47 protein-coding genes and 1 riboswitch (1 of these 48 cut by a window edge) are annotated in these 57,175 nt (G+C 72.0%); of the genes, 15 read left to right on the plus strand and 32 right to left on the minus strand.

All coding sequences use genetic code 11. The features are described 5' to 3' along the window. Positions 1-376: the 5' portion of a dUTP diphosphatase gene (gene dut, locus FEF34_RS08935; RefSeq protein ID WP_138052666.1), read on the minus strand. 146 nt of this gene lie to the left of the window's left edge; 376 of the gene's 522 nt are visible here — the first part of the coding sequence; its start codon is at positions 374-376; its stop codon lies off the left edge, out of view. After that, positions 376-951 (minus strand): PaaI family thioesterase, encoded by a 576-nt coding sequence (locus tag FEF34_RS08940; RefSeq protein ID WP_138052667.1) that lies wholly within the window; start codon positions 949-951, stop codon positions 376-378. Before FEF34_RS08940 ends, dut begins: the two co-directional genes overlap by 1 nt. 58 nt (positions 952-1,009) lie before the next feature. Between FEF34_RS08940 and FEF34_RS08945 the strand changes: the two genes are divergently transcribed. Further along, positions 1,010-1,492, plus strand: coding sequence for a DUF3093 domain-containing protein (locus FEF34_RS08945; protein ID WP_138052668.1), 483 nt, complete (start codon positions 1,010-1,012; stop codon positions 1,490-1,492). Positions 1,493-1,684: 192 nt separating this feature from the next. Here the strand turns inward: FEF34_RS08945 and FEF34_RS08950 are convergent, their stop codons facing one another. The 4 genes from FEF34_RS08950 to FEF34_RS08965 form a co-directional block, all read right to left on the minus strand. Continuing rightward, positions 1,685-2,653 (minus strand): hypothetical protein, encoded by a 969-nt coding sequence (locus tag FEF34_RS08950; protein WP_138052669.1) that lies wholly within the window; start codon positions 2,651-2,653, stop codon positions 1,685-1,687. Between the two features lie 13 nt (positions 2,654-2,666). Further along, positions 2,667-2,963, minus strand: coding sequence for a DUF4193 domain-containing protein (locus FEF34_RS08955; RefSeq protein WP_017946571.1), 297 nt, complete (start codon positions 2,961-2,963; stop codon positions 2,667-2,669). A 421-nt stretch (positions 2,964-3,384) separates the two neighbouring features. Further along, a complete protein-coding gene (locus FEF34_RS08960) occupies positions 3,385-4,629 on the minus strand; it encodes a sensor histidine kinase (protein WP_138052670.1) in 1,245 nt (414 codons plus the stop codon). 2 nt (positions 4,630-4,631) lie between these two features. Continuing rightward, positions 4,632-5,285 carry a response regulator transcription factor gene (locus FEF34_RS08965; RefSeq protein WP_138052671.1) on the minus strand — a complete coding sequence of 218 codons (654 nt, stop codon included), beginning with the start codon at positions 5,283-5,285 and terminating at the stop codon, positions 4,632-4,634. Positions 5,286-5,635: 350 nt separating this feature from the next. On the opposite strand from FEF34_RS08965, the gene FEF34_RS41145 reads away from it, so the two are divergent. Further along, on the plus strand, positions 5,636-5,809 hold the full coding sequence (locus FEF34_RS41145; RefSeq protein ID WP_171052881.1) for a hypothetical protein: 174 nt from the start codon (positions 5,636-5,638) through the stop codon (positions 5,807-5,809). A gap of 91 nt (positions 5,810-5,900) precedes the next feature. Here the strand turns inward: FEF34_RS41145 and FEF34_RS08970 are convergent, their stop codons facing one another. Together FEF34_RS08970 and FEF34_RS08975 are read right to left on the minus strand one after the other, a co-directional pair. Continuing rightward, positions 5,901-6,701: an inositol monophosphatase family protein gene (locus tag FEF34_RS08970; RefSeq protein WP_138052672.1), complete on the minus strand. Its 801-nt coding sequence runs from the start codon at positions 6,699-6,701 to the stop codon at positions 5,901-5,903. Between the two features lie 114 nt (positions 6,702-6,815). Continuing rightward, positions 6,816-7,943, minus strand: coding sequence for a ferrochelatase (locus tag FEF34_RS08975; protein WP_138052673.1), 1,128 nt, complete (start codon positions 7,941-7,943; stop codon positions 6,816-6,818). Positions 7,944-8,050: 107 nt separating this feature from the next. On the opposite strand from FEF34_RS08975, the gene FEF34_RS08980 reads away from it, so the two are divergent. Continuing rightward, positions 8,051-9,295 carry an MFS transporter gene (locus FEF34_RS08980; RefSeq protein WP_138052674.1) on the plus strand — a complete coding sequence of 415 codons (1,245 nt, stop codon included), beginning with the start codon at positions 8,051-8,053 and terminating at the stop codon, positions 9,293-9,295. Next, a complete protein-coding gene (locus FEF34_RS08985; protein ID WP_138052675.1) occupies positions 9,252-10,583 on the plus strand; it encodes a D-arabinono-1,4-lactone oxidase in 1,332 nt (443 codons plus the stop codon). Before FEF34_RS08980 ends, FEF34_RS08985 begins: the two co-directional genes overlap by 44 nt. Positions 10,584-10,618: 35 nt before the next feature. Here FEF34_RS08985 and FEF34_RS08990 read toward each other — a convergent pair whose 3' ends face one another. After that, positions 10,619-11,473 (minus strand): hypothetical protein, encoded by an 855-nt coding sequence (locus FEF34_RS08990; protein ID WP_234042342.1) that lies wholly within the window; start codon positions 11,471-11,473, stop codon positions 10,619-10,621. Positions 11,474-11,929: 456 nt separating this feature from the next. On the opposite strand from FEF34_RS08990, the gene sepH reads away from it, so the two are divergent. Continuing rightward, on the plus strand, positions 11,930-12,994 hold the full coding sequence (sepH, locus tag FEF34_RS08995; RefSeq protein ID WP_138052677.1) for a septation protein SepH: 1,065 nt from the start codon (positions 11,930-11,932) through the stop codon (positions 12,992-12,994). Positions 12,995-13,161: 167 nt separating this feature from the next. Continuing rightward, complete coding sequence (locus FEF34_RS41150) at positions 13,162-13,431, plus strand: hypothetical protein (protein WP_171052882.1); 270 nt, start codon at positions 13,162-13,164, stop codon at positions 13,429-13,431. A gap of 598 nt (positions 13,432-14,029) precedes the next feature. Here FEF34_RS41150 and FEF34_RS09005 read toward each other — a convergent pair. After that, positions 14,030-14,884, minus strand: coding sequence for a sulfurtransferase (locus tag FEF34_RS09005; protein WP_138052678.1), 855 nt, complete (start codon positions 14,882-14,884; stop codon positions 14,030-14,032). A gap of 240 nt (positions 14,885-15,124) precedes the next feature. Between FEF34_RS09005 and FEF34_RS09010 the strand changes: the two genes are divergently transcribed. Then, complete coding sequence (locus tag FEF34_RS09010; RefSeq protein WP_138052679.1) at positions 15,125-15,904, plus strand: VOC family protein; 780 nt, start codon at positions 15,125-15,127, stop codon at positions 15,902-15,904. 322 nt (positions 15,905-16,226) lie between these two features. Here FEF34_RS09010 and FEF34_RS09015 read toward each other — a convergent pair whose 3' ends face one another. The 4 genes from FEF34_RS09015 to FEF34_RS09030 form a co-directional block, all read right to left on the minus strand. Beyond that, positions 16,227-16,877, minus strand: a complete 651-nt coding sequence (locus tag FEF34_RS09015; protein ID WP_138052680.1) for a thymidine kinase — start codon at positions 16,875-16,877, stop codon at positions 16,227-16,229. 56 nt (positions 16,878-16,933) lie between these two features. Further along, entirely contained in the window at positions 16,934-18,124 is a 1,191-nt protein-coding gene (locus FEF34_RS09020) for an alkaline phosphatase family protein (RefSeq protein ID WP_138052681.1), read from the minus strand. Beyond that, positions 18,124-18,717, minus strand: coding sequence for a DUF5998 family protein (locus FEF34_RS09025; RefSeq protein ID WP_138052682.1), 594 nt, complete (start codon positions 18,715-18,717; stop codon positions 18,124-18,126). Before FEF34_RS09025 ends, FEF34_RS09020 begins: the two co-directional genes overlap by 1 nt. 80 nt (positions 18,718-18,797) lie before the next feature. After that, the gene (locus tag FEF34_RS09030) at positions 18,798-21,902 is read right to left on the minus strand and encodes a bifunctional acetate--CoA ligase family protein/GNAT family N-acetyltransferase (RefSeq protein WP_138052683.1); all 3,105 of its coding nucleotides are present in this window, start codon (positions 21,900-21,902) and stop codon (positions 18,798-18,800) included. Between the two features lie 175 nt (positions 21,903-22,077). On the opposite strand from FEF34_RS09030, the gene FEF34_RS09035 reads away from it, so the two are divergent. Beyond that, the gene (locus FEF34_RS09035; protein WP_027734018.1) at positions 22,078-22,359 is read left to right on the plus strand and encodes an HPr family phosphocarrier protein; all 282 of its coding nucleotides are present in this window, start codon (positions 22,078-22,080) and stop codon (positions 22,357-22,359) included. Positions 22,360-22,507: 148 nt separating this feature from the next. Here the strand turns inward: FEF34_RS09035 and FEF34_RS09040 are convergent, their stop codons facing one another. From FEF34_RS09040 to FEF34_RS09055, 4 genes are all read right to left on the minus strand, one after another. Then, complete coding sequence (locus FEF34_RS09040; RefSeq protein ID WP_138052684.1) at positions 22,508-23,185, minus strand: GntR family transcriptional regulator; 678 nt, start codon at positions 23,183-23,185, stop codon at positions 22,508-22,510. Between the two features lie 180 nt (positions 23,186-23,365). Beyond that, positions 23,366-24,139, minus strand: coding sequence for a M23 family metallopeptidase (locus tag FEF34_RS09045; RefSeq protein WP_138052685.1), 774 nt, complete (start codon positions 24,137-24,139; stop codon positions 23,366-23,368). Positions 24,140-24,152: 13 nt separating this feature from the next. Further along, positions 24,153-24,316, minus strand: a riboswitch (cyclic di-AMP (ydaO/yuaA leader). A gap of 229 nt (positions 24,317-24,545) precedes the next feature. After that, positions 24,546-25,928 carry a M16 family metallopeptidase gene (locus FEF34_RS09050; protein WP_407698347.1) on the minus strand — a complete coding sequence of 461 codons (1,383 nt, stop codon included), beginning with the start codon at positions 25,926-25,928 and terminating at the stop codon, positions 24,546-24,548. Between the two features lie 17 nt (positions 25,929-25,945). Further along, entirely contained in the window at positions 25,946-27,298 is a 1,353-nt protein-coding gene (locus tag FEF34_RS09055) for a M16 family metallopeptidase (RefSeq protein WP_138052687.1), read from the minus strand. 192 nt (positions 27,299-27,490) lie between these two features. Between FEF34_RS09055 and FEF34_RS09060 the strand changes: the two genes are divergently transcribed. Next, on the plus strand, positions 27,491-29,938 hold the full coding sequence (locus FEF34_RS09060) for a DNA gyrase/topoisomerase IV subunit A (RefSeq protein ID WP_138052688.1): 2,448 nt from the start codon (positions 27,491-27,493) through the stop codon (positions 29,936-29,938). A 114-nt stretch (positions 29,939-30,052) separates the two neighbouring features. On the opposite strand, the gene FEF34_RS09065 is transcribed toward FEF34_RS09060, so the two are convergent. Beyond that, entirely contained in the window at positions 30,053-31,135 is a 1,083-nt protein-coding gene (locus FEF34_RS09065) for a CobW family GTP-binding protein (RefSeq protein WP_138052689.1), read from the minus strand. Positions 31,136-31,198: 63 nt separating this feature from the next. After that, entirely contained in the window at positions 31,199-32,365 is a 1,167-nt protein-coding gene (locus FEF34_RS09070) for a citrate synthase/methylcitrate synthase (protein ID WP_138052690.1), read from the minus strand. A 97-nt stretch (positions 32,366-32,462) separates the two neighbouring features. Here FEF34_RS09070 and FEF34_RS09075 point away from each other — a divergent pair, with 97 nt between their 5' ends. From FEF34_RS09075 to FEF34_RS43635, 3 genes are all read left to right on the plus strand, one after another. Next, positions 32,463-33,701 (plus strand): citrate synthase, encoded by a 1,239-nt coding sequence (locus tag FEF34_RS09075; RefSeq protein ID WP_138052691.1) that lies wholly within the window; start codon positions 32,463-32,465, stop codon positions 33,699-33,701. A gap of 321 nt (positions 33,702-34,022) precedes the next feature. Then, positions 34,023-35,699 carry an ATP-binding protein gene (locus tag FEF34_RS09080; protein ID WP_138052692.1) on the plus strand — a complete coding sequence of 559 codons (1,677 nt, stop codon included), beginning with the start codon at positions 34,023-34,025 and terminating at the stop codon, positions 35,697-35,699. A 36-nt stretch (positions 35,700-35,735) separates the two neighbouring features. Then, positions 35,736-35,861 (plus strand): response regulator, encoded by a 126-nt coding sequence (locus tag FEF34_RS43635; RefSeq protein WP_267905202.1) that lies wholly within the window; start codon positions 35,736-35,738, stop codon positions 35,859-35,861. A 296-nt stretch (positions 35,862-36,157) separates the two neighbouring features. Here FEF34_RS43635 and FEF34_RS09090 read toward each other — a convergent pair whose 3' ends face one another. The 3 genes from FEF34_RS09090 to FEF34_RS09100 form a co-directional block, all read right to left on the minus strand. After that, positions 36,158-37,750 carry a solute symporter family protein gene (locus tag FEF34_RS09090; RefSeq protein ID WP_138052693.1) on the minus strand — a complete coding sequence of 531 codons (1,593 nt, stop codon included), beginning with the start codon at positions 37,748-37,750 and terminating at the stop codon, positions 36,158-36,160. Further along, a complete protein-coding gene (locus FEF34_RS09095) occupies positions 37,747-38,313 on the minus strand; it encodes a DUF485 domain-containing protein (RefSeq protein WP_234042343.1) in 567 nt (188 codons plus the stop codon). Before FEF34_RS09095 ends, FEF34_RS09090 begins: the two co-directional genes overlap by 4 nt. A gap of 133 nt (positions 38,314-38,446) precedes the next feature. Continuing rightward, positions 38,447-40,564, minus strand: a complete 2,118-nt coding sequence (locus FEF34_RS09100; RefSeq protein WP_138052694.1) for a DNA gyrase/topoisomerase IV subunit B — start codon at positions 40,562-40,564, stop codon at positions 38,447-38,449. Between the two features lie 435 nt (positions 40,565-40,999). Here FEF34_RS09100 and FEF34_RS09105 point away from each other — a divergent pair, with 435 nt between their 5' ends. Continuing rightward, complete coding sequence (locus FEF34_RS09105) at positions 41,000-41,230, plus strand: DUF7455 domain-containing protein (RefSeq protein WP_138052695.1); 231 nt, start codon at positions 41,000-41,002, stop codon at positions 41,228-41,230. A gap of 232 nt (positions 41,231-41,462) precedes the next feature. Here the strand turns inward: FEF34_RS09105 and FEF34_RS09110 are convergent, their stop codons facing one another. From FEF34_RS09110 to FEF34_RS09140, 7 genes are all read right to left on the minus strand, one after another. After that, positions 41,463-42,296: a S1 family serine peptidase gene (locus tag FEF34_RS09110; protein ID WP_138052696.1), complete on the minus strand. Its 834-nt coding sequence runs from the start codon at positions 42,294-42,296 to the stop codon at positions 41,463-41,465. 285 nt (positions 42,297-42,581) lie between these two features. Further along, positions 42,582-43,805 (minus strand): IS30 family transposase, encoded by a 1,224-nt coding sequence (locus FEF34_RS09115; protein ID WP_138052697.1) that lies wholly within the window; start codon positions 43,803-43,805, stop codon positions 42,582-42,584. A gap of 88 nt (positions 43,806-43,893) precedes the next feature. After that, entirely contained in the window at positions 43,894-45,465 is a 1,572-nt protein-coding gene (locus FEF34_RS09120) for an RNA polymerase sigma factor (protein WP_138052698.1), read from the minus strand. A 345-nt stretch (positions 45,466-45,810) separates the two neighbouring features. Further along, positions 45,811-46,698 (minus strand): FadR/GntR family transcriptional regulator, encoded by an 888-nt coding sequence (locus tag FEF34_RS09125; protein WP_138052699.1) that lies wholly within the window; start codon positions 46,696-46,698, stop codon positions 45,811-45,813. A 159-nt stretch (positions 46,699-46,857) separates the two neighbouring features. Beyond that, positions 46,858-48,855 (minus strand): ATP-binding cassette domain-containing protein, encoded by a 1,998-nt coding sequence (locus FEF34_RS09130; RefSeq protein ID WP_138052700.1) that lies wholly within the window; start codon positions 48,853-48,855, stop codon positions 46,858-46,860. A gap of 159 nt (positions 48,856-49,014) precedes the next feature. Beyond that, positions 49,015-49,773, minus strand: a complete 759-nt coding sequence (locus FEF34_RS09135; protein WP_138052701.1) for an NUDIX hydrolase — start codon at positions 49,771-49,773, stop codon at positions 49,015-49,017. Positions 49,774-50,233: 460 nt separating this feature from the next. Then, the gene (locus FEF34_RS09140; protein WP_138052702.1) at positions 50,234-51,994 is read right to left on the minus strand and encodes a DUF4192 family protein; all 1,761 of its coding nucleotides are present in this window, start codon (positions 51,992-51,994) and stop codon (positions 50,234-50,236) included. A gap of 111 nt (positions 51,995-52,105) precedes the next feature. On the opposite strand from FEF34_RS09140, the gene FEF34_RS09145 reads away from it, so the two are divergent. Both FEF34_RS09145 and FEF34_RS09150 read left to right on the plus strand, forming a co-directional pair. Beyond that, positions 52,106-54,277 carry a RecQ family ATP-dependent DNA helicase gene (locus tag FEF34_RS09145; RefSeq protein WP_138052703.1) on the plus strand — a complete coding sequence of 724 codons (2,172 nt, stop codon included), beginning with the start codon at positions 52,106-52,108 and terminating at the stop codon, positions 54,275-54,277. 219 nt (positions 54,278-54,496) lie between these two features. Beyond that, the gene (locus FEF34_RS09150; RefSeq protein WP_138052704.1) at positions 54,497-55,126 is read left to right on the plus strand and encodes a hypothetical protein; all 630 of its coding nucleotides are present in this window, start codon (positions 54,497-54,499) and stop codon (positions 55,124-55,126) included. 300 nt (positions 55,127-55,426) lie between these two features. Here the strand turns inward: FEF34_RS09150 and FEF34_RS09155 are convergent, their stop codons facing one another. Both FEF34_RS09155 and FEF34_RS09160 read right to left on the minus strand, forming a co-directional pair. Continuing rightward, a complete protein-coding gene (locus tag FEF34_RS09155; RefSeq protein ID WP_138052705.1) occupies positions 55,427-56,044 on the minus strand; it encodes a hypothetical protein in 618 nt (205 codons plus the stop codon). A gap of 103 nt (positions 56,045-56,147) precedes the next feature. Beyond that, positions 56,148-56,858: a ribonuclease HII gene (locus tag FEF34_RS09160; RefSeq protein ID WP_138052706.1), complete on the minus strand. Its 711-nt coding sequence runs from the start codon at positions 56,856-56,858 to the stop codon at positions 56,148-56,150. Positions 56,859-57,175: the final 317 nt, after the last annotated feature.

A 57,175-nucleotide genomic window follows, 5' to 3' on the forward strand; every position in this document is an offset into this window, starting at 1 on the left:
AGCGCACCTTCTCGACCTGCTGGACGACCAGTTGAGCAATCCGGTCGAACCTCTCGAACCGCACGCTCTCGTGCGGGTCCAGATTGACCACGATCACCTTGATCTCCCCACGGTACCCGGCATCCACCGTCCCCGGGGCATTCACGAGCGCCACTCCGCAGCGGGCCGCCAGGCCGGAGCGCGGATGCACGAAGGCCGCGTACCCGTCCGGGAGCGCGACGGACACCCCGGTCGGCAGCACGGCGCGCTCCCCCGGCGCCAGCTCGGCGGCCCGGGTGGTCACCAGATCGACGCCCGCGTCGCCCGGATGTCCGTATCGCGGAATCGGCACCTCCGGGTCCACGCGCCGGATGAGTACGTCGACGGGTTCGCGCATCAGGGGTTCACCTCGAAGGCGCGGGCGCGCCTGACCTGGTCGGGGTCGGCCATGGCCGCCTGGATCTCCTCCGGGCGGCCGTTGTCGATGAAGTGGTCGACCTTGACTTCGATGAAGAGGGCCTCGGCGCGGACGGCGACGGGGCCCTCGGGGCCGCCGATCCGGCCGGTGGCCCGGGAGTAGATCTTGCGGCCGGCGACAGCGGTGACCTCGGCCTCCAGGAACAGCACCGTGTCCACGGGAACGGGACGGACGAAGTCGGTCTCCAGCCGTCCGGTCACCGCGATCACCCGCAGCAGCCAGTTGAGCGAGCCGAGCGTCTCGTCGAGCGCGGTGGCCAGGACACCTCCGTGGGCGAGGCCCGGCGCTCCCTGGTGGGCGGCGGTCACGGTGAACTCGGCGGTGAGACTGACGCCCTCGCCGGCCCGCGCCTCCAGGTGCAGCCCGTGGGGCTGCCCGCCACCGCAGCCGAAGCAGTACTCGTAGTGCGCGCCCAGGAGCTCGCCGGGGGCCGGCGCATCGGGGTGCCGTACCGGCGCCGCGGCGTCGGCGGGAGGGGTCGTTGCAGTACTCACAGCCGCAGACCTTACCCGCGGGGCAACCTGCCGGTCTCGCCGTGCCAAGCTTGGGTTCATGCAGCCCTCCGCCACGCCGTCCGGCTCCCCCGCGGCACCCCGCTACGACGAGCGTCTCACCGTCCCCCGATCCTGGTGGCTGATCACCGCTCTGGTGGCGGTCTCGGGCGGTCTGGTCCTGCTGCCGCTGGGGACGGTGCCGATGCTCGGCGGGCTGATCGCGGCGGGCGCGCTGGCGGCGGTCGGCGTGAGCTCGTACGGCTCCGCCCGAATCAGGGTGGTGGCGGACTCGCTGGTGGCGGGCGACGCCCGGATCCCCGTGCCGGCGCTCGGCGAGCCCGAGGCTCTGGAGGCCGAGGACGCCCGGGCCTGGCGTTCGTACAAGGCGGATCCGCGTGCCTTCATGCTGCTCCGCAGCTATGTGCCGACGGCGGTGCGGGTGCCGGTCACCGACCCGGAGGACCCGACGCCTTACCTGTACCTGTCCACGCGGGATCCGAAGGGCCTGATCGCCGCCCTCGAAGCCGTCAGGGAGCGCTGAGGGGCGGCGGAGGCCGGGCCGGAACGCCTTCGCCCCGCGTCCGGTACGGGGCGGCAGGGCCCGGGCCGAAGCGGCCGGGCCCGGACGGATGGGAACCGCCGTCGGCGGGCTTCAGCGGGCCCCGCACGCCCGCCCACGGGTGTCCGTGGGGCCCGCGCGCGTGCCCGCGAGCGCGTGTCCTTGTGCGCGGAGTCAGCGGTCGAGTTCCCGGCGGAGTTCGACGGGGATGGTGTGCGGCAGTTCGCCGGGCTGTTCCAGCCGGGGCTGCGGGGGCAGCGCGTCCCAGGGCACCTGCCTGGCACGCAGGTCCTTGCGGATGCGCTCGGCCAGTTTCCTGGTGTCCCGCCGGTTCATCACGGCGCCGACGGCGGCACCGATCATGAAGGGCATCAGGTTCGGCAGATTGCGGACCGTGCGTTTCATGATCTGCTGCCGGAGCTCGCGCTTCATCCGGCCGCCCAGGGCCGCGTTGATCGTCGACGGTTCGGACACGTCGATGCCGCGCTCCTCCGACCAGCTGCTCAGGTAGGCGGTGGAGCGCTCCTTGAGGTTGCCGGGCGGGCGTCGGCCGTAGACCTCGTGAAGTTCGGCGATCAGCTTGAGCTCGATCGCCGCGACGCCGATGATCTCCGTCGCCAGCTCGGCCGGCAGTGCGGGCGGCACCGGCATCATGGCCGCCGCGCCGATCCCGGCGCCCACGGTCGACGTGCCGTTGGCCGCACCCGCGATCAGTTTGTCCGCGATCTGCTCCGGACCGAGGCCCGGGAACTGCGCCCGCAGGGTGGTGAGATCGCGGACGGGAATCCGCGGCGTGTACTCGATGAGCCGGTCGGCGACGAAGCCCAGCGCGACCTTCGCGGCGTCGCCGCTCTTGCGCACGCCGGTCATGGCGGCCGCGCCGCTCCTGCGGACTCCCTGCCTGACGGCGTCCAGGCGCCGGGCCCTGGTCGGGGACCCCGTCTTGGTCGCGGCCTCGAGCGAGGCCGGCAGGCCCCGCTCGTCGTCACGCGCACCGGGAGAGGGCAGGTGGGCAGCCTTGTCATGCCCGTCCGACGACTTCTCGCCGTCCCACGGGCCGGTACCGCCCGGATGTGCGTCCGGGGGCCCCTTCCGGCGGAAGCGCCGTTTCACCGGCCGGTCCGCCGGTCCGTCACCTGCCACGGCCGACCGGACCTCAGTCGCAGTCGCGGCAGATCGGCTGGCCGTTCTTCTCTCGGGCCAGTTGGCTGCGGTGGTGGACCAGGAAGCAGCTCATGCAGGTGAACTCGTCCGCCTGCTTGGGCAGCACCCGGACGGCCAGCTCCTCGTTCGAGAGGTCCGCTCCGGGCAGCTCCAGGCCCTCTGCGGCCTCGAACTCGTCGACGTCGACCGTGGAGGTCGTCTTGTCGTTCCGGCGCGCCTTCAGCTCTTCGAGGCTGTCGGAATCGATGTCGTCGTCGGTCTTGCGTGGGGTGTCGTAATCCGTAGCCATGTCGCTCTCCCCCTCTGGGTGTTTGCGGTGTCTCCAGCGCACGTAACGCGTGAGAGGCCGGACTTGTGCCCGACCTGAGGCGGAGATTTTGCCTCACATCAAGGTCTGTTACTCAATCGACACCCAACCCGATCCCTCATGAGTGATCAGCTTGGATGGCGATCAGGACCGTACACGGTCCTAATGTCGCACTTCACGGGCGCCACCCCGTGTACTTCCCGTCATCCCGACCCCCGGAAACCCGGACTTTCCCGGCGTTTCACAGGAACTTTGACGACGGAGAGTACATGGCCGGAAATTCGCCTCTGTGATCGATCACACAGCGAATCTCCGGGGGCGGGTCCGAAAATTCCGCGTAAAGCGAACAGCGGCGTCTCCCTCGGCGGCCCTTCGGTGTCATCTGCGGCCCTGGAGCATGTCTTCAGAGCGGCAGGGTGACGCGCATGACGAGGCCGCCGCCCTCGCGCGGCTCCGCGATGATACGGCCACCGTGGGCCCTCGCGACGGATCGCGCGATCGACAGGCCAAGTCCGACCCCCTTGTCACTGCCGGTGCGCTCCTGGTGGAGCCGCCGGAATGGCTCGAAGATGTTGTCGATCTCGTACGCGGGCACCACCGGCCCGGTGTTCGCCACCACCAGCACCGCCTGGCCGTGCTGGACCTCGGTGGTGACCTCGACCCAGCCGCCGTCCGCGAGGTTGTACCGCACCGCGTTCTGCACGAGATTCAGGGCGATCCGCTCCAGCAGCACGCCGTTGCCCTGGACCACCGCGGGGACTCGCTCCCCGCGGATCTCGACGCCCTTGGCCTCGGCCTCCGCCCTCGTCTGGTCCACGGCGCGGCCGGCGACCTCGGCCAGGTCGACGGGCTTGCGCTCCACGATCTGGTTCTCGCTGCGGGCGAGCAGCAGCAGTCCCTCCACGAGCTGCTCGCTCCGTTCGTTGGTGGCGAGCAGGGTCTTCCCGAGCTGCTGCAGCTCGGGAGGGGCACCCGGGTCGGAAAGGTGCACCTCCAGCAGGGTCCGGTTGATCGCCAGGGGCGTGCGCAGCTCGTGCGAGGCGTTGGCGACGAACCGCTGCTGTGCGGAGAAGGCCCTCTCCAACCGCTCCAGCATTTCGTCGAAGGTGTCCGCGAGCTCCTTCAGCTCGTCGTCCGGGCCCTCCAGCTCGATCCGCCGCGAGAGGTCCGTGCCGACGACCCGGCGGGCGGTGCGGGTGATCTTGCCGAGCGGGGACAGGACACGACCGGCCATGGCGTAGCCGAAGGCGAACGCGATCACGCTGAGGCCGAGGAGCGCGAAGAGCGAGCGGGTCAGGAGTTCGTCGAGGGCCTGCTGGCGCTGCTCGGCGATGCACAGCTTCAGCGCAGCGTTCCGCTGGCCGTTGTCGATCAGGTCGTTGATTCGGGGGCACGTGGGGCTGGTGATCGTGACGTTCGCGCCCGGCGGCGCGCCGACCTCGACGGACTGGCGGATCCCGTCGTGCAGCGCCTGGGCCGTCAGCAGATAGATGATCGACAGCAGCAGGATGCCCGCGATCAGGAACATCCCGCCGTACAGCAGGGTGAGCCTTATCCGGATGGTGGGACGCAGCAGCGGCCCGACGGGCTCTCTCGGGTCCCAGGTGGGCTTGGGGGGCGCCGTGGGGGGCGCGGGTGCCGTCGCCACGCTCAGATCCGGTAGCCGGAGCCCGGGACGGTGACGATCACCGGGGGCTCCCCGAGCTTGCGGCGCAGGGTCATGACGGTGACCCGGACGACGTTGGTGAACGGGTCCGTGTTCTCGTCCCATGCCTTCTCGAGCAGTTGTTCGGCCGAGACGACCGCGCCCTCGCTGCGCATGAGAACCTCCAGCACGGCGAATTCCTTGGGGGCGAGCTGGATCTCCCGGCCCTCGCGGAACACCTCCCGCCGGTTGGGGTCGAGCTTGATCCCCGCACGCTCCAGGACGGGCGGCAGCGGCACGGTCGTCCGCCGGCCCAGCGCGCGCACACGCGCGGTGAGCTCGGTGAACGCGAAGGGCTTGGGCAGGTAGTCGTCCGCCCCGAGCTCCAGTCCCTCCACGCGGTCGCTGACGTCGCCGGAGGCGGTCAGCATCAGGACGCGCGTGGGCATGCCGAGTTCGACGATCTTGCGGCAGACGTCGTCGCCGTGGACGAAGGGGAGGTCGCGGTCGAGGACGACCACGTCGTAGTCGTTGACGCCGATGCGTTCGAGGGCGGCGGCGCCGTCGTACACGACGTCGACCGCCATGGCCTCCCGGCGCAGTCCGGTGGCCACCGCATCGGCGAGCAGCTGCTCGTCCTCGACGACGAGTACGCGCACGAGGCTGGTCCTTCCTGTGTGACCGCCCGGTACCGTGACCGGGGCAGGTCGACGGTGACCTCGGGCAGGTCGGTGGTCGAATGGTGGTTCGTTGTGTCTCCATCCTGCCCCTTACGCGCGTAAACCGGCTGTAAGACGGAGAAGACGCACCCCGGGGGCACCAGGAGTGCACAGGGAATTCACGCGGTTCCCCGTGGAGTTGAGGTTTCCCTGAGGATGGCCGTGGGGAGGACGAGTGCACACCCCGCGATCACGCCGTGTATGTGGCATGCCACACCCCGTCTCTCTGTCCCCCAGAGGGTGCGCGTGATCCACCACCCGCCACCGACCCACGACGAGGGGGCGCGACCATGGACGCATTCACCGCAGGTCTTCTGCAGCGCATCAAGGCCACGGAGACCGACCTCACGCGGGCCCGTGAGGACGGCGACGACTTCCTGGCGGAGGTCGAGCAGGCCGAGCTGGAGGACCTGCACCGTCTCGCGGCGGAGCACGGCGTGAAGTTCGGCGCCGTCAGCGCCTGACCGGCCCGTGAGGGTCCGGTGCCGTGGGACGGCACCGGACCCTCACGCATGTGCGACCCGGGCCGGAACCGGGGACGGTCGCCGGGCGCGCTCAGTCGTGCCAGGCGCCCAGCTCGTCGAGCAGGCGCTGGAGCGGGGTGAAGACGCCGGGCGACGCGGCGACTGCCAGGTCGCGGTTCGGCGGTTCCCCCGGGCGGGACCCGGTGAGGGCCCCCGCCTCACGGGCGACGAGGTCGCCCGCCGCGAGGTCCCAGGGGTGCAGGCCCCGCTCGTAGTAGCCGTCCAGACGGCCGGCGGCCACGTCGCAGAGGTCCACCGCGGCCGAGCCGCCACGCCGGATGTCACGGAAGCACGGGATCAGCTGTCGCGCCACTTCCGCCTGGTGACAGCGCACGGACTGGACGTAGTTGAACCCCGTCGAGACCAGTGCCTGGTCCAGCGGCGGTGCGGGCCGGCACCGGAGCGGGCGGTCGCCGCAGAAGGCGCCGCCCCCGCGCACGGCCCGGTACGTCTCACCGCGCATCGGCACCTCGACGACGCCGACGACGGTCTCTCCGTCCCACTCGGCCGCGATGGACACGGCCCACGTCGGCAGGCCGTAGAGGTAGTTCACGGTGCCGTCGAGCGGGTCCACGACCCAGCGGACACCGCTCGTGCCCTCCGTGGAGGCCCCCTCCTCGCCGAGGAAGCCGTCGTCCGGCCGGGCTCCGGTGAGGAAGCCAGTGATCAGCTTCTCGGCGGCGATGTCCATCTCGGTCACGACGTCGATCGGGCTGGACTTGGTCGCGGCGACGGCGAGGTCGTCGGGCCTGCCGTCCCGCAGCAGCTCACCCGCCCGGCGCGCGGCCTCCAGCGCGAGGGACAGCAGTTCGTCGAGCAGAGGGTCGGTCACGGAACGGCTCCAGGGTGCGTGGCTGTGTCATGTGCCGGGACGTGCGGGCGGCGACCGCACGTCCCCGTCCGTCCGTACGGCGACTCTCCGTCCGTACGTCCGAGGTCCGCGGTACTAGGCGTACGGGCTGTCCGCGCCGGCCGCCGCGGGGCGCTCCGACCTCGCGGGGCAGCATCCGATCGGGCAGAGGTCGTGGGACGGACCGAGCGCACCGAGCGCGCACCGCTCCACCACCTTCCCCCGCTCGGTCGCCGCACGCTCCAGGAGCAGGTCGCGGACCGCCGCCGCGAAACGCGGGTCCGCCCCGACCGTCGCCGACCGACGGACCGGGAACCCCAGTTCCGCGGCCTTGGCCGTGGCCTCCGTGTCCAGGTCGTACAGGACCTCCATGTGGTCCGACACGAAGCCGATCGGCACCATCACGGCCGCCGGGACCCCGTCGCCGTGCAGCTCCTCCAGGTGGTCGCAGATGTCCGGCTCCAGCCAGGGGATGTGCGGGGCGCCGCTGCGCGACTGGTACACGAGTCGCCAGGGGTGGTCGGTGCCGGTCTCCCTCCTGATGGCGTCGACGATCACCCGCGCCACGTCGAGGTGCTGCTTCACGTACGCCCCGCCGTCGCCGTGCTCGGCGACCGGACCCGAGCTGTCCGCGGCCGCGTCCGGGATCGAGTGGGTGGTGAACGCCAGGTGCGCGCCCGCCCGCACGTCCTCGGGCAGGTCGGCGAGTGACGCGAGCACGCCCTCCACCATCGGGGCGATGAAACCGGGGTGGTTGAAGTAGTGCCGCAGCTTGTCGACGCGCGGCAGCGGCAGTCCCTCCGCCTCCAGCGCGGCGAGCGCGTCCGCGAGGTTCTCCCGGTACTGCCGGCAGCCCGAGTACGAGGCGTACGCGCTGGTGGCGAGCACGGCCACCCGGCGGCGCCCGTCGAGGACCATCTCCCGGAGGGTGTCCGTCAGGTACGGCGCCCAGTTCCGGTTTCCCCAGTAGACCGGCAGATCGAGGTCGGCGCCGGCGAAGTCCTCGCGGAGCGCGTCCAGCAGCGCGCGGTTCTGGTCGTTGATCGGACTGACCCCGCCGAAGAGGAAGTAGTGCTGACCGACTTCCTCGAGGCGTTCCCTGGGGATGCCGCGGCCGCGCGTCACGTTCTCCAGGAACGGGACCACGTCGTCCGGTCCCTCGGGACCGCCGAAGGAGAGCAGCAGCAGGGCGTCGTAGGGTGCGGGGTCGCGCGGTTCGGCCATGGTGCGATCCTCCCACCAGCCTCGGACAGCGGGAAAACCGCACTGGAGTAAGGGTTGCCTCACCAGTAAGCTGTACCGGCCACTCACATTCCTTACGGAGCGCCGTCTTGCCCAGTCCCTACCGCGCCATATTCGCGGCCCCCGGCACCCTGGCGTTCTCCGCCGCAGGCTTCTTCGGGCGCATGCCGCTGTCCATGATGGGCGTCGGCATCGTGGCCATGGTCTCCCAGCTGACGGGGCGCTACAGCCTCGCCGGCTGGCTCTCCGCGACCCTGGCGCTGTCGGCGGCCGTACTCGGCCCCCAGGTCTCCCGGCTGGTCGACCGGCACGGGCAGAGCAGGGTGCTGCGCCCCGCCCTGCTGATCTCGGTCGCCGCGGTGGGGGGACTTCTCGTCTGCGCCCAGCAAGGGGCGCCGAACTGGATGCTGTTCGCTTTCACCGGCTGTGCCGGCTGCATTCCGGCCGTCGGCGCGATGACGCGGTCCCGCTGGGCGGCGATCTACCACGGTTCGCCCCGCGAACTGCACACCGCGTACGCCTTCGAGTCGATCGTCGACGAGGTGTGCTTCATCGTCGGCCCGATCATCTCCATCGGGCTGTCCACGGTCTGGTTCCCCGAGGCGGGCCCGCTGCTGGCCACCGCCTTCCTGGTGGTCGGCGTGCTCTGGCTCACGGCGCAGCGCGCGACCGAGCCCTCGCCGCACCCGCGCACGTCCGACAGCGGCGGTTCCGCGCTGCGCTCCCCCGGCCTGCGGGTGCTGGTCGTGACCTTCGTCGCGACGGGCGCCATCTTCGGCTCGATCGACGTGGTGACGGTGGCCTACGCCGAGGAGCAGGGCAGCAAGGCCGCGGCCAGCCTGGTCCTGGCGGTCTACGCGCTGGGCTCCTGCCTCGCCGGAGCGGTCTTCGGACTGCTGCACCTGAAGGGCGAGCCGGCCCGCAGGTGGGTACTGGGCGTGTGCGCGATGGCCGTGAGTATGATCCCCCTCCAACTGGCCGGGAACTTGGTGGTCCTGGCCGTGGCGCTCTTTGTCGCGGGCCTGGCCATCGCGCCCACCATGGTGACGACCATGGCCCTCGTCGAAACGCACGTACCGCGCACCAAGCTGACCGAGGGCATGACCTGGACCGGTACCGGGCTCGCGGTCGGCGTCTCGCTCGGCTTGTCGGCCTCCGGATGGGTGGTGGACGAGTACGGGGCCGGTGCCGCGTACGCGGTGCCCGCGGTGGCGGGAGCGCTCGCGGTCGTGGTCGCGTTCTCGGGGTACCGCCGGCTGCGCAGGCCGGTGCCGACGCGGGAGGGGCGGGATGACGAGCACATCCAGGACCATGACGAGGAACGCGTGGCGTAACTGGGCGGGCACGGTGACCGCCCGTCCGCAGCGGGAGGTCACCCCAGCCTCGGCGGGGGAACTGGCCGAGGCCGTGCGCCGCGCCGCGGAGGACGGCCTGCGGGTGAAGACGGTCGGCACCGGTCATTCGTTCACCGCGATCGCCGCGACGGACGGCGTGCTGGTCCGGCCCGATCTCCTCACCGGCATCAGGGAGATCGACCGTACGGCGATGACGGTGACCGTCGAGGCCGGCACCCCGCTGAAGCGGCTCAACGCCGCGCTCGCCCGCGAGGACCTGTCGCTCACGAACATGGGCGACATCATGGAGCAGACGGTCGCGGGAGCCACCAGCACCGGGACGCACGGCACCGGCCGCGACTCCGCCTCGATCGCCGCGCAGATCCGGGGGATCGAACTGATCACGGCGGACGGTTCGCTGCTGACCTGCTCCGAGAAGGGGACCGAGGAGGAGCGCGAGCTCTTCGCCGCGGCCAGGATCGGACTCGGCGCACTGGGCGTGATCAGCGCGATCACCTTCGCAGTCGAGCCGATGTTCGTGTTGACGGCTCGCGAGGAGCCGATGCCCTTCGATCGGGTGACGTCGGAGTTCGACGAGCTGCACGCGGAGAACGAGCACTTCGAGTTCTACTGGTTCCCGCACACGGGCAACTGCAACACCAAACGCAACAACCGCAGCTCCGGCCCCGTCGCCCCGCCCGGAGCGGTCAGCGGGTGGATCGAGGACGAGCTCCTCTCCAACGGACTGTTTCAGGTGGTCAATTCACTCGGACGTGCGATACCGGCCACGATTCCGGCGATCGCCAAGGTCTCCAGCCGTGCGCTGTCCGCCCGTACGTACACGGACATTCCTTACAAGGTCTTCACAAGTCCCCGCCGAGTGCGCTTCGTCGAGATGGAATACGCGCTCCCGAGGGAGGCCGCGGTCGCCGCACTGCGCGAGCTGAAGGCCATGGTCGACCGTTCGCCGCTGCGGATCAGCTTCCCCGTGGAAGTGCGGACGGCACCCGCCGACGACATCACCCTGTCCACCGCGTCCGGGCGCGAGACCGCGTACATCGCCGTACACATGTACAAGGGCACGCCGTACCGCTCGTACTTCACCGCGGTGGAGCGGATCATGACCGCGCACGGCGGCCGGCCGCACTGGGGCAAGATCCACACACGCGACGCGGAGTACTTCGAGAGCGTGTACCCGCGGTTCGGCGAGTTCCTGGCACTGCGCGACCGGCTGGATCCCGACCGGGTGTTCGGCAACGACCATCTGCGGCGGGTGCTGGGCGCCTAGGTGTATTGCCCTGCGATCGGGCTCCGGCGCCTGCCCTAGGAGGCGTCCGGCGCGGCCCCTCGCGTCGACTCGGCGGGCGCGGGCGCGGAGGGCGTCGGGTCCTGCGGCACCGCCGGATTCTCGCCACCGCTGGAAGCGGAGGGGCCGGGGGACGGCCGGTCCCCCTCGCCAACGTCCGCCCCCGGAACGGAGCCCGACGTGGAGCCGGAGCCGCCTCGGCCGTCGCCCTCGGTGCCGCTCCCGCCCCGGTCGCCCTCGCCGCCGCCCGCACCGGAGCCGTCGTCCGTCCCGGAAGTGCCGTCGTGGTCACCGCCCCGCTGCCCCTGCCGCCCGTCGTCCCGGTCTCCCCGGGGACTCGACGGCGAGGGCGACCCGTCGCCGGCCCGGTCGCCGCCGCGGACGGCCGTGCCCACCGTGGTGCCCCGCCCGCCGCTTAGGTCCCGGCCGGACGCGAGTTCGTACCCGGTGATGCCGAGCATCGCGACGGCGAACACGACGGCGGCGGCGACCAAGCGCCGTTTCCGGCCGCGGGCGCGGGTGCCGTGGGTGGTCGTGGCGCCGAACTCCCGGTGACCGGACGGCTCACCGTACGCGGAGGGCTCCGCCGCCGAGGAACCGGCGGGCGGGCGGGAGACCTTGGGACCGGCCTGCTGCGTGACATCGCGGATCTGTTCGCCGGTTCGCCGGAACAGGTGCTGGAAGAGGGAGCCGCCGCAGGTGGCCACCACACTCACCACTCCGGCGCCCAGAATCGTTCCGTAGACGCCGAGTTGAGAGGCGAAGACGGCCGCCGCGACCGCCGCGAGGGCACTGCCCGCGACCTGCGGAACGCTCAGGTCCAGTCGCCGCTCCTTCCGCTCCGCCGCGCCGTCGTCCCTTGTGTGATGCATATCCGACTTCTGCTTACCCATCTGTCCCACCGTGCACCAAGAAGGGACATATGGGCGAATCGAATAGTTCCGACTATGCGGATTCCGTGAAGCTTGCCACCCCCGAATCCGGGGTAGAGGAACGGAACTTGCGGCCTCCGTGACAAGTTCGGCGGCGCGCCGGTCCACCCCGATGGCCCGAATGGAGTACTGTGACGAGCCCTGGGTCCGGTCTCTCTCGCGGGTGCGCGGCCCCGGGAACAGGGGGCCGAAAGCGGCACTCGAACCGGCGGCGCCGTGGCACCGCGCGGTCGCCTGCTGTAGTGGGTGACGATGCTCGTCACCCTGCGTTGCAAACAGGTAACCGTGCCATAACGGCGGTCCAGGGCCCATGCCCGACACGCCGGGCAACTCGACAAGGTTGTGGCAGGCTGCACCCGGGCAGGCCACACTCGACTAGCGGAAGCAGCGACGCACGTGACGTCGGCAGGCACCACCCGGGAGGTCCCCATGCCCGAACTGCGTGTCGTGGCCGTCTCAAACGACGGCACACGACTGGTGCTGAAGGCTGCGGACAGCACGGAGTACACGCTTCCGATTGACGAACGGCTGCGCGCCGCCGTCCGCAACGACCGCGCGCGCCTCGGCCAGATCGAGATCGAGGTCGAGAGCCACCTCCGCCCGCGCGACATCCAGGCACGTATACGAGCAGGTGCGTCCGCGGAGGAGGTCGCCCAGCTCGCCGGCATTCCCGTGGAACGGGTGCGCCGGTTCGAGGGGCCCGTCCTCGCCGAGCGCGCGTTCATGGCGGAGCGTGCGCGCAAGACGCCCGTCCGCCGCCCCGGGGAGAACACCGGCCCACAGCTCGGCGAGGCCGTGCAGGAGCGCCTGCTCCTGCGGGGTGCCGAGAAGGACACCGTCCGGTGGGACTCATGGCGGCGCGACGACGGCACCTGGGAAGTGCTGCTGGTCTACCGGGTGGCGGGAGAGCCGCACTCGGCGAGCTGGACGTACGACCCGCCGCGCCGGCTGGTCCAGGCCGTCGACGACGAGGCCCGGGCGCTGATCGGGGAGACGGACGACGCCATCGGCGTCACCCATGAGCCGAGCTTTCCGTTCGTACCGCGTATCGCCCGGCTCCCCCCGGACCGGCCGCTCGACCGCGTCCCGGACCGCCCCGCGCAGCTTCCGGCGCCGGAGACCGACGAGACCGAACGGGACTCGCTCACCAGCCTGCTGGAGGCGGTCCCGAGCTTCCGCGGCGACCTCGTGGTGCCGGAGCGGCCGACCCCGGAGACGCCGGCCGCCGAGCCCGTCGAGGAACCGGAGGCCGAGGAGCCCCCTGCCCCCGCGGCGTCCGCCGGCGCCGGCTCGGCGTACGCGGACGTCCTGATGCCGCGGTCGGTCACCGGCCACCGCGATCGCCTCACCGGAACCACGGACCGGCAGGCCGAGGCGGACGGCGTCCGCCCGGGCCGCCGGGCGGCGGTGCCCAGCTGGGACGAGATCGTGTTCGGCACCCGCCGGAAGAAGCAGGAGTAGCGCTTTCGGGCCATCGCGGTGGTGGGCTCATACGGTTTCCGTATGAGCCCACCACCGTTCCCGGTGCCGCATCAGGCGGTTCGCCCCGTCGCGACGCCCGGCACGGCGAACCGGGGCGTTGCCGAATCAACCGAGCAGGCCCACCACGGGGCCGGACCCAGCTCCTCGTGCAGGCTTTAGTCGGTCCGCTCGAGGATGAGGCCGAACTCGCCGTCGACCTCCTGGTCGGCGGCGAGGTGGAGATGCGCACCCCGTCCTGCGCGAGGGTCAGCAGGTGCCGCGCCAGAGAGGCCGGCCCCGCGGGATTCGCCTTGAGGACGACCTCCCCGCGCCTGACCGCCAGTTCGATCTCGAAGCCGTCGTCCCAGGCGAAGCGCAGTGGTTCGCCGGGTTGCTACTTCGGTACCTCGATCATTTTCTGCTCCTGTTCGAGGTAGATGTGACGGGTCCTCGACGACCATCATCCGGCCCGGCTTCTTGGGTGGGGCTCCATGCGCTCGAAGTTCACGTGCGGCCCGCCGCCATGTTCACACAGAATGTCGGAATCACCCATCCGGGCCACGCGGGTTCCGTCTGTTGACACGTACCGGCCGCTGCCAGGAACCGGTTCCTTGTAACCCGGTCCGAGCCGCTTCTCCGCCATGCCCAGGTCCTCGTTCGTGGGGGCCAGGGTGCCGTTCCCGGGGTGACCGTCCTCGTCGACCTTGCGGTAGGAGGTCCACGGGCGCACGGCTTGGTGTTGTGGACGAGGACCGGCGTGGTGCCTGCCAGCACGCAGCCGGCTTGCGGCCCTTGGCCGCGGTCGTCCTCACGTTCACGCCGGGCTCTGCGGCCTCGGCCGCCGGCGCCTGGGCGGTGGCGTCCAGGCGCCGGCGTCGCGGGCGGCTTCCGTCCCCGAACGGGCCCGGCGTTCTCACCGAGCGGCCTCCCCCGTGGGCACGGATGCACGCCCGGCGCTCCGGCCCTCGCCGCGACCGGCGGGCCCCGAAGACGGCCGGCCCCGCGTGGCGCCGGTGCCGGCCTGCCCTCTGCCCGCTACTGCGGCTCGGGGCCGGTCGCGACCGGCCGGGTGGGATCGGAGGACCACTCCGACCAGGAACCGGCGTAGAGCGCCGCCGGGATTCCGGCGATCGCCAGGGCCAGGACCTCGTGGGCGCCGGAGACCCCGGAGCCGCAGTAGACACCGACCTCGCGAGCGTCCTCGGCGCCCAGGCGCTTGAAACGGGCGGCAAGTTCCTCGCGGGGCAGGAAGGTGGTGGCGCCCTCCGGGACGTTGTCCGTCGTCGGAGCCGAGACCGCGCCGGGAATGTGCCCGCCGACCGGGTCGATCGGCTCCACGTCGCCCCGGTAGCGCTCGGCGGCCCGGGCGTCCAGCAGGAGTCCGGACCGGGCGAGGGCCGCCGCACCGTCCGCGTCGAGCAGCGGCAGACCACCGGGCACGGGAGTGAAGTCGCCCGGAGCCGTGGGAGTGACGTCCGTGCTCAACGGGCCGTCCCAAGCCGCGAGACCTCCGTCCAGGACACGGACGTCCGGGTGTCCCGCCCACCGCAGCAGCCACCACGCCCGCGCCGCGCCCCAGCCCTGTCCCCCGTCGTAGACGACGACCGGGACGCCACCCGACACACCAGCGCGGCGCATCGCCGCGCCGAAGGTCTCCGTGTCCGGTAGCGGATGCCGCCCGCCCCGCCCGGGTGGTCCCGCCAGTTCGGAGTCGAGGTCGACGTACACGGCCCCGGGGATGTGACCGGCCTCGTAGGCGGCCCGGCCGTCGAAGGGTGCGGCACCGGCGGCCTTGGCCAGGGTGAGCTGCCAGCGGACGTCGAGCAGCACCGGAGGCCGCCGGCCGGCTGACTCGTCGGCGAGTTCGGTAGCGGTGATGATGGGGTTCATGACGCCATCTTCGCGCAAGGGCCGGCGGGCCCTCGCGCAGCGACGTCAATGGCCGCACCGAGGATGGAAGGTGCGGGAACGGGCATCCTTCCCCGGGGGATCCCCGGGGAAGAGCGGCGCGGCCGTGACGCGCGGCGCGCCCGGTGGTGCGAGCATCTGCACGGGGTGAGGGCCGTCCCGTACGACGGCCGCCGGTCCCCCGCACGGCCACGACGACGATGGTCCGAGGAGAGAGTGACGATGACGACCGAGGCGACTCGGCGCAGACCCGGCGAGCCCTGCTGGGTGAGCCTCATGGTGCACGGACTCGACGCGACGCAGGACTTCTACCGGGAGCTGTTCGGCTGGGAATTCGTCCCCGGGCCGCAGCAACTCGGCCCGTACGTCCGAGCGCTGCTCGACGGCAAGGAGGTGGCCGGCATCGGCCGGCTGCCGGCGGACCGCCAGCTGCCGATCGCGTGGACGCCGTACATGGCCTCGGACGACATCGACGAGACCGCCGAGCGGATCAGGATGTGCGGCGGCACGATCGGGGTCGGGCCGCTCGACGCGGCGGACGCGGGACGGCTCGTCATCGCCGCCGACCCGGAGGGCGCGGTCTTCGGCGCCTGGCAGGCCGCAGCGCACACGGGCACCGCCCTCTTCGGCACCCACGGCACGCCCGTGTGGAACGAGTTGATGACGCGGGAGACGTCGGCGGTCGGCAAGTTCTACGAGTCGGTCTTCGGTTACGACCTCGAGCCCGTGGTCCCGGCCGGCACCGACCTGCTGACGCTGCGTCTGGACGACCGCCCGGTGGCCTCGATCCACGGAGTGGGTCATGCCCTGCCGCGCGACAGGGGCTCGTACTGGATGACCTACTTCGAGGTCGAGGACCCCGACGCGATCGCGGTCACGGTGGTGGACCTCGGCGGCCACGTCGTGCGTGAACCGTACGAGGGCACGAGCGGCCGGCAGGCGACGGTGGCCGACCCCGAGGGCGCGGTCTTCACCGTCGTGCGGACCGCTCGGCGGAACTGACCCGGGCGGTCGGCCGTCGCGGGCCGAACCCGCCTCCTCCGAGGGGGCGTTGCCCGCGGCCGACCCCGTCTCGACCTGGTCGTCGGACGTGCCATGGAGCCCGTGGCCGTGGGAAACCGCAGAGCCGGCCCCCGACGCCGGGGCCAGGGCGGAGCCCGTCGGTGTCGCGAGTGTGCCGGGAGCCCGCTCCCCGACGGACCTCGTGGCGCACGTCCCGGCTGGGCCACGCCCGTCCCGGACCGCTTCCCTCGATGCCGTGGTGCGCGTCCCCGGCGGGGTATCCCCCTCCCGGCCCCGACGGGATGCGCCGCCGGCTCCGCTCTCAGTCGGCGGCCACGGGCAGCACGTCGGGCGACAGCGCCGCGGCCCGCGCGGAGGCGGCGGTCGTCCGCCGCCGGTGATGCAGCCGGCACAGCACCTCGTAGCCGATCTCGTCCAGCGACTGGTTCACGTCGCCGACGACGACCTGGGCACCCTCCACGACCATCTCCCCGCCGATCGTACGGGCGTTGTGGGTGGCGCGGGCCCCGCACCAGCACAGTGCCTCGACCTGCAGCACCTCGACCCGGTCGGCCAGCTCCACCAGCCGCTGCGATCCGGGGAACAGCTTGGACCGGAAGTCCGTCGTGATGCCGAAGGCGAACACGTCGAGCCGGAGGTCGTCCACGACCCGCGCCAGCTGGTCGATCTGCTCCGGGGCGAGGAACTGCGCCTCGTCCGCGATCACGTAGTCGCAGCGTCCGCCCTTGGAGAGGTGGGCGACGAGGTAGGCGTAGAAGTCAAAGCCGTCGGCGGCCTCGATGGCGTCCGTCACCAGACCCAGCCTGGACGACAGCTTGCCCTCGCCCGCCCGGTCGTCACGGGTGAAGATCATGCCCTGCAGTCCCCGGGCCGACCGGTTGTGCTCGATCTGGAGAGCGAGGGTGCTCTTCCCGCAGTCCATCGTTCCGGAGAAGAACACCAGCTCGGGCATGAGGACGTGACAGCCTTTCGGTTGTTGCCGGGGGACGCGGTCGGGGCGGCCGGGCGTCAGGAGCGTACTTCGAGCAGGGGGACCAGCTGTTCGACGGGGGTCATCGAGCCGTGCATGCCCACCATGGCCGACTCGTGGGGCTCGTTGACCGAGGCGGTGATCACGACGTCGTCGTGGGCTGCGGCGACCACGTCCCCGATGCGCCGGTAGACGCGCTCGTCGGTCTGCGGGCCGAACCAGCCCGCCGCGATGGCCTCGTCCCGGCTCGCGATCCAGAACCGGTCGCCGAGCACCTCGCGCCAGACGGCGAGCACGTCGGCCTCGGCGCCGGGGACGGCGTAGACGTGGCGGGCGCGGCCCTCGCCGCCGAGCAGGGCGACGCCGGCGCGCAGCTCCCAGTCCTCGTCGAAGTCGATCCGCGACTCCTCGCCGAACGGGATGTCGATCATGCCGTGGTCGGCGGTGACGTACAGGGCGGCGCGGGGAGGCAACTGCTCGGCGAGGCGCTGGACGAGGCGGTCCACGTACATCAACTGGCCCCGCCAGGCGTCGGAGTCGATACCGAAGCGGTGGCCCTTGCCGTCGAGCTCGCTGTAGTACGTGTACACGAGCGACCGGTCCCCCGCGGCGAGTTGCTCGGCGGCGAAGTCCATCCGCTCCTCGCCGGTGAGCTTTCCGTGGAACGTTCCGCCGCTCAGCGCGATCTTGGTGAGCGGGGTGTCCCGGAAGGTGGGGGATGACACCTGGGCGGTGTGCACCCCGGCCTCGTCGGCGAGCTGGAAGACCGTCGGGTACGGCTGCCAGACGCGCGGCGACGTCCACGGCTTCCAGCGCAGCTGGTTCATCAGTTCGCCGGTGTCCGGATTGCGGGCGGTGTATCCGGGCAGACCGTGCGCGCCGGGCGGCAGTCCGGTGCCGAAGGAGGCCAGTGAGGTGGCCGTCGTGGCGGGGAATCCGGCCGTCAGCGGCCGGCCGGTGCCGCCGAGGGAGCCGGCGAGGAGCGAGGTGAGGTACGGCGCGTCCTCGGGGTGGGCCCTCAGTTGCTCCCAGCCGAGGCCGTCGATCAGGAAGACGCAGTTCCGGTCCGCGGGCGTGAGCTCCGCGATGGCGGAGCGCAGCCCCGGTACGCCCTGCCCTGCTGCGAGCGTCGGCAGCAGATCGGCCAGCGAGGCCGTGCCGTAGGCGGGGACGGGAGCCGTGTCGAGGTCGAGCGGGACGACGTCCTCGGGCCAGTCGGGACGGATCATCAGCGGGTTGCCGTCGTGGCGGCCGTCGCCTCGGACAGCGCCTGGGCGAAGGTGAGCGTCTGGCGGACCGCCTCGGGCCCGTCGCCGGCCTCGCTGACCCGCAGACTGAGGTCGTCCGCGGTGGAGCTCCCGGTGTAGCCGTGGTCGGCATCGCAGTTGGGGTCGCCGCAGGCGGCGGGCTCCAGGTCGATCCGGGAGACCGCGCCCCAGCCGATGGTGAGGACGACCTCGCGGGGCAGGGTGCCCGGGGTGTACGACTCGGGGTTGGCGACGACACGACTGACCACCACGGACGAGATCCTCGGGAGCTTCACCGACTCCGTGGAGGTCGTCGCGTAGGGGGTCGGGGAGCTGCTGTCGGCCGCCTGCTCGTCCGTGTGGCTCACGATGAAACGGGTGCCGGTCAGCACGAGGACGGTCACATGGCGGCGCACCTCGTTGGAGTCGAAGGTCGTCTCCTGGTGCACCAGGTACGAGGAGATCTGCTCGCCGCCCACCGCGGCCTCCACCGCTTCGGCCACGAGAGCCGGGTAGTAGCCGCTGCGCTCGATCGCCGCGCGCAGCCCCTGGGTCGTCGTACCGGTCTTCGCCATGGGCTCCATCCTACGGGGCCCGGGGACCCCGGAGTGCGCTCCGTGACCGCCCGGCCCGCAACCCCGGGGACCCGGCGGTTTCAGTAGCTCGGGAGGGTCCTCGGGCCCAGGTCGGTACGGGGCTGCGGCGGGGCGAGCCGCACGGAGGCCCCGAGCACGGAGAGGCCGTGCTGGGCGACCACGACCGGTTCGAGGCCGACTCCGACGACTTCCGGGTGGTCGTCGACCAGCCGGGAGACGCGCAGCAGCAGCTCCTCCAGCGCGGCGGTGTCGACGGGCGCGGAGCCGCGCCAGCCGAAGAGGAGCGGGGCGGTCCGGACGGACCGGATGAGGCCGGCCGCGTCGCGGTCGGTGACGGGGACGAGACGGTGGGCCGTGTCGCCGAGCAGGTCGGTGGCGGGGCCGGCGAGCCCGAAGGACAGCACCGCGCCCACGGCCGGGTCGATCGCGGCCCGCACGACCGTGTCCACCCCCCGCGGAACCATCGGCTGCACCACGGGCTGGAGCTCCTCCGGCTTTCCGAGGCTCTCCGTCAACTCCGCGTAAGCCTGGCGGACCTGCCGCTCGTCGGCCAGGTCGAGGCGCACGCCGCCGAGGTCGGGACGGTGGCGCAGATGCGGCGCGGTCGTCTTGAGGGCTACCGGGCAGCCGAGCCGGGCGGCGGCCCGGGCGGCGGCGTCCGCGTCGGGGGCGGGCAGCACGGGGACGACGGGGATGCCGTAGCGCTCCAGCAGCCTCCGCGCGTCGTCCTCGGGCAGGGTGACGCCGTGCTCGCCGGGGGCGGCCTCGAGTAGGCCCTCGATGAGCCCGGCCGCTCCGCCCTCGTCGATGTCGTCGTACTCCGGCACCTTCCCGGGCTCCGCCGCGTCCCGGCGCCACTGGGCGTACCGCACGGCCTCGGCCAGGGCGCGCACGGCCCGTTCGGCGGCGGGGTACGCGGGGATGCGGGCGGCTTCCCCGCGGACCGCTGCGGCGGCGTCCCCGGCGGTCCGCGCGGCTCCGTCGCGGGGGTCGGTGCGGGCACCCGCTCCGGGCACCGCGGTGGCGGCCGGTCCTGCGGGCTCCCCCGTCACCGGGGCCGCGCCGTCGGGGCCGGCAGCGGGCGCCGGGCCGTCCGTGCCGGGCCGCGGTCCACGAGTGGTCGGGGAGCCGCTCGGACGGGCCTGGGCGCCCGGTGCCGGGGTGGGGCCCGTTCCCACACCACCGGACGCGGTACGCGGGTCGGGGTGCGGCGAGGCGCCCTCGGGCGCGGGTTCCACACCCGGCCCGGGGTCCGCAGCGGTGTCGGGGCCGCGGTACGGGGAGGCGGGGGCGGAGCTGCTCGCCGCGGCGAGGGCGTCGGCGAGTCCGCCGAGTTCGACGTGGACGACGAGCACGGGTTTCGCCGGTGCGGAGGCCGTCGCGGCGCGGAGGGCCGCCGCGAGGACCTCGCCGTCGCCGGACTCGGTGACACCGTTCTCCCCGACCCACGGGATCGCGTTGACGACGACCGCGTCGCACGCGTCGTCCCGCAGCGCCCCGGCCAGCGCCTCGCAGAAGTCGTCCGGCGTCGCGGCCGTCGTCAGGTCGCGTGGCCGCAACGGCCGCAACCCTTCCGTCAGACAGGCGTCGTAGGTCAGCAGGCCCAGGGACTCGGAGTTGCCCAGGATCGCCACCCTCGGTCCCGCGGGCAGCGGCTGGCTCGCCAGCAGCGCCCCGGCGTCGACGAGCTCGGTGACGGTGTCGACGCGGATCACACCGGCCTGCCTCAGCAGCTCCGAGACCGTCGCGTGCGGCACCCGGGTCGTCGGCACCGCGTGTCCCGGCGGAGCGCTGCCGGTGTGCCGGGCCCCCTTCACGACGACCACGGGCTTCACCGCCGTCGTGCGCCGCGCGAGCCGGGTGAACTTGCGCGGGTTGCCGATCGATTCGAGGTAGAGCAGGACGACGTCGGTGTCCGGGTCGTCGTACCAGTACTGAAGGAAGTCGTTGCCGGACACGTCGGCCCGGTTGCCTGCGGAGATGAAGGACGACAGTCCAGTGCCCCGCCGGTGCAGTCCGCTGAGGAGCGCTATGCCGATGGCACCGGACTGGGTGAACAGCCCGGTCCGGCCGCGCGCGGGCGACTCCGGGGCGAGTGAGGCGTTGAGCCGCACCCCGTCCGCGGTGTTGATGATCCCGAACGCGTTCGGCCCGATGATCCGCATCCCGTACGAGCGCGCCTGGCGTACCAGTTCGCGCTGCCGTTCCAGCCCTTCCGGGCCGCTCTCCCCATACCCCGCGGCGAGCACGACGAGTCCCTGCACGCCGTGCTCGCCGCAGTCCGCGACGACCTCGGGCACGCGTTCGGCGGGGACGGCGACGACCGCCAGGTCGACGGGCTCGCCGGTCGCCGCGACGATCTCCCCCACCGAGCGGTGCGCGGGTACCCCGTCGATCTCGTCCATGTCGAGGACGAGGGAACGGTTCACCGCGTACGTCCGCCCGGTGTACCCGGCGTCGATCAGATTGCGCAACACGGCCCGCCCCACCCCGCCGGGCGCACGGCCGGCGCCGATCACCGCCACCGAGCGGGGAGCCAGGAGGCGCTGGACGGAGCGGGCCTCGGCCCGCTGTTCGCGGGCGCGCTGGACCGCCAGGGACCGGGCCGTCGGTTCGAGGTCGAGCGTGAGGTGGACGGAACCGTCCTCGAAGCTGCGCCGCTGGGTGTAACCCGCGTCGGTGAACACCTTGATCATCTTGTTGTTGGCGGGGAGCACCTCCGCCGCGAACCGCCTGATCCCGCGCTCCCGCGCGACGGCCGCGATGTGTTCCAGCAGGGTGGAGGCCACACCCCGGCCCTGGTGGGCGTCCTGCACCAGGAAGGCGACCTCGGCCTCGTCCGCCGGGGCGGACGCCGGCAGGCCCTGCGCGTTGATGCGGTCGAAGCGGACGGTCGCGATGAACTCGCCGCCGACGGTCACCGCGAGGCCCACCCGGTCCACGTAGTCGTGGTGCGTGAACCGGTGCACGTCCTTGGCCGACAGCCGTGGGTAGGGTGCGAAGAACCGGTAGTACTTGGACTCTGCCGAGACCTGTTCGTAGAAGCTGACGAGCCGCTCGGCGTCCTCGGTGGTGATGGGCCTGATGTGCGCGGTGCCACCGTCACGCAGCACCACGTCGGCTTCCCAGTGGTCGGGGTACGCGTGGTCCGACGGGGTCTGCATGGGGCAAGGGTAAGGCTCCGGCACGGGTCGCGTTCCCCGAAGTGCGCGGGCAGGCTGGGAGGGCCGATCCCGGCCCCGCACCAGCCGGGGCCGGTGGCCGGGTGCTCCGCACCGCATGAGAGACTGGTCTAGACAACACGCCAACGCTTCCCGCTGAGACTCGAAGGGCACCACCATGGCTGAGCGCCGCGTCAATGTCGGCTGGGCCGAGGGCCTGCACGCCCGCCCCGCGTCCATCTTCGTTCGTGCCGCCACGGCTTCCGGCGTTCCGGTGACGATCGCCAAGGCCGGTGGCACCCCGGTCAACGCCGCCTCGATGCTCGCGGTGCTCGGCCTCGGGGCGCAGGGCGGCGAGGAGATCGTGCTCGCCTCGGACGCGGAGGGCGCGGAGGCCGCCCTGGAGCGTCTGGCGAAGCTCGTCGCCGAGGGCCTCGAGGAGCTTCCCGAGACCGTCTGAAACCGATGAATTCATGTGCGGGCCGCGGCGCCGGAGATTTCCGGCGCCGCGGCCCGCATATTTCCCCCGGGCTTTGCCCCAATTGCTTTTCCGGCAGCAGGAAAAAGCCCCCGGCACACAATGCCGCTCTTTGTATACGGTGCGACTGTTAAATACGGTCGCCCGCCGTGTTTACGGAATGTTGCGAAACCCTCACGCCGGTGGGGATCCGCAGCCGGTGCGCGCCCGTCGTCCGCTCGGCGTGCAGCGCCGTGAGCGCGCGGGCGCGCTCCGCGTCGCCGCGCGCCACCGCGTCCACGATCGCGCCGTGCTCGGCCCACGCCTCGACGGGACGGGCGGGACGCTCGACCGTGTACATCCACGCGATCTTGTGCCGGAGCTGGGTCAGCAGCGCGGTGAGCCCCGGGCTCCCGCACGCCTGGGCCAGGGTCTCGTGGAACCAGGCGCCGAGCGAGCGCAGGTCCTCGCCCTGACCGCGCCGGGCCCGGTCCTGGCCCAGTCTGACCAGCCCGCGCAACACCTTGAGGTGCGCCTCGCTGCGCCGCTGGGCGGCCCGGGCGGCGCCGAGGGGCTCCAGCAGCAGCCGTATCTCCAGCAGGTCGGCGGCCTCCTGCTCGGTGGGCTCGGCCACGCACGCTCCGGCATGCCGGCGGGTCACGACGAAGCCCTCCGACTCCAGGGTGCGCAGGGCCTCCCGGACCGGGACGCGCGAGACTCCGTAGCGGCGCGCCAGCTGCTCCTCGGTGAGGCGGCTGCCGCGCTCGAACGCACCGGAGACGATGTCGTCGCGGATCGCCGTGCATACCGAGCGCGCGGGAATGCGCATACCGAACCTCCGCTTTAATCGCCGCGAAACCCCGTCGAGCGACGTCTGTTTCGGTGACTCTATGGCAGGTGGCCGGAATTTCCGAAGACCCATGGTAATCCATGGTTATCTTTTGGCCTGAATACGCCGAAAGCCCCGGCTCGGAGAGGAGCCGGGGCCTCGGACGGAAAGGTGTGTGCGTCAGACGCGGACGCCGTGCGAGCGCAGGTACGACACCGGGTCGATGTCCGAGCCGTAGTCCTCGCCGGTGCGGGCCTCGAAGTGGAGGTGGGGACCGGACGAGTTCCCGGTCGATCCGGCGAGGCCGACCTGCTGGCCCGGGGTGACCTGCTGGCCGACCGAGACGCTGATCGAGGACAGGTGGCCGTACTGCGTGTACGTTCCGTCGTGCATGCGCAGGACGACGTTGTTGCCGTAGGCGCCGCCCCAGCCGGCCTCCACGACGGTGCCCATGCCGACGGCGACGACCTCGGTGCCGGAGGCGGCGTGGAAGTCGACGCCGGTGTGGCTGCCGGAGGACCACTGGGCACCCCCGGCGTGGTAGTCGGTGCTCACGTAGGAGCCGGCGACCGGGAGCGTGTACGTCATCAGCCGCTTGCGCTCGGCCTCTCGGGCGGCACGCTCCGCGGCGTCACGGGCGGCCTCCACCCGGAGCTCGGCCTTGCGCTTGGCCTCGGCCTCGGCCTTCTCCTGGGCCGCGACCAGGGCGGCCTCCTGCTGCTGGGCCTCCGCCTGGGCGTCGATCCGCTCGGCGAGCGAGTCGGCGGCGACGGCCTGGGTCAGGCCGGTGTCCTCGACGGGAGCGGAGACCTCGGCCTCGGCGGCGAAGGCCGGGGAGGCGAGAGTGCCGATGACGCCGGTGGTGGCGATGGCCGCGACGGAGGCGACGCCCGCGCTCTTGCGCGACAGGCGGCTCGGACCACGGTGCTTCCCGGTGGCACGGGTGAACGCCATGAAGTGGCTGATCCTTTCCTTCCTTCTCGCCTACCGGGTTAGCTGACGGGTTCGGAGCAGGAAGGTCTCCTACGGACCCCTCCGCACGGCGGCGAAGGCGCCCGATTCACCCCGGGGGACATATGGGTCCCCGGCTCCCCAGGCTCGCGCCGGACGGGGACTCGGCGATGGCTGCCCGATGCCGCGGGTGCGGCGCGTGCAACTGGCGGACAGCGCAGAAGACGCTAAGCCGATCTTCGCTCAATCACCAAACAGACACGGATATTTGTAGTGCACGCCACAGGGCAGACACCACTCCTCCCCATCAAACCGGACATAGGGGAAGGTCGTTCCGGGTACGCGAAAGGGCCCCGCCGGCGTGAAACCGGCGGAGCCCTTTCGCGTGCGCCGGAGCGCGAGCGGTCAATCAGCCCGTGACAACGGTCACTTCACCGATTCCGAGCGCCCGGACGGGCTCCTCGATCTCGGAGGCGTCCCCGACGAGGACCGTGACGAGCCGGTCCACGGGGAAGGCGCTGACGACCGCGGCGGTCGCCTCCACCGTGCCGGTCCCGGCAAGCCGCGCGTACAACTGGGCCTGGTAGTCGTCCGGGAGACCCTGCTCGACCTGGTCGGCCAGCGTGCCCGCCACGGAGGCGGCCGTCTCGTACTTCAGCGGCGCCACGCCCACCAGGTTCTGCACGGCGACATCGCGCTCCGCGTCGGTCAGGCCCTCCGCGGCGAGGGTGCGCAGCACCCTGAAGAGGTCGTCGAGCGCGGGACCGGTGTGCGGGGTGTCGACCGAGCCGCTGATGGCGAGCATCGCGGCACCGGAGGCCCCGCCCGGGGACGCCGGGGTGTCCGAGCGCAGCACCTGGCCGAAGGCCCGCACCCCGTAGGTGTAGCCCTTCTCCTCGCGCAGCACGCGGTCCAGGCGCGAGGTGAGCGTGCCACCGAGGCAGTAGGTGCCCAGGACCTGGGCGGGCCAGACCCGGTCGTGGCGGTCGGGGCCGATCCGGCCGATCAGCAACTGGGTCTGCACGGCGCCGGGGCGGTCGACGACGACGACGCGGCCGGTGTCGTCGGCGGTGATCTGCGGCATCGGGCGGCTCTCGGCCGAATCGCCCGTCCAGGCACCGAGCGTGTCGGTCAGCACGGCGTCCAGGTCCACCCCTTCGAGGTCACCGACGACCACGGCCGTGGCCGTGGCCGGGCGGACGTGCGCCTCGTAGAAGGCCCGGACCGCGGCGGAGTCGATGCGCTCGACGGTCTCCTCCGTGCCCTGCCGCGGCCGCGACATCCGGGAGGACGCCGGGAACAGCTGCCGGGAGAGCTCCTTCGCGGCCCGGCGGGCCGGGTTCGCCGTCTCGTGGGGGATCTCGTCCAGCCGGTTGCGCACGAGCCGCTCCACCTCGCTGTCGGCGAACAGCGGGGCGCGCAGCGCCTCGGCGAGCAGGCCGAGGGCCTTCGGCAGCCGCGAGACCGGCACCTCCAGGGAGATCCGCACCCCCGGGTGGTCGGCGTGGGAGTCGAGCGTGGCGCCACAGCGCTCCAACTCGGCGGCGAACTCCTCGGCCGAGTGCTTGTCCGTGCCCTCGGACAGTGCGCGGGCCATGATCGTGGCGACGCCGTCCAGCCCTTCGGGCTCGGCGTCCAGCGGTGCGTCGAGGAAGATCTCCACGGCCACGACCTGCTGGCCGGGACGGTGGCAGCGCAGCACGGTCAGCCCGTTGCCGAGCGTGCCCCGCTCGGGCGCGGGAAATGCCCAGGGCCTGGCCTCGCCGGGCTGCGGCTGCGGATGGAGGTCCATGGTCACGGCAGCGTCGGTCACTGATCCGCCCCCTCTGCGTCGTCGTTGTCCTCGGCGTTCCCGGCGTCGGCTCCGGCGACGGGCTCGTACACGAGCACCGCCCTGTTGTCCGGGCGCAGCCGGGCCTTGGCGACGGCCTGCACCTCGTCTGCGGTGACGTCGAGCACCCGCTTGACGGCGGTGAGCGCCAGCTGCGGGTCGCCGAACAGCACGGCGTACCGGCACAGCTCGTCGGCGCGGCCGGCGACGGTGCCGAGGCGGTCCAGCCACTCGCGCTCCAACTGGGCCTGGGCGCGCTCCATCTCCTCCGCGGTGGGCCCCTCGGCGGCGAAGCGGGCCAGCTCCTCGTCGACCGCGGCCTCGATGTCGGGGACCTCGACGCCCGCGGACGTCTTCACGTCCAGCCAGCCCAGCGAGGGGGCGCCGGCCAGGCGGAGCAGGCCGAAGCCGGCGGCGACGGCCGTGCGGTCGCGGCGGACAAGCCGGTTGTGCAGCCGGGACGACTCGCCGCCGCCGAGGACGGTCAGAGCCAGGTCGGCCGCGTCGGCCTCGCGGGTGCCGTCGTGCGGCAGACGGTACGCGGCCATCAGCGCCCGGGCCGGAACCTCCTCCTCCACGACCTCGCGCAGCTGCTCGCCGATGATCTCCGGGAGCGAACCGTCGCGCGGCGGCTGCTTGCCGTCGTGCGTGGGGATGGACCCGAAGTACTTCTCGATCCAGGAGAGCGTCTGCTCCGGGTCGATGTCGCCGACGACGGACAGCACCGCGTTGTTCGGCGCGTAGTAGGTGCGGAAGAAGTTCCGCGCGTCCTCCAGCGTCGCCGCGTCCAGGTCGGCCATCGAGCCGATCGGGGTGTGATGGTACGGATGGCCCTCGGGGTAGGCGAGCGCGGTCAGCTTCTCGAACGCGGTGCCGTACGGAACGTTGTCGTAGCGCTGGCGGCGCTCGTTCTTGACGACGTCCCGCTGGTTCTCCATGGACTCGTCGTCGAGGGCGTCCAGCAGGGAACCCATGCGGTCGGCCTCGAGCCACAGCGCGAGCTCCAGCTGGTGGGCGGGCATGGTCTCGAAGTAGTTGGTGCGTTCGAAGCTCGTGGTGCCGTTCAGCGAGCCGCCGGCCCCCTGCACCAGCTCGAAGTGGCCGTTGCCCGGTACCTGGGCGGAGCCCTGGAACATCAGGTGCTCGAACAGGTGGGCCAGGCCGGTGCGGCCCTCGATCTCGTGGCGGGAGCCGACGTCGTACCAGAGGCACACCGCGGCGACCGGGGTCAGGCGGTCCTCCGAGAGCACCACGCGCAGGCCGTTGGCCAGACGGTGCTCGGTCGCTGTCAGGCCTCCGGAGCCGGCCCGGGCTGTGGCCGTGTGACCCATGGGCATGTGGTCCCTTCGATCGCGTTGCAGGATGTCCTGCCACTGTATGCAAACCGTGCAGGTAAGCGGCGAAGTTCCCGAGGCTTCCACTCCCTGTTCCGGGTCGCGGTCCGCGTTGTCGGTGCGACGGTCCACAATGGTCGGCGTCAGATCCCGTTCATGGTTCATGTTGGTGAAGGAGCCGCAGCAGCGATGGCCCGCCGCAGCACGAAGACGCCGCCGCCCGACGACTTCGAGGAGAGGATCCTCGACATCGACGTCGTCGACGAGATGCAGGGCTCCTTCCTCGAGTACGCGTACTCGGTGATCTACTCCCGCGCCCTGCCCGACGCCCGCGACGGCATGAAGCCGGTGCACCGCCGGATCGTGTACCAGATGAACGAGATGGGGCTGCGCCCCGACCGGGGCTATGTGAAGTGCGCCCGTGTCGTCGGCGAGGTGATGGGAAAGCTCCACCCGCACGGCGACGCGTCGATCTACGACGCCCTGGTGCGCATGGCCCAGCCCTTCTCCATGCGGCTGCCGCTGGTCGACGGCCACGGGAACTTCGGCTCCCTGGGCAATGACGACCCTCCGGCGGCGATGCGTTACACCGAGTGCCGGATGGCCGACGCGACGAGCCTGATGACCGAGTCCATCGACGAGGACACGGTCGACTTCGCGCCGAACTACGACGGCCAGGAGCAGGAACCCCTGGCACTGCCCGCCGCGTACCCGAACCTGCTGGTGAACGGCGCGTCCGGGATCGCGGTCGGCATGGCGACGAACATGCCGCCCCACAATCTGGGCGAGGTCATCGCCGCCGCCCGTCATCTGATCAGGCACCCGGGCGCGGACCTGGAGACGCTGATGCGCCATGTGCCCGGTCCGGACCTGCCGACCGGTGGCCGGATCGTCGGCCTGTCCGGGATCAGGGACGCGTACGAGACCGGCCGCGGCACGTTCAAGATCCGTGCCACGGTCACGGTGGAGGACGTGACGGCGCGCCGCAAGGGACTCGTCGTCACCGAACTGCCGTTCAGCGTCGGCCCGGAGAAGGTGATCTCCAAGATCAAGGACCTGGTCGGCCAGAAGAAGCTGCAGGGCATCGCCGACGTCAAGGACCTCACGGACCGCAAGCACGGGCTGCGCCTGGTCATCGAGATCAAGAACGGTTTCATCCCCGAGGCCGTCCTTGAGCAGCTGTACAAGCTGACGCCGATGGAGGAGTCCTTCGGCATCAACAACGTGGCGCTGGTCGACGGCCAGCCGCTGACCCTGGGCCTCAAGGAGCTGCTGGAGGTCTACCTCGACCACCGCTTCGACGTGGTGCGCCGCCGCAGCGAGTTCCGCCGCGGGAAGAAGAGGGACCGCCTGCACCTGGTCGAGGGCCTGCTCGTCGCGCTGGTCGACATCGACGAGGTCATCCGCCTCATCCGCTCCAGCGAGAACGCGGCGCAGGCCAAGGAACGGCTGATCGGGCGCTTCTCCCTCAGCGACGTCCAGACCCAGTACATCCTGGACACGCCGCTGCGCCGGCTCACCAGGTTCGACCGGATCGAGCTGGAGGCCGAGCGCGACAAGCTCAAGGCCGAGATCGCCGACCTGACGACGATCCTGGAGTCGGACGCGGAGCTGCGCAAGCTCGTCTCCTCCGAACTGGCCGCGGTGGCCAAGAAGTTCGGCACCCCCCGGCGCACGGTCCTGCTGGAGTCCGCGGGCACCCCGGCCCCGGCCGCCTCGCTGCAGGTGGCGGACGACCCCTGCCGGGTGCTGCTGTCCTCCACCGGCCTGCTGGCGCGCACGGTCACCGGCGAGCCGCCGGCGGGCGGGGGAAGGCGTACCAAGCACGACGTGATCGTCTCCTCGGTGGAGGCGACCGCACGGGGCGACGTGGGCGTCGTCACCTCGGCGGGCCGGTTGCTCCGGTTGCCGGTGATCGATCTCCCGCAGCTCCCGGAGACTGCCCAGGCGCCGAACCTCTCGGGCGGTGCCCAGGTCTCGGAGTTCCTGTCGCTGGAGGCGGACGAGACGGTCGTCTGTCTGACCGGTCTGGAGGAGTCCTCGCCGGGTCTTGCGCTGGGCACGCGGCAGGGCGTTGTCAAGCGGGTGGTGCCGGACTACCCGGCCAACAAGGACGAGCTCGAGGTCATCGCACTCAAGGAGGGCGACAGGATCGTCGGCGGCGCCGAACTGCGCACGGGCGAGGAGGATCTGGTCTTCATCGCCTCCGACGCACAGCTGCTGCGCTTCCAGGCGTCGCAGGTCCGGCCGCAGGGCAGGCCGGCGGGCGGCATGGCGGGCATCAAGCTCGCGGAGGAAGCCGAGGTGATCTCCTTCACCGCGGTGGACCCGGCCGCGGAGGCGGTGGTCTTCACGGCCGCGGGAGCCGCCGGGACGCTGGACGACTCGGTGACGACGGCCAAGCTGACACCGTTCGACCAGTACCCGCGCAAGGGCCGGGCGACCGGCGGCGTGCGCTGCCAGCGCTTCCTCAAGGGTGAGGAAAAGCTGGTCTTCGCCTGGGCGGGTGCGACCCCGGCGCACGCGGCGCAGAAGAACGGCTCGCCGGCCGAGCTTCCGGAGATCGACCCCCGCCGGGACGGTTCGGGCACACCGCTGGCCAAGGAGGTCGCGGCAGTGGCGGGGCCGCTGCCGTAGGCGCGCGACCGCCCGCGGCCGTGGTTCCGGGTCGTCCCCGAGCGATCCGCCCCCTTCCGCTTTCGGGCGGAAGGGGGCGGATCGCTCGGGTGGCGCCGACCGGCCGGGCCCGGATCAGTCCCCGGGCAGCTCCTCCGGGGCGTCCCGCTGGTCGGGTACATAACGCAGCACGCCCCACATGCTGTGCTCCTCCGGGCGGTCGTCGGCACCGGTGATCCTGGCCGCGCCGAGCCGGCCGAGCAGCGCCCCCGTGTCGGTGCCCGAGCCGATGAGCACGAGCCGGGTGGCCTTCGCGGTGCCGTCCGCGGGCCAGGGCTCCGGGTGGAAGCGCAGGAAGCGGCCCACCGTGTGGATCGCGTAGCGGTTGCGGGGGTCGGCCTCGCCGAAGTCCACGAACCCCTTGATCCGGTACAGCCCTTCGGGCCGTGCGTCCAGGAAGTCCAGCAGTCTGCGCGGGTGCAGGGGCTCGGATGTCTCGAACGACACGGTGTCGTAGGCCGCGTGCAGATGCTCCTGGTGATCCCGGACGTCGTTCTCGCCGTCCTCGCCGTCCTCGTGGAGGTCGTCGAAGGACAGCTGCCCCACGCGCTCACCGGGCGGACGGCATTCGAAGAGCAGCTCGGGGTCGACCCGTCCGTATGTGGCCTCGATCACGGCGGCGCCGCGGGCCAGTGCGGTGATCCGCTCCCTCAGGCGCTGCCGCGCTCCCGGGCCGACCCGGTCCGCCTTGTTGACCACGACCAGATCGGCGATCCCGAGATGCCGCTCGATCTCGGGGTGCCGCTGCCGGGTGGCGTCGAACTCGGCGGCGTCGACGACCTCGACGAGGCCGCCGTACACGATCCGCTGGTTCTCGCTGGCGAGCACCATCCTGACCAGTTCCTGGGGCTCGGCGAGCCCGCTCGCCTCGATGACGATCACATCGAGGCGGGCGGCGGGCCGGGTGAGCCTGTCCAGGAAGACGTCCAGCTCGCTCGCGTCCACGGCACAGCACAGACACCCGTTGCCGAGGGACACGGTGGAGTCGCCGAGCTGGCCGGCCACGGTCATGGCGTCGATCTCGATCGCCCCGAAGTCGTTGACGATCGCGCCGATCCGGGTGCCGCGACTCGCTCGCAGCAGATGGTTGAGCAGCGTCGTCTTGCCCGATCCCAGGAAGCCCGCGAGGACGACGACGGGGATCTGCGGGCTGCTCAAGACGGGACCTCCTGGGGCTTTCGTGCGCGTCGTCCCCCAGGATATGGGCAGGACACGGACCGTTCAGGATGCCTCCGGGAGCGGCTGCGGCGGCTGCGGCCCCACGTAGCGTGCGGCAGGTCGGATGATCTTCGAATCCCGGGCCTGCTCCAGGATGTTGGCGCTCCAGCCGATGACCCGTGCCGCGCAGAAGGTGGGCGTGAACATCTCCCGCGGCAGTCCGCACAGCTCCATGACGACGCCCGCGTAGAACTCGACGTTGGTGTGCAGCCCCCGGCCGGGCTTCAGCTCCGCCAGGATCGCCTCGACCCGCGCCTCGACGGCCACGGCGAGCTCCACCAGCGGGCCGCCGAAGCTCTCCGCGATGGAGCGCAGCATGCGCGAGCGGGGGTCCTCGGTGCGGTAGACGGGGTGCCCGAAGCCCATGATCCGGTCCCCGGCGAGGACGCGTCGCCTGATCCAGGCGTCGGCGCGGTCCGGGGTGCCGATCGCGTCGAGTGTGTCCAGGGCGCGGCTCGGCGCGCCCCCGTGCAGCGGCCCCGACAGGGCGCCGATCGCGCCGACCAGACAGGCCGCGACGTCGGCTCCGGTCGAGGTGATCACCCGCGCCGTGAAGGTGGACGCGTTGAATCCGTGGTCGACGGTGGAGACGAGATAGCGTTCGACGGCCCGCGCACGGGCCGGGTCGGGCTCCGAACCGGTCAGCATGTACAGGTAGTTGGCGGTGTACGGCAAATCCTCGCGCGGTTCCACCGGCTCCAGGCCCCGGCCCAGCCGGTGCAGGGCTGTGAGCAGTGTGGGCACGGCGGAGCAGGCCGCGAGCGAGTCGGCCAGCCGCTCCTCGGGGCCGAGGTCGTACACCGGCCGGAACCCGGCCGACGCCCCCAGCAGGGACAGCGCGGTGCGCAGTCCGGCCAGCGGCCCGGAGGGGGCGCAGGTCCGTGCGACGGCCGGCAGGGCGGCGCGCACCTCGTCGGGCAGCCGGCGCAGGGCGGCCGTCCCGGCGCGGAACGCCTCGCGCTCGGCGGCGTCCGGCAGCCGGCCATGGAACATCAGATGCCAGACGTCCTCGAACCCGCGGCTCTCCGCGAGCTCCACGGCCGAGTACTGGCGGTAGTGGTAGAAGCCCTCCCGGCCCCGGACGTCGCCGAGTTCGGTGTCGGTGACGACGACACCCGCGAGACCACGCGGTACGTCCGGAGGCACGGTCGCGCCGTTGGTGCTGAGCATGTGGGTCCTCCCTCGATTGACTCGACTCTCCATCCTTGACTCAATCACTGTCAATATTGATTGAATCAATGTTAAGCAGGCTGTGTACGGTGTCCTCATGACGGATCAGGACCAGGGTGCGGACGGCGAACGGCTCACCACGCGCGAGGCGGCCGAACGGCTCGGCGTGAAGCCCGAGACGGTGTACGCGTACGTCAGCCGCGGACAGCTCGGCAGCCGACGTGACCCGGGCGGGCGCGGGAGCACCTTCGACGCCGAGGAGGTCGACGCACTGGTCCGCCGCGGCCGCCGGCAGGCCGCCGGAGGTGACGGCACACCCGTGATCCGCACGGGCATCACACTGATCGAGACGGACCGGTACTACTTCCGCGGCGTCGACGCGACCGAGCTCGCCCGTCGGTACCGCTACGAGGAGATCGCCGACTGGCTCTGGACGGGCACCCTGGAGCGTGGCATCCGGTTCACCGCTCCGTCCGAACCCCTCGCCGCGGCCCGTCGGGCCGTCGAGGCCCTGCCCGCGCACAGCGGTTCCACGGACCGGTTGCGGGTGGCCGCCATCGCCGCGGCGGCAGCCGACCCCCTCCGCTTCGACCTCGGTCCGTCCGCCGTGACCGGCGTCGGGCGCGCACTCGTCCCGACGCTGGTCGACGCCCTGCCGGCGGTCGGCACCGCCCGCCGCGGCGAGAGCCGGCTCGCGGCGCGCCTCTGGTCCCGGCTGACCGCGCGGGATCCGGACGAGACCTCGCTGGGTGCCCTGGACATGGCACTGTCCCTGCTGATCGACCACGATCTCGCAGCCTCGACCCTCGCGGTGCGGGTCGCGGCCTCCGCCCGGGCGCATCCCTACGCCGTGGTCTCCGCCGGACTCGGCGCGCTGGACGGTCCGCTGCACGGGGCGGCCAGCGGGCTCGCCCACCGGATGCTCACCGAGGTGCTGGAGCGCGGCAGCGCGGCGCCGGTCGTCGCCGACCACCTACGGGCGGGCCGACGGGTACCGGGACTCGGCCACCGCCTCTATCCGGTGCGGGATCCGCGCGCAGAGGCCTTGTTCGACGCCCTGGCGGAGATCCCGGACGCCCGGCCCGCGCTGGCGGCCGCCCGCGAGGTCGAGACGACCGCCGGCCGCCAGACGGATCTGCACGCCAATGTCGACCTGGCGCTCGCGACGCTGTCCGTTTCGGCGGGCATGGCGGCCGAGGCCGGGGAGACGGTCTTCGCGATCGCGCGCACGGCGGGCTGGATCGCCCATGCTCTGGAGGAGTACGAGGAACGGCCGCTGCGCATGCGGCCGAGCGGCCGGTACACCGGGCCCCGGCCGCCGCGCCCGGCGCCCTGACCACCGCGCGTCCCGTGGGCCGGACCGCCGGTCGGGAGTGCGGTCGGCCCCGGCCGGTCCCACGCCTCGGGCCCGTCCGTGACGGCGGCCTGTCCCGTGGCCCGGCCGCGTGTCCGCGGTGCCGGCCGCCCTGCCCGCAACAGTCCCACCGCGGGGGTCCGGTCCGCCCGGCCCCGCAGCCGCACCGCCGCACCGCCGCACCGGGAGGCGGTTCGCCGGACCGGAGGCTGCGGGCGAAGCACTCGGAGCCGGCAGCCGACCCGCGGGCGGCACCGGGACGGGGATTCCCGGCGGCCGTCCGGACGCCTACCGTGCATGCGTATGAGCCCCGCATCGACCGGCCCCGCAGCCGCGTCCCCGAGACGGCGGCGGTTGGGCTGGCCGCGGCGGGGCTTCGCGCAGGTCCTGCTGATGCAGCTGGCCGTCGCCACCGGTGTCGCCGTCCTGGCCACCGGCCTCTTCCTGGCACCGCTCAGCTCCCAGCTGGACGACCAGGCGATGCGCCGCGCGCTGGCCATCGCCGAGACGACCGCGTCCCCGCGGGTGGCGGCGGGCCTGCTCGCCTCGGAGCCGTCCGCGAACGGCCCCCTCCAGGCCGAGGCGGAACGGATCCGGCGCAGCACCGGCGCCGAGTACGTCGTGATCATGGATCGGCGCGGGGTGCGCTGGTCCCACACCGAGCCGGAGGCGATCGGCGGAGTCGTCTCCACCGACCCCAGCCAGGCGCTCGCCGGCAGGCATGTGATGGGCATCGAGAGCGGGACGCTCGGCCGCTCGGCCCGGGGCAAGGTGCCGCTGCGCGACGACGAAGGACGGATCGTCGGCGCGGTCTCCGTCGGCATCGAGTACGACAGCGTCCGCGAGCGGCTGCTCGGCGCGATCCCCGGGCTCCTCGCCTACGCGGGTGGCGCCCTCGCCGTCGGCGCCCTCGCCGCCTACATGATCTCCCGCCGACTCCAGCGGAAGACCCATGACCTCGCCTTCTCCGACATCTCGGCGCTGCTCGCCGAACGCGAGGCGATGCTCCACGGCATCCGCGAAGGAGTGGTCGCCCTCGACGGGGCGGGACGGATCCGGCTGATGAACGACGAGGCGCAGCGGCTGCTCGGGCTGGGCCCGGAAGCCGGCGGCAGACTGCTCGAGGACGCGCTCGGTCCGGGCCGCACCGCGGACGTGCTGACCGGCCGGTACACGGGCGAGGACCTGGTGACGGTACGGGGCCATCGCGTCCTGATCGCCAACCGGATGCCGACGGACGACGGCGGTGCCGTCGCGACGCTGCGCGACCGCACCGAACTGGAGCAGTTGGGCCGTGAACTCGACACCACCAGGGGACTGATCGACGCCCTGCGCGCCCAGGACCACGAGCACGCGAACCGGATGCACACCCTGCTCGGGCTGCTGGAGCTGGAGATGCACGAGGAGGCGGTCCGGTTCGTGACCGGGGCCGTGGGCGTGCACCGGGCCACGGCCGAGCAGGTCACCGAGAAGATCCACGATCCCCTGCTGGCCTCCCTGCTGGTCGGCAAGGCGACGGTGGCGGCCGAGCGGGGTGTCTCGCTGCGGATCACGTCCGGCACGCTGCTGCCGGACCGGCTCGTCGACCCGCGCGGTCTGGTGACCGTCGTCGGCAATCTCGTCGACAACGCGCTGGACGCGGCCGCCGCGTCCGAGGACCCGCGCATCGCGATCGAGGTGCGCGTCGAGGACCGCACGGTCGTCCTGCGGGTCTCGGACAGCGGACCGGGGGTGCCCGACAGCCGGCGCGAACTGATCTTCGCCGAGGGCTGGTCCACGAAGGTGCCGCCGGTGCACGGCAGGCGCGGGCTCGGACTGGCGCTGGTCCGGCGCTTCGCGGAACGACAGGGCGGCAGCGTCCGGGTGGCCGAGGCCGGCCCGGCGACGGGCGGTGGCGCGGAGTTCACCGTCGTCCTGCCCGAGGCGCTGGCCGAGCAGCACCTCGAACCGGGGCCCAGGTCGGCGGGTGGGACGCGATGACGACCGGTGCCGAGAGGGCGGATCGAGGTTCTGGTCATGGACGACGACATCCGTGTCGCCGAGATCGACGGGGCCTACGTGGCCAAGGTGCCCGGCTTCCGGGTCGCCGCCAGGGCACGCACGGCGGGCGAGGCGATCGGGCGGCCGAGGCGATGGACCTGATCGCCGAGAGGCCGGCTGACCTGGTCCTGCCAGACCACTACGTGCCGGACGGGAACGGCCTCGCCGACCGTCCGGGAACCCGCGCTCCGCGCCGGAGATCGCCGAACGCGCGGGCGCGGGCCGCCAGATCGAACGGCGCTGTCTGAAGCTCCTGGAACGCTCGGACGCGTCCGGCCCAGCCTCCGCCACGGCGGGACGGCCGCCCGGAGCGCCGCTCCACATGGAGGGCCGGCGAGGGCGGCCGGGACTGACTGCCGGACATCCGGCAGGGGACGCGGTCGGCATCCCGGACCGGTTCAGACCGCGCCCGCGCCCGTCAGCGACCGGACCTCCGTCTCCGCGTGTTTCGCCTCGTCCGGCTCCTCGGAGGACGTGACAGTGCCCAGCCAGCCGGCGAGGAAGCCGAGCGGAATGGAGACGAGGCCCGGGTTCTGCAGCGGGAAGCACCGGAAGTCCAGATCGGGAAACAGCGACTCGGGGTCGCCCGACACCACCGGTGAGAGCAGCACCAGCAGGACCGCCGGGAGCAGGCCGCCGTACACCGACCACACGGCGCCGCGGGTGGTGAACTTCCGCCAGAACAGCGAGTAGAGCAGCACCGGAAGGTTCGCCGACGCGGCGACGGCGAAGGCGAGGCCCACCAGGAACGCGACGTTGAGATCACGGGCCAGCAGACCGAGCGCGATCGCCGCGGCGCCGATGACCGCGGCGGCGACCCGTGCCACCGCCACCTCGCTGTATCCCTTGCCGTGCCGCCTCCTCAGCGACGCGTACAGGTCGTGGGCGACCGAAGCCGACGAGGCGAGCGTGATGCCGGCGACGACGGCGAGGATCGTCGCGAAGGCGACCGCGGCGACGACGGCGAACAGCACCGTGCCCCCGGTCGAGCCCGCTCCCCCGCCGAGGTCGAGGGCGAGCAGCGGGACCGCCGTGTTCCCCGCGGCGTTCGACGAGCGCACCTCCTCGGTGCCGAGAATGGCCGCCGCGCCGAATCCGAGCACGATCGTCATCAGATAGAAGCTGCCGATGAGCCCGATGGACCAGACGACCGAGCGGCGGGCCGCCCGGGCCGTGGGCACGGTGTAGAAGCGGGACAGGATGTGCGGCAGGCCGGCGGTCCCGAGCACCAGGGCGAGCCCGAGGCTGATGAAGTCCAGACGCGCGGTCCAGTCCGTGCCGTATCTCAGGCCCGGCGAAAGGAAGTCCGTGCCGTGTCCGCTCTGTGCGGCTGCGGTGTCCAGCAGTTCGTTGAGGTCGCCGTGGAAGCGGGTCAGGACCAGCACGCTGAGCGCGGTGGCGCCGGCCATCAGCAGTACGGCCTTGACGATCTGGATCCAGGTGGTGGCCCGCATCCCGCCCATCGACACGTAGACGACCATCAACGCGCCGACGCCGATGACGGTCCACGAGCGCGCGGCCTCGCTCGTCCCGCCGAGGAGCAGGGCCACCAGACTGCCCGCCCCCACCATCTGCGCGACCAGATACAGAACGGACACGGCGACCGAGGAGGTTCCCGCCGCGATGCGGACGGGGCGCTCGCTCATCCGGCTGGCGACGACGTCGGCGAGAGTGAAGCGGCCGCAGTTGCGGACCAGTTCGGCCACCAGGAACAGCACGACCAGCCAGGCGACCAGGAAGCCCACGGAGTAGAGCATGCCGTCGTAGCCGTAGAGGGCGATGAGCCCGGAGATGCCGAGGAAGGAAGCGGCCGACATGTAGTCGCCGGCGATGGCGAAGCCGTTCTCCATCGGTGAGAAGAGCCGCCCGCCGGCGTAGAACTCCTCGGCCGAGCCGTGCCTGTTGCGGCTGACCCAGGTGGTGATGGCCAGCGTCACCGCGATGAACGCGCTGAACAGCACGAGGGCCAGGGACTGGTGATCGCCGGTCACCGGTCGTTCTCCCGTACCGCGTCGGCCTGCCCGGGCAGTGGGAGACCCTCGGAGGGACCGGCCTTCCGGAAGTCGACGCCGGGCACCGCTTCGGCGTCCCGTGTCCGGTCGAAGACCGCCCAGCGGAGATCCAGTGCCGCACGGTCCCTGCGCAGGCGGGCGTGACGGGCGTACGCCCAGGTCAGCAGGAAGGTGCTGAGGAACTGGCCGAGCCCCGCCACCATCGCCACGTTCACGGCGCCGATCACCGGCCGGGCCATCAGCGCGGGTGCGGCGGTGGCCGTGACCACGTACGCCACGTACCAGATGAAGAACGCAGTCGTCGCCGGTACGACGAACCGCCGGTAGCGGCTGCGGACCTGCTGGAAGGCCGCGCTGCGGTGCACTTCCAGATAGATGTCGCTCGCCCGGTGGCGGTGGCCGCCGGCGCCCCCGGTCGCGGCCGCCGGGGGTACGGATGCCTCGTCCGCACCGCCCGGCTCGCCCCAGCCGGAGGCCAGCGCGTCGTACCACGGGTCGTCGATGCGGACCGCACCGTCGTCCCGGTCTCGCTGCTTCTCCACGCTCAGCTCTCCTTGTCAGCAACCGTTACGGCCGCGTGCCCAAGGATGGACAGAACGGGGAGATCCCGGACTCTTCTCCTGCGCTCTTCACCCCATCAGGTGACGGAGGCCGGCGCTCCGCCCGGGCGGGGCGTCACGCGTCGATGCGCGAGCGGTCCAGGGTAGCCGCGGAGCTGGTGATGAACTCCTTGCGCGGCGCGACCTCGTTACCCATGAGCAGGTCGAAGATCTGCTCCGCCGCCTCCAGGTCCCCGATGTTGATCCGGCGCAGCGTGCGGTGACGCGGGTCCATCGTCGTCTCCGCGAGCTGGTCGGCGTCCATCTCGCCGAGGCCCTTGTAGCGCTGGACGGAGTCCTTGAAACGGACCCCCTTGCGCTGGAACTCCAGCAGTGTGGTGCGGAGTTCGTTGTCCGAGTACGTGTACACGTACTTGTCCTGGCCCTTCTTGGGCTGGATGAGCTCGATCCGGTGCAGCGGCGGGACGGCGGCGAAGACCCGGCCGGCCTCGACCATCGGCCGCATGTAGCGCTGGAAGAGCGTGAGCAGCAGACAGCGGATGTGCGCACCGTCGACATCGGCGTCCACGAGCAGGACGATCTTGCCGTAGCGAGCGGTGTCGATATCGAAGGTGCGGCCCGAGCCCGCCCCTATGACCTGGATGATCGAGCCGCACTCGGCGTTCTTGAGCATGTCGGAGACCGACGACTTCTGCACGTTGAGGATCTTGCCGCGGATCGGCAGCAGCGCCTGGAACTCCGAATTCCGGGCGAGCTTGGCCGTGCCGAGCGCCGAGTCGCCCTCCACGATGAAGAGTTCGCTGCGCTCGACGTCGTCGCTGCGGCAGTCCGCGAGCTTGGCGGGCAGCGAGGACGACTCCAGGGCCGTCTTCCGGCGCTGCGCCTCCTTGTGCTGGCGGGCGGCGATCCGTGTGCGCGCGGCGGCGACGGCCTTCTCCAGCACCGCCCGCGCCTGCGCCTTGGCGTCGCGCTTGGTCGACGTCAGGAACGCCTTGAGCTCCTTGGCGACCACGTTGGCGACGATGCGGTTGGCCGCCGAGGTGCCGAGGACCTCCTTGGTCTGGCCCTCGAACTGCGGCTCGGCGAGCCGGACGGTCACGACGGCGGTCAGCCCCTCGAGGGCGTCGTCCTTGACGATGTCGTCCTCGGCCACCCGCAGCAGTTTGGCGGAGCGCAGCACCTCGTTGATCGTCTTGGTGACGGAGCGCTCGAAGCCGGTGACATGGGTGCCGCCCTTGGGTGTGGCGATGATGTTCACGAACGACCTGAGCGTCGTGTCGTAACCGGTGCCCCAGCGCAGCGCGATGTCGACGCCGAGTTCGCGGGTGACCTCGGTCGGGGTCATGTGGCCGCGGTCGTCGAGGACCGGCACGGTCTCCTTGAACGTGCCGTGACCGCTCAGGCGCAGAACGTCGCAGACCGCCTTGTCCTGGGCGAGGTACTCGCAGAACTCGCTGATGCCGCCGTCGAAGCGGAAGATCTCCTGCGACTTGCCCTCGCCCTCGAGGTCGCGCTCGTCGCGCACCACGATGGTGAGGCCGGGCACGAGGAACGCCGTCTGGCGGGCGCGCTGGTGGAGCGTCTCCAGCGAGAGCTTGGCGTCCTTGAGGAAGATCTGCCGGTCGGCCCAGTAGCGGACCCGGGTGCCGGTGCGGTTCTTGGGCACCCGCTTGCCCTTGATCAGCCCGTTCGCCGGGTCGAACGGGGCGTCCGGGCCGGACTCCGTGAAGATGCCGGGGACTCCGCGGCGGAAGCTGATCGAGTGGGTCGCGCTGCCCCGGTCGACCTCGACGTCGAGGCGGGCGGAGAGCGCGTTGACGACGGAGGCGCCCACGCCGTGCAGACCGCCGGACGCCGCGTACGAGCCGCCGCCGAACTTGCCGCCGGCGTGCAGCTTGGTCATGACGACCTCGACGCCGGACAGCCCGGTCTTGGGCTCCACGTCGACGGGGATGCCGCGACCGTTGTCACGCACCTCGACCGAGCCGTCGTCGTGGAGGACGACCTCGATGTGGTCGCAGTAGCCCCCGAGGGCCTCGTCGACCGAGTTGTCGATGATTTCCCAGAGGCAGTGCATCAGGCCGCGGCTGTCGGTCGAGCCGATGTACATGCCCGGCCGTTTGCGAACAGCCTCGAGCCCCTCGAGGACGAGCAGGTGCCGCGCGGTGTAGTTGGAACCGTCACGGTCTGCGGTCAGCAGCGCACTGGACGGCACGGACGTTTCGGCGGTCACGCGGTTCGCTCCTCGCTGAATTTGAATGTGGCCGTGTGGGGGTAATGGCCCGGCGTCGGTCGCCGGTCAGAGGGTACCGAGGCCTGGTAGAGCCGATGTAACGCCACCCTCATGATTCAACATGCTAGTCCAGAGTCGCATACGCGTTCGATCCCTCGATGGAGTGACGCGCACATCACGTTCCCTTCCAGGCATGAACCATTTAGGCTCCGGGCACGTCCTCATGAACAACCGGCAACCCAGCCGGGAGGACTCAATGCCCAGAGAAGCAAGCGAAACCGTAAAGCTAAGCAATACGGCACATTCGCCGCCAACCGGCAGCAGACAGCCACCTTGACGAAGAAGTTTCAGGGAAAAGGCACGAGCGGGAACGTTTTCGGCCTGGTTGGATGTTGACCCTGGTACGACAGCTCGTCGAGCTAGAGAAGAGGCGACGTGACTACTGTTCTGACCCCCGCGAGCCCGCTGACGGCCGCTGACCGCTGCGACCGCTGCGGCGCCCAGGCGTACCTGCGCGTCGTCCTGACAAGCGGCGGTGAGCTGCTCTTCTGTGCCCACCACGGGCGCAAGTTCGAGCCGGAACTCAAGAAGATCGCCGCTGAGATACAGGATGAGACGGACCGCCTGACGGCCGTACCGGCCAACGCCGGAGACGACGAGCGCTGAGGTCGCATCCCACGACGAGCCAGGGGCCGGTCCAGGACCGGCCGACGGGCGGCCACCCCCTCGAGGGGTGGCCGCCCGTTCTCGTTGCCCCGCGTGCCACTCGGTGACACGGGGCACGCACGCCACCACTCCCGGCGACCACGGACCGGCTTTCCGGCCGTTCAACAGGACGGGAGTTCACCCCGCCCCTTTGGCCGAAATCGTTCGGTCCATCCACCAACTGGCGCGCCTCTCACTGCTTGTCGATCACCGTCGGCAGCACCTCACCGACCCGCGTGTAGACCCCGGGAGAGTCCGCCCGGCCGCATCCGCTGCCCCAGGAGACGATCCCGATCAGCCTGCCCTGCGCCACCAGCGGGCCGCCGCTGTCACCCTGACAGGCGTCGTGACCGCCCCTGGCGTCCCCGGCACACATCATCGTGGCCGGCAGATACCGGCCCCCCATCACACTGCCGGGGTACGCCTGCGCACACACCGAGTCCGGCTGCACCTGCACCTGCGCGGCACGAAGCGTCCGGGCGTACGTGCCGGCCCCCGTCGTGTCACCCCAGCCGTAAACCGTCGCCGCCGTGCCCGGCCGGTACGCCTCGTCGCCCCGACGGGCCGTCGCGATGGCGTACTGCGCGGGCAGCGCGCTGCCGAGCGTGAGCACGGCCAGGTCCGAGGAACTGGTCTCGGGATCGTACCCGGGCGCGAACTGCACCTTCCTCACGGGGACCTCCTGGCCGCCGGGGCCCCGCAGGTCCTCACGCCCCGCGATCACCCGCAGATCGCGCACCTCGCCCACCGGTACCCCCAGCACCTCTCGGCTGAGGCAGTGTGCCGCCGTGAGCACCTTCGTCGGCGCCACCACCACGGCGCCGCAGAACTGCCCGGCCCTGGTACCCCCGAACCGGTCACGGCTGGAGAGGGCGACCACCCAGGGGATCTCCGAGGACCGCACCGCCGACCCTCCGATGATCACGCTGTCGGCGGCCGCCGGAGCCGGGGAGACGAGTGGAGTCAGAGCCGCCGCGGAGGCCAGGGCCAAGGCCGCCGTCAGGGGTCGGGTGATGGGCCGTCGCATGCGCTCTCCTGACTCTCCGGTACTCTCCGTCCACTCAGCGTCGACCAGCCGGACACGGTCCGCACCCCCGGGAGTGCGGAGCGCGAGCACCCGGGAACCGGCGGGCGGACTCCTGACCGAACGAAACCCGGGCACGAAGGCGGGCGGGCGACACGGGCCGGGTGAGGAGGCCGGTCGACCCCCGCTTCCGCACCCGGAGAACGCCCGGGGGAAGCGGACAGGCGGAGGGCCCGGCATCCCTCGGGGGCGGTTTCTAGCGGTCGTCGCAACACGTGGTTGTGTTGATCAGGCCGTGAGCAGTTTATGCAGGCGCTCGGCTGGGGTTTCCCAGCCGAGTGTTTTGCGTGGGCGGCGGTTGAGCTGGTCGGCGACGGCGGCCAGGTGCGCGGGGGTGTGGACCGACAGGTCGGTGCCCTTGGGGAAGTACTGCCGCAGCAGGCCGTTGGTGTTCTCGTTCGAGCCGCGCTGCCAGGGGCTGGCGGGGTCGCAGAAGTAGACCGGGATGTCGGTGGCGAGGGTGAACTCGCCGTGCCGGGCCATCTCACTGCCCTGGTCCCAGGTCAGGGACCGCTTCAGGTGGGCGGGCAGGGTCTGGACGGTGGATGTCAGGGAGGTCAGGACGCTCTCGGCGCCGTGGTCGCCGGGCAGGTGCAGGAGCATGACGTAGCGGGTGGCGCGTTCGACCAGGGTGCCGATCGCGGACTTGCCGTCCTTGCCGATGATCAGGTCGCCCTCCCAGTGACCGGGCACGGCCCGGTCCTCGATCTCAGCGGGCCGTTCGCTGATCATGACCATCGGGGTGGTGAAACGCGGCTGGCGGCAGTTCGCCTGCCTCTGCGGCCTGCGGCGGGCCCGCCCGGAGCGCAGGGCGCCTGCGAGCTCGCGCCGCAGCTGGCCTCTGCCCTGGACGTAGAGGGCCTGGTAGACGGTCTCGTGGACCACGTGCATCTCCGGCCGGTCGGGGAACTGTGCCCGCAGAGCGTGGCATATCTGCTCCGGGCTCCGCTTCTCGTCCAGCATTGCCTGGACAGCGGCCCGAAGCTCGGGGTTCTCGCTGATCTTGCGGCTCTTGGGGCGGGGCCGGCGTGCATCGGCGCGGGCCTGGGCTGCGTGAGGGCGGTAGTGCCACCGGCCGCGTGCGCCGTCCGTTCGGTTGCGGCGGATCTCCCGGCTGACCGTGGACGGGCTGCGGCCCAGCTCCGCGGCGATCGCCCGCACCGTGGCCTTCTCCCGCAACCGGTCGGCGATGTGGATCCGCTCCTCCTCGCGCAGGTACCTGGACGTGCCGGAAGGCGGCGCCACCGCGGAAATCGGTGGTGCCGCCTTCTGCCGACGGTCGGCGCTGCGGCCGTTACGCCACTTGTTGCCGGTTCGCCGGTCAACACCGACGATCCGGCAGGCTTCCGTGTTGCTGTATCCCTGCTGCACGAGCCGGGAGTATGCCTCCCGCTCCCGGCGCAGCTTCACAGGCCCCTGCGCGGTCCGCACCTTGCGGATCTCGAAGTCCATCGCACCCCTTGAGCTGGGGTGTTGCGACGACCGCTAGAAACCGCCGGGGGATGCCGGGCCCTCCGCCTGTGCGAGTGTCGTCCTCGTCCTAGTCCAGGTAGTCCCGCAGGACCTGGGACCGGGACGGGTGCCGCAGCTTGGACATCGTCTTGGACTCGATCTGGCGGATGCGCTCACGCGTCACGCCGTAGACCTTGCCGATCTCGTCGAGCGTCTTCGGCTGGCCGTCGGTGAGGCCGAAACGCATGGAGACGACACCGGCCTCACGCTCCGAGAGCGTGTCGAGCACCGAGTGCAGCTGCTCCTGAAGCAGGGTGAAGCTGACAGCGTCGGCCGGGACGACAGCCTCGGAGTCCTCGATCAGATCACCGAACTCACTGTCGCCGTCCTCACCCAGCGGAGTGTGGAGCGAGATCGGCTCGCGGCCGTACTTCTGGACCTCGATGACCTTCTCCGGGGTCATGTCGAGCTCCTTGGCCAGCTCCTCCGGAGTGGGCTCGCGGCCCAGGTCCTGGAGCATCTGGCGCTGCACACGCGCGAGCTTGTTGATGACCTCGACCATGTGCACCGGGATACGGATGGTGCGGGCCTGGTCGGCCATGGCACGGGTGATCGCCTGACGGATCCACCAGGTGGCGTACGTGGAGAACTTGTAGCCCTTGGTGTAGTCGAACTTCTCGACGGCGCGGATCAGGCCGAGGTTGCCCTCCTGGATCAGATCCAGGAAGAGCATGCCGCGGCCGGTGTAGCGCTTGGCCAACGAGACGACCAGCCGGAGGTTGGCCTCCAGCAGGTGGTTCTTGGCACGACGGCCGTCCTCGGCGATGATCTCCAGCTCGCGCTTGAGCTTCGGGGCCAGCTTGTCGGAGTTCGCCAGCTTGTCCTCGGCGAACAGGCCGGCCTCGATGCGCTTGGCCAGCTCGACCTCCTGCTCCGCGTTGAGCAGGGGGACCTTGCCGATCTGCTTCAGGTAGTCCTTCACCGGGTCGGCGGTGGCACCGGCCGCGGCGACCTGCTGCGCGGGGGCGTCGTCCTCGTCCTCGTCGGACAGCACGAAACCGGCGCTCTCGGCGCCCTCGGGCTCGTCGCCCGACTTGCCGGCCTGCGGCTCCTCGATCGCCTCCTCGCCCTCGAGCAGTTCCTCGGCGTCCTTCTTGGCCGCCGTCGTCTTCTTCGCCGCGGTCTTCTTCGCCGCGGCCTTCTTCGGGGCCGTCGCCTTCTTGGCGGCGGTCTTCTTGGCCGCCGCCTTCTTCGCGGGCGCGGCGGTCTCGCCGGCGGCCACCGCGGTGCTCTCGTCGTCGGCGGCGGTGGCCGACGACGACGCGGTGGAGGCGGCGACGGTCTTGGCCGTGGCCGCCTTGGCCGCGACGGTCTTGGTGGCGGTGCGCTTTGCCGGGCTCTTAGCTGCGACGCTCTTGCGGGTGCGCTTGGGCGACTCCGCGGCACTGACCATCAGCGTCACACCCTCTTCCTCGAGGATCTGGTTGAGGCTGCGCAGAACATTCTTCCACTGGGTTGGCGGAATCTGGTCAGCCTCGAAGGCCCGACGCACGTCATCGCCGGCGATCTGCCCATCAGCCTTTCCCCGCTCGATGAGCGCCATCACAGACTCGGACTCGGCGATCTCCGGCGGGAGCGTACGGGATGTGCTGGCCGACACGAACAACCTCTCGGAACGATGGAAACGGCTTCCGGCCCCGCCCATGATCGGGCCGGAGCCGACGACCGCCGGCTGGGGATGTACCGACGGCGCGGGCTGGACCTCGGAGAGTGAACAGCGCCGCGATCGGCGCCCGTATTCCCTCCTCGGCTGTCACCTCTTAGGTCATCGCACTGTCTCGAGGAGTGTTACGCCCAATCCGCGTGGCCCGAGTCACACCCCATTGACGACAAAACGACCAAATAGGGTTTCAATCAGCATTCGGCTCCACAATCGTGTCGCCGGACCCCGAGGTCCGGCGACACACGATGGGTACGCCTCGAACGCCCCGGCCGCAGCCGCGGATCAGTGCTCGCGCGGAGCCGGGACCACGCGCTCCACCTCGGGGTGGGACGTGAGGAGTTGCCGCATGGCCGATTCCGCACCGTTCGCGTCGCCGGCGGCGAGGGCGTCGACGATCCGCGCGTGGTGCGCGAGGGACGCCTCGGAGGGGCGGTCGCAGCCGACGGCGGGCCCTCCCGAGACCTGGAGGGCGGCGGCGACGATGCCGGACAGGTGCTCGAGCATGCGGTTGCCCGCGACCTGGATCAGGAGCGAGTGGAACTCGGCGTCGGCACGGGTGAAGGTGATCCCGTCACCCTGCGCGAGCGAGTGGCTCATGATCTCCACCATGTCGCCGAGGCGCTGCTGGACGTCCTCCCTGCCGTGCCCGGCCGCAAGCCGGGCGGCGAGCGGCTCGATCGTCCAGCGGAGCTCGGTCAGCTCACGGCGCTGGTCGTCGCGCTGGGGGCCGAAGGCGCGCCACTCGATGATGTCGGGGTCCAGCAGGTTCCAGTCACTGACCGGACGGACCCTGGTGCCGACGTTCGGGCGGGCGCTGACGAGACCCTTGGCCTCGAGGACCCGCAGCGACTCGCGGACCACGGTGCGGGACACCTCGAAGCGCTGGCCGATCTCCTCCGGCACGAGCGGGCGGTCGGCCCCGAGATCCCCGGAGACGATCATCTGGCCGAGCTGCTGGACGAGTTGACCGTGGAGCCCGCGGCCCCGGCTGCCCGCGGCACGGCGGCCGACGCGGCCCAACTCGCTTTCCGCGGTGTCCCAGGCCGGAGGGCCGACCCGGTCGACGCCGGGCACCTCCGGGTACGGGTATCGGTCGAGATCGCCCGGGCCGGCGAGGCCGGACTCGACGGGGCGGGCGGCGGTCATCATGGTGTGCGCAAGGGTACTCACGCATCCTTTGTCGGCGTGCCCTCAGCCACCCTTGAGGTCTTTGGTGAAAAGCACACGAAAGGGTGATCGGCGCCCGCCCTGCAATTGACGCCTTATCGGGAAGAAGCGGTCATTCTTCGGGGAGTTACGGGCAGCTCATCGCATCGTGATCGAACTTGGTCATCGATGAACTTTGCTGCGGAGGCCGACGATCAGGTACGAGCAGAACAGGACGGAGAGGGACAATGTCAGCGCCGTTCCCACTGGTTGGACGAGCGCCCGCAGCGCCGCGAGCAACCAGCGGTCCACCTCATACGGCCACTGCAGCCAGGTCAGCTCCCTCAAGCGCGCCGGGAATCCCGCGACCGAGCGCCCGGACGGACTCGCGAACGCCCGCTGCACGAGGGGGAGGACCGCCATCGGGACGGCGAGGACGGCGGCCACACCCGCGGTCGTGAGGCGGAAGGTGCCCGCGGCGAGCAGGCCCGACCATGCGCAGCCGACCAGGAGCCCGGCCCAACTCAGAGCGACTGCGGGCCAGTTCCGGAACACGGGCAGGGGGTCGGACCCGTAGAGGAGCCACAGCGCCTGGGCGTCGAGCACGACGACGGCACCACCGAGCATGAGAGCCGCCGCAGCCGTCACCGCGAGCTTGGCGATGAGCAGACCCAGCCTGCGGGGGACGGTCCCGCGCGCGGCCGCCAGCGCGGGATAGCGGAACTCGTCCCCGAAGGAGAGAGCGCCGAGGACACCCGCCCCGAAGGCGGCGGGCGGCAGGGGCCAGGCCCGGGGCCAGGCCGCGAGCAGGTCTGGCAGCGGGGTGCGGCCCGCGTACGCGAGCAGGACGGAGAGAGCGGCGGATGAGACGAGAACGGCCGCCGTGATCAGATGCGTCGTCCGGACCCCGAGCAAGCGGCGCAGTTCGTACCGCAACGGCTGGAGCGGCTGCGACGGAGCACGTGCGGCGCGGGATGCGCCGTGGCGCGGGCCCGGAAGGGGCGGGGTGGCCGGGGCCGGACCGGCGGTGGAGCCGTGCCCGGCGGGGGAGGAGGCACCCACCGGGTGCGGCGCGACCGGGGGGTGGCCGGGGGCATGCGGGGCAGCGGGACGAGGTGCCGTACCGTGCGCGGCCGCATGCGGCACCTGGACGCCGTCGGGGAGCACCCGCGAAGCGCGGGTGTCCTGTGCGGTGAGCCCTCGGCCGACGGCACCGCCCGGGGCGGGCGCGGCGCCGGGTGCGGGCACGTCGAGGACGGCGCCGGTCAGGTCGTCGGAGCCCTGAGCGCGCGCGGGTGCCGCGCGGGGCCCCGCGTCACCGATCTCGTCGGCGAGTTGATGGACGAGAACGCCGTGGCGGAAGGCGGCGTCGCCGATCTCCGCACAGCTGCTCCCGTACACGGAGAGCCGGTTGCCGCCCTCGGCGACGACTTCGACGGAGCGGCGTGCGGCCCGCGACTCATGGCTCAGCGCCGCGGCGAGCCGGACGGCGTGCGGACTCAGGACGGCCACGCGCGGCCGGAGCCGGGTCCGGGCGAAGTCGGCCACATCCTGGTCGGCGACGAGTCGGCCCTTGTCGATGGTGACCACCCGATCCGCGGTCCTGGCGGCCTCCTTGGGGTCAGCGGTCGTGTAGAGGACGGTCCCGCCGTGTGCGGCGTGAGCACGCAGCAGGCCGAACAGCCAACTGTGCTCACGCGGTGAGAGTCCCCGGGAGGGGGCGTCGAGCAGCAGGGTGTGCGGGTCCCCCAACAGCGCGGAGGCCAGACCCAGTCTGCGGTCCATGCCGAGGGACAGCGAACCGAGGCGTGCGTCCCGCAGAGCGGCGATGCCCACGAGGTCGAGCATGTCGTCCGCGCGGGACACCGGCACCCCGGCGGCGGCACAGAGCATCCGGAGCTGCCCCCGTGCGGTACGGACGGGATGCCCCGGGACATCCCCCAACAGCACGCCCACCTCCCGGGCGGGGCTCGCGATGCCATGGAGAGGGCGTCCGCGGAAGTAGGTGATGCCACGACCCTCCTCGAGCCCGAGCATCAGCCGCAGGGCCGTGCTCTTACCCGAGCCCCGCGTTCCGAGAAGGGCGGTGACATGGCCCGGTCTCGCCTCGAAGGTCAGATCGTCCACAGCGGGCGCGAGGTACCGGCGGGAGGTGCTGGTGAGTCCGATGGCCTGGAGCATCGCTTCCCTTGCGGAGGTGAGACCGCTCGGCGGCTGGGCGGGTGCACGACGGGTGCGGATACCGCAGCACGATAACGCGACATTTCGGACTTTCTCGGCAGCCTCGTGACGCCGGGTGTCAGGGCGACGGTACGACTCACGAGCGCAGCCGCCCGGACGTCAGACCTCGGGACGCAGCATCGGCGGATTGAGCAGGGTCGCGCCGCCGGCCCGGAAGAGCTGTGCCGGACGCCCGCCCTGGCGGGTCGTCGTACCGCCGGCGGGCACCAGGAAGCCGGGGGTGCCGGTCACCTTGCGATGGAAGTTGCGCGGGTCCAGGGCGACACCCCACACCGCCTCGTACACCCGCCGCAGCTCGCCGACCGTGAACTCCGGCGGACAGAACGCCGTGGCCAGCGACGAGTACTCGATCTTGGAACGGGCTCGTTCCACGCCGTCCGCCAGGATCTGTGTGTGGTCGAAGGCCAGCCGACCGGACTGGTCGTCGTCGCGCGCACCCCCCTCCGGACCCAGCAGCGTCTCGACGGGTGCCCAGCGCGCATTGCTCGCGTCACCGCCGGCGCGCGGCGCCGGGAGGTCCGGCGCGAGTGCCAGATGCGCGACGCTCACCACACGCATCCGCGGGTCGCGCTTCGGATCGCCATAGGTGGCGAGCTGTTCGAGGTGGGCGCCGTTGGCGGGCGCGGGCGAGTGGGGGTCGTGCACGCAGAGCCCCGTCTCCTCGACTAGTTCGCGCGCCGCGGCGGCCGTGAGGTCCTCGTCCGCCCTGACGAATCCTCCGGGCAGCGCCCACCGCCCCTGGTACGGCTGCTCCCCGCGTCGTACGACCAGAGCGCACAGCGCGTGGCGCCGCACGGTGAGCACGACCAGGTCGACGGTGACAGCGAAGGGCGGGAAGGCCGACGGGTCGTAGGGCATGCCGCGATCATAGTCGTCTTCCTGACGATAAACACTCCCTTCCAGATCAGAACCACGACTTCTTGGTGCTCCGGATCGGCGGCCCGCCGTGTGCCGGGCCGGTCGTCGCCACCTCTCAACTACGCCCCTGCGGCGGCTCTCCCCTCTCCTCCGGGGACCGGCTCCGCCGATCCTGACTCCGAGCCGCGCCGGTTCTCGCCGGCCCCGCCCGGACGGGGCCGCGGCGGATCCGGGCCCCGGGCCGGCCGGATTCGGAGACACGTCGGAAACGGACGGAGCCGGTGAAGCGTCGGGCACGGAACCGCGCCAGAACGGGTCGGGAGGACAGGGCTCCGGGGATGGGCGGTGACGGAACGGCGACTGCGACCGCGACCGCGACCGCGACGGGCCGGAACGTCGAGGGAGAAGACCGGGACCGGTTGACTCGGCCGCGCGAACCGGGCGGCGGGGCACGCGGCCCCTACGACGGCGCCGCTCCCCCGGGCGGAGACACCCGCGGCGACGCCGGCCGATCACGTTCCCCCGCCGGTTCCCCTTCCGCGGTACCCGGCCCGCCCTCGGCGTTCGAAGCTCGCCGCCTTGCGGGCGAGGCCGCTCCCGGCCCGGTCGGGCCGGGTGCGGTGCCCGTCTTCCGGCCCCCCGGCCGCACCTGGGACCCCGGACGCGAAAGGCGGGGGCGGGACTGGGGCCGGCGCGCCCCGTCGGTCCCGTGACATGGGGAGGGCATCGGGCCGGGCGTCCGAGACGCGTCGTCCACCGCCGCGTCCGGAGTCGCCTCCGGAACCGGCCCCGGACGAGCGGACCGACCGACCGTGGTGTCCTGGCCCGGCACGAAGGGCTCGGGCCCGGGTGCAGGTGCGGTGCCCCGCGCGGAGGCGACCGCGGATGTGGAATGCGGTGCGGCCGCCCGTGCGGTGGCCGACTCCATGGAGGGGCCGGCGGATGCCGGCTCGCCCCCGGCCGTGAGCTCAGCGGCAGCCGGCCCGCACCCCGCGGAACGGGCCGTGAGCTCCGTGGCACCCGATTCGCTCCCCACCGAGCCACCAGGAGAACCGCCCGCGGACGTCACCGGTGCCCCCGGCACCGGCACCGTGCCGTGGGTCCGCAGGCAGCGGCGCAGCTCCTCGGGATCCAGCCCGTCGTTGCACGCCTGGTGGAGCAGGCGCGCGAAGACGTACTCCGGATCCACCCGGAGGGCTAGGCTGAGGGCGACTCGCGCACTCGGCTCGTCGCCCGTGGACCAGGACACCCAGCCGGCCAGCGAGAGCGGGGCGGCCGCATGCTCCGCGTAGGGTCCGACGCAACGGCGGGCCAGCGCCCGCCACAGCCTGAGCGCGCGGTGGGCCTGCGGACCCTCCATCCACGCGGCGGCCCGGTCCCGGGTTTCGCGGTCCTGGAGCCCGAGAATCACCGCGGCCGCCTCGGCGTGGGAGACCAGCCTGTCGTCGCGGGCGTCGGCCGAGGACGGGCCCATGTCGAGCGTCGCCCTCTCCCCCAGTCGCTTCATCAGCCGACGGGCGAGCCTCAGTGTCTCGGCCCCGACCTGCTCCCTGCTCCCTCCGTGCAGGATCCTCGGGAGCAGGGCCGCACCCGCGGAGTCCAGGGCCCGCTCCTGGTCGGCCATGGACGGGGTGCGCAGCGGCTTGAGGCGCGACTCCATCTCCCGCAGGGAGCCCCGGACCTGGATGCCCGCGTACGCCGCGGCCGCGGCCATGACCGAGGTGCCGGAGATCGCCGTCGCCGTACCCTCCGCCGGACAGCAGCGGGAATCCGGGCAGCAGTAGCTCCAGAAGCGGCCGCCGGAAACGCACAGCGCCTCGGGGACCGGCACGTCCAGCGCGCCGCAGGAGGTGCGCAGCCACTGGGCTAGGGGGCGCAGCCGCTCCATCACCACCCGGCCGGTCTCCCCCTCCACGGGGTCCTGGCACAGGAACACGACGATTCCGTCCGGCCGGGAGCCACGGCGCTCGCTGCCCTCGACGAGGCACTCGGCGAGGTGCTGGGAGACGGGCAGCCACTCGTGCGGGGATTCGGGGATGCCCAGGCGGAGCCGTCCGCCGAAGCGGCCCTGCCTGCCGTGGAGCGCGACGAGCACGATCGAGTCGGTCGGGTGGAAGCCCAGCATGTACGGCAGGGCGTCGACGAGTTCGGCCGGCCCGCGCAAGGTGATCTGCTGCTGCTCGCCGTCGGCCGGCCCGGTGGGTTCGTGGTGCTTGTTCATGGCACGACGGTCCCGCGGACCACCCCGGCACCGCGACCCCTGTGGATAACGTTATCCACAGGCTGACCGGCTCGTTCGCGGATTGTCCTTGTCATCGGGTTGCATGGAGGCATGACCAACGCAGAGCGCGCAGAACTCAGGGCATCGGCCGACGCCGTACTCGCACGTCTCGTCGGGGACGCCACCGGCGCCGCCCGACTGCGCGAGGACCAGTGGCGGGCCATCGAGGCGCTCGTCGCCGACAAGCGCAGGGCGCTGGTCGTGCAGCGGACCGGTTGGGGCAAATCCGCCGTGTACTTCGTCGCCACGTCACTGCTGCGTGAGCGCGGCAGCGGTCCGACGGTGATCGTCTCGCCGCTGCTCGCGCTCATGCGGAACCAGGTGGAGGCCGCCGCTCGGGCGGGAATCCGGGCCAGGACGATCAACTCGTCGAACACGGAGGAGTGGGAGACCGTCCAGGATGAGGTGGCCGCAGGTACTGTCGACGTGCTGCTGGTCAGTCCCGAGCGGCTGAACAACCCGGACTTCCGGGACCAGGTGCTGCCGAAGCTCGCCGCGGCGACCGGCCTGCTCGTGGTGGACGAGGCGCACTGCATCTCGGACTGGGGCCACGACTTCCGCCCCGACTACCGGCGGTTGCGCACGATGCTCGCCGATCTGGCGCCCGGTGTCCCGGTGCTGGCCACGACCGCGACGGCCAACGCTCGTGTGACCGCCGACGTGGCGGAGCAACTGGGCACGGGTGCGGGTACCGACGCGCTGGTGCTGCGCGGGCCGCTGGACCGGGAGAGCCTCAGCCTCGGCGTGCTCCAACTCCCCGACGCCGCCCACCGGCTGGCCTGGCTGGCCGATCATCTCGGTGAGCTCCCCGGCTCGGGGATCATCTACACGCTCACGGTCGCCGCCGCCGAGGAGGTGACGGCGTATCTGCGGCACTGCGGGCACACGGTGGCGTCGTACACGGGCCGCACGGAGAACGCGGACCGGCAACAGGCGGAGGACGACCTGCTCGCCAACCGGGTCAAGGCCCTGGTCGCCACCTCCGCGCTCGGGATGGGGTTCGACAAGCCGGACCTCGGCTTCGTGGTGCATCTCGGGTCGCCCTCCTCGCCCATCGCCTACTACCAGCAGGTGGGCCGGGCCGGCCGCGGCGTGGAGCACGCCGAGGTGCTGCTCCTGCCCGGTAAGGAGGACGAGGCGATCTGGCAGTACTTCGCCTCGGTCGCCTTCCCTCCGGAGGACCTCGTGCGCCGCACCCTCGACGTGCTGGCGCAGGCCGGGCGGCCCCTGTCCCTGCCCGCGCTGGAACCGCTCGTCGAACTGCGCCGCACACGGCTGGAGACGATGCTCAAGGTCCTCGACGTGGACGGAGCGGTGCACCGGGTCAAGGGCGGCTGGACGACGACCGGCCGGCCGTGGGTGTACGACTCCCAGCGCTACGCGTGGGTGGCGCGTCAGCGCGAAACCGAGCAGCAGGCGATGCGCGACTACGCCTCGGCCGTGGGCTGCCGCATGGAGTTCCTGCGCCGGCAGCTGGACGACGAGGAGGCCGTCCCGTGCGGCCGCTGCGACAACTGCGCCGGCTCCCGCTTCGACGCCTCGGTGTCCTCAGCAGCGCTGGACGCCGCGCGCGGTGAACTGGGGCGCCCGGGCGTGGAGGTGGAGCCCCGCAAGATGTGGCCCACCGGTCTTCCGGCGGTCGGCGTGGATCTCAAGGGGCGGATTCCCGTGGGCGAACAGGCGTTCACGGGCCGGGCGCTGGGCCGACTCTCCGACATCGGCTGGGGCAACCGGCTGCGGCCGATGCTCGCAGCGCAGGCTCCGGACGGGCCGGTCCCCGCCGATGTGGCCGATGCGGTCGTCAGCGTCCTGGCCGACTGGGCCAGGGGCCCGGGTGGTTGGTCCTCCGGAGCCGCTGGCGGACCGGCCCGTCCCGTCGGCGTGGTGACCGTCGCCTCGCGCCGCAGGCCGCGCCTCGTCGGCTCGCTCGGGGCCCGCATCGCGGAGGTCGGGAGGATGCCCCTCCTCGGCTCCGTCGAGTACACGGCCGGTTCGGAGGACCGGCACATCTCGCGTACGAACAGCGCTCAGCGGGTGCGGGGACTGCACGAATTCCTCGTCGTCCCACCGGATCTGGCGCGGACGGTGGTCGAGGCGGGCGGTCCGGTGCTGCTCGTGGACGATCTTTCGGACAGCGGCTGGACCCTCGCCGTCGCGTCACGTCTGTTGCGCCGAGCGGGAGCTGAGGGGGTGTTTCCGCTGGTCCTGGCAGTTCAGGCGTGAGGGGAGCGTGACACCGTGCAGCGGCGGGCAGGGATATGAGCACCATTTCTGCCCATTCCCGTCAGCGGCCTCAATTGCTCGTTGCCGCCCGCCTCTGAGCCCGCAAGAATTGGAACCACCGCCCCCGCCCGGTCCGGTCGAGGTCCGCAAAGGGCTATGCCGCGGTGCGCCCTCACCCGACCCTGCCCGCAGTGCGGGCGCGTATGCGAAGGGAGGACCGTGACCTTCGGATTCGCCTCGTCCGCAGCCACTGCGTTCGATGGATCGGCCGGCTCCGCCAGTCGTCTCGCGAGACTGCTGGAACCCGCGGAGTGGGCGGAAGCGGGGATACCTCTCCTGCGCAACCCACGCGAGGTCGTGAGCGGCCTGCACGTCCGCCATGAGCCCGCGCCGTCGACGGCCGTCGTCGCCGTGCTCGATCCCGAGGAACGGCTCATCGCCAGCGCCTCGTTCGTCCGGCGGGCCTCCCCGGCCGACGGCTGGGACTTCCGCAACGCCCTGCTGGCACAGCTGCGGCGGGTCATCCCGCACGACCTTCGCCGCCGTTCACCGGTCCGCACCGCCGTGCTGCTCTACTGCCGTGAGGGCGACGAGCGTTGGACGGAGGAGGACGGCGCCTGGATGTGGGGACTGCGAGACGCGTGCACCTTGCACGGCCTGCGCTGCGGCGCCTACATCACACTGACGCGCGGCGGGTGGCAGGTGCTGGGCGAAGGACGCGGCGGCCGTCGGCCCAGCTCCGACTCGCGGTCGAACGGTTTCGCGGATCTGGTGCCGGGGACGGGGGCCGCACCGTTGCGTACGGCGAGCGGCGCCGCCGAGGCGCTGCGCCGTACGGCGGCCCGCTGAGAGGCGAACAGCCTGCTTCCCGGCTCCGCGCCGGCGACCGGACCCGGACCTCGGGCCGCGTCCTGCACCGCCCCTGTTCGACGGCCACGACCCCGTACGCGCGACTCGGCGGCGTGCGGGGGCGCAACCCGCGGGCAGGGAAGCCGGCGCCCACCCGTCGGCGGTGCCGCACACGGAGCACGGCCCGGCCGCACAGCACGCCCGCACTGCGCAGGGCCGGACGACGACACCGGGGCAGAGCGTCGCACCCGGACGGGCAGTGTGTCGCGCCCGGTCCGGATGTGCGCGCTGCCGTCCGGCTCAGACGCCCGCGCCGAGTGCCGCGTTGATCGGCTGCGGATCACCGCACACGATCAGCAGCGCACGCGCGCGCCCCATGGCGATGGGCAGCGTCCGCGCCGCGTCGTCGTCGCTGCCGCCGTTCACGGCGACGACGACCACGGGCCGGGACGAGGCACGGTCCACCGAGGCGGCGTCCGCGTAGAAGACGTCGTCGGCGGCGTCGTGCTGGGCCCAGTAGGCCGTCTCGCCGAAGGACAGCTCATGGGCCGCCCAGGGGTGCTGCTCACCCGTGGTCAGCACGAGGATCTCGCCCGGGGCACGCCCCGAGTCGAGGAGCAGGTCGACGGCCTCACCGGCGGCGTCGAGGGCGCCGTCGGCGGAAGCGGGGATGAGCTGGATCTGCGGCGCGGAACGATTCTCCTGCCGCGGCGACGCGGTGGCGGTGGAGCCGTGCGCGCGCTGCGCCGGCGGAGCGGACCTGGCCGGACCGGGGCCGGGGCGCCCGGGACGGGGTGCGGCCGCGCCACGCGGGCCGGGTACGGGACGAGGGGTCGGCGCGGTGCGGCCTGCGGCCGATGCAGCGCGGGGACCCTGGGCACTCTCGTGAATCTGAGGCTCCTCGGGGATGAGAGGCATGGGTGGATGTCTATCAAACGCCGGTGCGACGAGCACCGGCGGGTGGCACATAAGTGCGACCGGTCGTGAGGCCGGTCGGCACAGTACTCCCGGTACGGCCGGTTCAGAAGTCGAAGCCGAGTTGGCCCCCGCTTTCCAGAGCGGCCGTCTCCACCGGGAGCCGGACCTTCTTCAGATGCCGCCAGCGCGGCATCGCGTCGAGGTAGGCCCAGGAAAGCCGGTGGAAGGGGGTGGGACCCAGCTCGTGCAGCGCCGCCTTGTGCACGGGCGACGGGTAGCCGGCGTTGTCCGCGAAGGCGTACGGCTCGAACGCCGCCGCTTCCAGTCCGAGCTCGGCCATCAGCGCATCCCGCCGCACCTTGGCGATCACCGAGGCGGCCGCCACGGCGATACAGGACTGGTCGCCCTTGATGACCGTCCGGACCCGCCAGGGCGCGCCCAGGTAGTCGTGCTTGCCGTCCAGGATGACCGCGTCGGGCCGGACGGGAAGCCCGTCCAGAGCCCGCACGGCCGCCAGCCGCAGGGCCGCCGTCATCCCCAGGTCGTCGATCTCCTCCGGGGAGGCGTGCCCGAGCGCATGACAGGTGACCCATCTATCCAGCTCCGCGGCCAGGACGGCGCGACGCTTGGGAGTGATCAGCTTGGAGTCGGTCAGCCCCTCGGGGGGCCTGCGCAGGCCCGTGACGGCCGCGCACACTGTGACAGGACCGGCCCACGCCCCTCGCCCGACCTCGTCGACACCGGCGATGATCTTGGCACCGGTGGTGGCGCGGAGTGAGCGCTCAACGGTGTGGGTGGGTGGTTCGTACGGCATGGCGCCAGACAGATTACGCCGCGCGGCGCGGCCGCGACACCCCGGCTCCCCCTTCTCCCGGACGCGCCCGCCGTCCGCCGTCGCACCGGCGCAGCGGCGGCATCACGGCCCGATCGATCATGCCGGCGATGCCGACGTCCCATCATTCGCTTCCGCACATTTTGTGTCGGTACATCATCATCGCCGGAATCACGCCGAAGACCATCTCGTCCATCGCGTCCGAACACACGTCACCCCGGGCCACACCCCGCCGTACGCCCACCGGAGGAGATGCGTCGGCGACTCGATGGCGCCGCTGACGAACAGCCCCTGGAAGC

This window comes from Streptomyces marianii, assembly GCF_005795905.1.
Taxonomy (GTDB): Bacteria; Actinomycetota; Actinomycetes; order Streptomycetales; family Streptomycetaceae; genus Streptomyces; species Streptomyces marianii.

Excerpts from the sequence above, each read along its gene's own strand:
- FEF34_RS09035 (WP_027734018.1), top strand. The coding sequence starts at position 22,078 with ATGGCTGAGCGCCGCGTCAATGTCGGCTGGGCCGAGGGCCTGCACGCC.
- FEF34_RS09025 (WP_138052682.1), bottom strand. The coding sequence starts at position 18,717 with ATGGCGAAGACCGGTACGACGACCCAGGGGCTGCGCGCGGCGATCGAG.
- FEF34_RS09145 (WP_138052703.1), top strand. The coding sequence starts at position 52,106 with ATGACCAACGCAGAGCGCGCAGAACTCAGGGCATCGGCCGACGCCGTA.
- FEF34_RS08985 (WP_138052675.1), top strand. The coding sequence starts at position 9,252 with ATGACGAGCACATCCAGGACCATGACGAGGAACGCGTGGCGTAACTGG.
- FEF34_RS41145 (WP_171052881.1), top strand. The coding sequence starts at position 5,636 with ATGGACGCATTCACCGCAGGTCTTCTGCAGCGCATCAAGGCCACGGAG.
- FEF34_RS09115 (WP_138052697.1), bottom strand. The coding sequence starts at position 43,805 with ATGGACTTCGAGATCCGCAAGGTGCGGACCGCGCAGGGGCCTGTGAAG.
- FEF34_RS08955 (WP_017946571.1), bottom strand. The coding sequence starts at position 2,963 with ATGGCTACGGATTACGACACCCCACGCAAGACCGACGACGACATCGAT.
- FEF34_RS09110 (WP_138052696.1), bottom strand. The coding sequence starts at position 42,296 with ATGCGACGGCCCATCACCCGACCCCTGACGGCGGCCTTGGCCCTGGCC.
- FEF34_RS09015 (WP_138052680.1), bottom strand. The coding sequence starts at position 16,877 with ATGCCCGAGCTGGTGTTCTTCTCCGGAACGATGGACTGCGGGAAGAGC.
- FEF34_RS08975 (WP_138052673.1), bottom strand. The coding sequence starts at position 7,943 with ATGGCCGAACCGCGCGACCCCGCACCCTACGACGCCCTGCTGCTGCTC.
- FEF34_RS09135 (WP_138052701.1), bottom strand. The coding sequence starts at position 49,773 with ATGCCCTACGACCCGTCGGCCTTCCCGCCCTTCGCTGTCACCGTCGAC.
- FEF34_RS08945 (WP_138052668.1), top strand. The coding sequence starts at position 1,010 with ATGCAGCCCTCCGCCACGCCGTCCGGCTCCCCCGCGGCACCCCGCTAC.
- FEF34_RS09030 (WP_138052683.1), bottom strand. The coding sequence starts at position 21,902 with ATGCAGACCCCGTCGGACCACGCGTACCCCGACCACTGGGAAGCCGAC.
- FEF34_RS08990 (WP_234042342.1), bottom strand. The coding sequence starts at position 11,473 with ATGCATCACACAAGGGACGACGGCGCGGCGGAGCGGAAGGAGCGGCGA.
- FEF34_RS09070 (WP_138052690.1), bottom strand. The coding sequence starts at position 32,365 with ATGCTCAGCACCAACGGCGCGACCGTGCCTCCGGACGTACCGCGTGGT.
- FEF34_RS09075 (WP_138052691.1), top strand. The coding sequence starts at position 32,463 with ATGACGGATCAGGACCAGGGTGCGGACGGCGAACGGCTCACCACGCGC.
- FEF34_RS09055 (WP_138052687.1), bottom strand. The coding sequence starts at position 27,298 with ATGGGTCACACGGCCACAGCCCGGGCCGGCTCCGGAGGCCTGACAGCG.
- FEF34_RS09160 (WP_138052706.1), bottom strand. The coding sequence starts at position 56,858 with ATGCCGTACGAACCACCCACCCACACCGTTGAGCGCTCACTCCGCGCC.
- FEF34_RS09050 (WP_407698347.1), bottom strand. The coding sequence starts at position 25,928 with ATGGACCTCCATCCGCAGCCGCAGCCCGGCGAGGCCAGGCCCTGGGCA.
- FEF34_RS09060 (WP_138052688.1), top strand. The coding sequence starts at position 27,491 with ATGGCCCGCCGCAGCACGAAGACGCCGCCGCCCGACGACTTCGAGGAG.
- FEF34_RS09140 (WP_138052702.1), bottom strand. The coding sequence starts at position 51,994 with ATGAACAAGCACCACGAACCCACCGGGCCGGCCGACGGCGAGCAGCAG.
- FEF34_RS09020 (WP_138052681.1), bottom strand. The coding sequence starts at position 18,124 with ATGATCCGTCCCGACTGGCCCGAGGACGTCGTCCCGCTCGACCTCGAC.
- FEF34_RS09040 (WP_138052684.1), bottom strand. The coding sequence starts at position 23,185 with ATGCGCATTCCCGCGCGCTCGGTATGCACGGCGATCCGCGACGACATC.
- FEF34_RS09045 (WP_138052685.1), bottom strand. The coding sequence starts at position 24,139 with ATGGCGTTCACCCGTGCCACCGGGAAGCACCGTGGTCCGAGCCGCCTG.
- FEF34_RS09155 (WP_138052705.1), bottom strand. The coding sequence starts at position 56,044 with ATGCCTCTCATCCCCGAGGAGCCTCAGATTCACGAGAGTGCCCAGGGT.
- FEF34_RS43635 (WP_267905202.1), top strand. The coding sequence starts at position 35,736 with ATGGACGACGACATCCGTGTCGCCGAGATCGACGGGGCCTACGTGGCC.
- FEF34_RS09080 (WP_138052692.1), top strand. The coding sequence starts at position 34,023 with ATGAGCCCCGCATCGACCGGCCCCGCAGCCGCGTCCCCGAGACGGCGG.
- FEF34_RS09005 (WP_138052678.1), bottom strand. The coding sequence starts at position 14,884 with ATGAACCCCATCATCACCGCTACCGAACTCGCCGACGAGTCAGCCGGC.
- FEF34_RS09010 (WP_138052679.1), top strand. The coding sequence starts at position 15,125 with ATGACGACCGAGGCGACTCGGCGCAGACCCGGCGAGCCCTGCTGGGTG.
- FEF34_RS09130 (WP_138052700.1), bottom strand. The coding sequence starts at position 48,855 with ATGCTCCAGGCCATCGGACTCACCAGCACCTCCCGCCGGTACCTCGCG.